A 57,671-nucleotide genomic window follows, 5' to 3' on the forward strand; every position below is an offset into this window, starting at 1 on the left:
TCTGTAAAATAATGTAATCGTGAAGGGTACCCATTTCGTCTCCCGTCTCTATATCTTAAATATTCTAAGATACTTGCATAATGATTGAGGTTTCTAAATTTTTCATTGTCCTCTCCAGAATACAATTTAGTTAAAGCAACTACAGATTCTACAAAGGTAGTACAATCAAAACCTAGATAATTAATGACTAAGTCTTCCCTCTTTTCATTTATTTCGAGGGTCTTTTCAAGATAGGGTTCACCTACAAATGTTTTGGCAATACTGATTGCCTTTTCATTCGAAGTAAGCCCTTGTAAAGGAAGTTGGTTTAATGTTGTGAGCTTATCTTCAAAAGCTTTTGTACTTGGAATTGTACAAACAAACTGTGCTTGGCAATAAAAAGTGATAAATAATAAGCTAATTATTGATAAGAATTGTCTTGACATATTTATTTTTTGCATTTTGCAGGAATGAAGCATTAACTTCAATAATGTTCTTGATATATAAACTTAGGCAATTCTTTGAAATTATCAGAACAATGGAACTTACCTTGCAATCAAACTATAAAAATATCAATAGAATGTTAAGAAAGTCTCTTGGATTTATGTTGTGTTTTTTACTGATAAATTTTACGTCAGTATTAGGACAAGAAATCAGTGAGCACCCTGAAAAAGATAAATATGTTGGTCAATTTAACGGGGATGGTCAACGTCATGGTATGGGAACATATACATGGGAAGATGGAACGGTTTATCAAGGAAAATGGAGAAATGACTTGATGGACGGTAGAGGAAGTTTAAAATTTGCGAATGGCAATAAGTACGAAGGGAACTTCTCTAAAGGACAACCATTTGGCGCCGGTGTATATAATTGGGCAAATGGTGATGTATATCAAGGAGGTTTTCTTGATGGAAAAATGCATGGTCGTGGTATATTAATTACTCGTTCAGGTGAAAGACACGAAGGTACTTGGATGTATAATCAAGTCAATGGAGAAGGCCAACACTGGTATGCTAACGGAGCACAATATATTGGTGAATGGAAAAACGGTAAACGCCATGGAAAAGGTATAATGCTTTATCCAAATGGAGATACAGAACAAGGTGAGTGGAGAGATGATGAGTACGTGCCATGTGACTGTTATAGAGAATCTGTATCTGTTGCCGAAGCATATAACGAATCAGAGGCAGTATTTGTCGGGAAAGTTTTTGAAATTGAAACAACTGATGAAGGGTATGATAGAGTAGGGATTATTGTTTCAGAATATTGGAAAGGTGCTTTATATCCGAAAAGAAAAGTATATATGCGCGCTGAGTATGGCTCATGTGACTTCGTCTACTTTGAAGATGAGGAATACCTAATTTATGCTCAACCTTATCAATTTGACAAATCGTTATATTACCCTACAAAATGTACGCGTTCAATGCGTACGAGCTTACCTTTAGCTTCAAGAGACATTGAAGAATTAAGAAAAATGTCTTGTGAAATTAAAGAAAACGACGATCGTAAAGTAGCTTTTGATTTCACAGATGACCCTGTTTGTGGTTGTGATGGAGAGGATTACAAAAATCCATATCAAGCTTATAAAGCAGGGGTGGCACATTGGTACGCCGGAACCTGTGAGGAAAAGAAAAAGCGTGATGAAGAAATTAGAAGAGCCAAGTATAAAATCAAGGACGAAATAAAAGAAGAAAAGAAAGAAATTGAGAAAGAAACTCAGCAGATGTATAATTATGTTGAAGAGGATTAATTCCTTTCTGATTTATTTCTAAAAAAAGATGCTTATCTTAGGGTAGGCATCTTTTTTTGCTTACAAATAATATCAATAACCAAAAAATCTAATTAAATGGGCCTGTTTAATACTTTAATGGGTAATGTTTCCAATGCTAATATTGAAGACGTTCAAGAAAAGTTTGGTTTCGTTTTATCATCAGACGAACAATTTGTAAAAGCTTATCAATTAGTTAGAGATCAATGGATCTTTACCAACAAAAGACTTTTAATTGTCGATAAGCAAGGTATCACAGGAAAGAAAGCGGAACTTCTAACTATTCCTTACAAACAAATAGAGCAGTTCTCTATGGAGACAAAAGGAAATTTTGATGCTGATTCTGAGTTGAAAATCTGGGTTAAAAGAATTCCAGAACCTATAGAAACTAAGTTTGGAAGTGATCAGGATGTAAAAGAAGTATATCAATTACTTTCTGAAGGAGTATTATAATAACTAAAGGTTACTTGAGGGGATCAACTTAAGTAGCCTTTATTTTTCTATTGATATATCTAAACAAAACTTTCAATAATTTTCTGTATCACAAAATTAGGTCTAACTTTAATCAACTTTTGGACACACCCAACTAAATCAACCTAGAATGCAAAAGTGGTTAAATAAAACAGAGTTAGAAGGTGCATTAGTGAAACTAATCCCTTTAACACTGGAGCATAAAGAAGAATTACTAAATGCTGCAAGTGATGGAGAATTATGGAAATTATGGTTTACCTCGGTTCCATCTATCAATACAATAGATAAATACCTTGAAAAGGCATTAGAGGATTATCAGTTAGAAAAGTCTTTACCTTTTGTCGTTATCGATAAAAAGACAAATAAAGTCATTGGATCTACGCGTTTTACTAATGCCGTTACTCATCATAAAAGGGTAGAGATTGGGTATACATGGTATGCAAAAAGTTATCAAAAAACAGGGGTAAATACAGAATGTAAATTTCTTCTCTTAAGACATGCTTTTGAAACCCTACATTGTATTGCCGTAGAATTTAGAACACATTGGCATAATCAAGCTTCTAGAAAAGCAATTGCGAGGTTAGGAGCTAAGCAAGATGGGGTTTTAAGAAATCATCAAATTGGTGAAGATGGTACACTTAGAGACACTGTAGTTTTCTCAATTGTTCGCGATGAGTGGGCTGTCACAAAAAAATCTTTATTATTTAAATTGAATCAATAAGATTTCTTGTATTCTTTGTTAATTTTGTTCCGAACAAATTTCACAAATTATAATACTGAATTTATAATATTTTAATTCTCATATTTCGAACATTCGATAACGTTTGAAGTTATTTGTAAAATCAAATAGATATTAAGTATAAATTTGTATTGAAATCTTAACACTACGAGAATCAACTTCAGTTTTATGACTAACAAAGGATATAAGAAACTTAGTTTAATTCTTTCATCTCTGATTCGTCACAATATTGACGAAAGCATAACCGAGCCAATTGTCGACTTACAATTATCCAATGATTTTTGGGAGGTCTTTATACGATATGCCGATGAAATCAATTTAGCGATTGTAAAAAGTAAAGGTACTATAAATCAGCTGACTACTCATCTTGAAAAAAGTATCACTCCTTTTATCGCTCAGTGTAATATAGACGACAATATTGTTCCAGTAATTTTCCACTTAAATAAAAAGGGAAAAGTAGTGGCTCAATCTGTTGATGTATTAGGTCAGGAGGAAGAAATAAACTTAAACTTGGCATTAAGCCAATTAGTTAGGGAAGATAATGGTGAAATTATCTACGCTATACCTATTTCTAATAATCCATTAATTTCTGACAGTAAATCGAAGAAGAAAAACACGTCTTCAAATCGTTTATATAGATTATTAGCAGCAGAGAAAAAGGATATTGGTTATATCTATATCTATGCTCTACTTATATCTTTATTTGGTTTAGTGTTGCCTTTAGGTGTACAGACTGTCATAGAATTAATCGCCGGAGGTGTTGTTATCGATTCCATCACCGTAATGATTGGTTTGGTGGTAGTGTTTACCATGTTTACCGGAGGTTTACAAATCATGCAGTTAAAAGTGGTGGAGACCTTGCAACGAAGGGTGTTTGTAAAAGCGGCCTTCGAATTTGCCTTTAGACTTCCAAAAATAAAGCTGGAAGCACTAATGGGAAATTATGCACCAGAATTAATGAACCGTTTCTTTGATGTATTAACGATACAAAAAAGTTTACCTAAATTTTTAATTGATTTATCAGGAGCAGTTCTTCAAATCCTTTTCGGAATGATTCTATTATCATTCTACCACCCATTATTTATTGTATTTGGTGTAGTACTGATCTCAATGTTAGTAATACTATTTTACTTCACTGGACCAAAGGCTTTGGAAGCCAATATGGTGGAGTCGAAATATAAATACAAAGTTGTACACTGGTTGGAAGAAATGGCGAGAACGCTTTCTTCATTCAAGATCGTTGGTAGAACTTTATTGCCATTAGACAGAACGGAAAACCTAACAAACCATTACCTACACTACAGAGAAAAACAATTCAACGTTGTTATCAATCAGTTTATCTTTGTATATATCTTTAAAACATTAGTTACAGGTGGACTTTTAATTATAGGTTCATGGTTAGTAATTAATCGTCAAATGAATTTAGGTCAATTTGTAGCTTCAGAAATCGTTATTGTATTAGTACTTTCTGCCTCAGAAAAGTTAGTGCTTTCGATGGAAGTTGCCTATGATATGCTAACAGCAGTAGATAAAATTGCCCATGTAACAGACCTACCTTTAGAAAGAAAAGGTGGTGTGTTTATGAATAACGAAGATAGAAAAGGTTTTGCCATCAAAATGAAAGATGTAAAGTTTGCTTATTCTGATGGATACAGAGCATTAAATGGCATAACAATCAATATTAAATCTGGAGAACGTATCTGTTTATCAGGATATAATAACTCAGGAAAAGATACAATGATCTTGGCACTATCTAGTTTCCTAGATAACTACAAAGGTGCAATTAGCTATGATGATTATAATTTAAGAGACCTTGATCTCATAAACCTTAGAAGTGATATTTCTAAAAACGTTTCTGAAGAAGAGCTTTTTGATGGAACGTTATATGAGAATATTACCATGGGTAGAGAAAGTGTTACTTATGAAGATATCATCTGGGCACTAAAGAGTGTGGAATTACTTGAGTTTGTAGAAAAACAACCAAATGGTCTTCAAACAGTAATTACAGCAGGTGGCCGCGTATTCTCCGAAAGCGTTGCTATTCGCTTTATTTTAGCTAGATGTATTGTAGATAGACCAAAATTATTGATTTTAAACAAGACATTCCAAGAGCTTGAAAGTAATGTAAGATTAAAGATTCTTTCTTTCATTATTGATAAATCGAACCCATGGACTGTTATTTTTGTCGGTAACGATCCTATATTATCAACGTTGAGTGACCGAGTGGCAATTTTGTCGAATGGTAAAGTTGAAACGATTGGTACTATTAATGAAATCAAAGATCATGAAGGTTACAAACAGTGTTTCCTTACTACTAAAACTTTCAACGCTTAACTCTTTTAATAATGCTGAATATAACAGAAAAGAAATCTTCTGAACAACATGAATTTGAAAGAAGATTTGGCACATTAAATACATTAAACTCTCCTAGTCAAGCAAGAAAAGTGGCTAGAGTACTGATGGTACTTCTTGCTCTTTTTATTATCATAATGTTTCTACCTTGGCAGCAAAACATTAGAGCTAGAGGTGAAATTACAGCACTGACACCACAAGATCGACCTCAAAAAATTCAATGTCCAATTGATGGTACAATTGCTCAATGGAATGTACAGGAAGGACAACATGTAGATTCTGGCCAAGTATTATTGACAATTGCAGAAGTTAAAGATAAATACATTGACCCTGATATGATCTTACGTTTGGAAGAAGGTATCCAAGCAAAAGGAGAAGCAATCATTGCAAAACAAGATAAAGTTGAAGCAAAGAAACGTCAATTAGAAGCATTAGAAGCAGGTTTATTAATCAAGTTAAAGCAATTTGATAATAAAATTGAGCAATCGATTTTAAAGATTGAAGGAGATAGTATTGCATGGGAGGCATCAAAAGTAGATTTAAAGAACGCCGACCGTCAATACAAAGCGAATCAAGAACTTCATGAGAAAGGACTAATTTCTTTAACAAAATTAGAAACGGTAAGAAGTAAATACCAACAATCAGTAGCCAAGGAAGTTTCTGCAAGAACGAAACTTGAAATGGCAAGAAACGAATACCAGAATGCCGTATTGGGTAAAAATGCAGCTAGAAACGAAGTATTAGATAAAATTGCTAAAACGGATTCTGAATTGAGTACTACTTTATCTGATATTGCAGATAGTGATGCAGCACTTGCTAAAGCTAGAAACGAACTTTCTAGTATGGAAATTAGAGCAGGTATGAGAGTAATTAGAGCACCACAAAAAGGTGTTGTTGTACAAGCTCTTAATAGTGGTATTGGTGAAAACGTAAAAAGTGGACAAGCATTATTAACTCTTGTTCCTGATGAACCACACCTTGCAGCAGCAATTTATATCAAAACAATGGATGTTCCTTTAATTGAAGAAGGCAGACATGTGAGATTAAGATTTGATGGTTGGCCATCAATACAATTCTCTGGTTGGCCAAGTGTAAGTGTAGGTACATTTGGTGGTCAGGTTCAAGTTGTAGACTTTATGAATCAACCTGATGGTACTTTTAGAGTATTGATCACACAAGATTCAAAAGAAAAAGATGAGCCATGGCCTGCTGAGTTAAGAATGGGTACAGGTGTATTTGGTTGGGTAATGTTAGAGGAAGTGCCAATTTGGTACGAACTATGGCGTCAAATCAATGGTTTCCCACCAAGCTTAAAAGATTATAAAGGAGGATCCGACCAGGGTAAAAAGAAATAATATGAAGAAACTACTTGTTATCTTATTCTCATTATCTTTCCACTTTTCATTTGCTCAGGAAAAAGATTCTACTGAAAACGTTCTTACTTTAGAAGATCTTTACAGTATGGTGATGTTAAATCACCCTGTTGCTAAACAGGCAGGACTTCTAACAGAACAAGGGCAAATGCAAATACGATTGGGTAGAGGATCTTTTGACCCTAAACTTGAATCAAAATATGATCAAAAGGTATTCAAAGACAAAGAGTACTACCAAAAGTGGAACTCTTATGCTAAAGTACCACTTTGGGCAGGTTCACTGAATGTTGGTTATGAACGCAATGATGGTTATAATCTTAACCCAGAAAATGATACGGATTCAGGAAATGGATTAATGTACATAGGGGTAGAGTTACCTGTGCTGAAAGGTTTATTGATGGATGAGAGGAGAGCTGCTCTGCGTAAAGGTTTTGAATTACAAAAAGTTACAGAAGCAGAACAGATTAAGCTCATCAACAAATTAATTCTTCAGATTGCAAAGGATTATTGGAATTGGTATTATCGCTACCATCAGTACAGATTAGCTCAAGAAGGGTATGCATTAGCTACTTTCCGTATGGAAGCGGTGGATGAGCGTATCAAACAAGGTGATCTTGCTACTGTAGATGGGGTAGAAGCAAAAATTACTATTCAGCAGAGAGAAATCAATGTGAGAATGGCTGCGATGGACCTTCAGAAAGCTAGATTAGTTTTATCTAATCATTTATGGTCAGAAGATGGTCAACCCTTGGAACTTCTAGAGGATATTTTACCTGAAAATACTCAGGTGGAAACGTTACCTCAATTGGAACAACTCTTGAAAGAAGCTGATATTGCCCACCCAGAAATTGTAAGTTTAGTCGCGAAGAACTCTATACTTGCAATTGATCAGAAACTGGCAAAAGAATCGATTAAGCCTGAGTTGAATTTAAAATATAACTACTTGGGAACTACTGCTAGCAGTTGGGATTACGGTCTTTCTGAGAATTATAAATTCGGAGCCACTTTCTCAATGCCTTTATTCTTAAGAAAAGAAAGGGCAAAACTTCAAATGTCAAAATTAAAGGTTCAGAGTAATGAACTTTCTTTGATCATGAAAAGAAGAGAAATTGGTAACAATATTAGAAGAGCATTTATTACTGTAGAAAATTACGTTGAGTTAACGGAAATGCAACAGGAAATGTCGTCTAATTATCAGATTCTATTACAAGGTGAATCGGATAAATTCGAAGCTGGTGAAAGTTCAGTATTCTATATGAACGTCCGAGAAGGTAAGCTAATAGAAGCAGAAACGAAGTTATTTAAAATGAGAGCTGAATACGCTAAGTCCGTTGCTGAGCTAAATTGGACTGCAGGTGTATCGCCTGTGATGAAATAAACATCTCGTTAATCATAAAATAGAAAAAACTCTTGGTCACTTTGTAAAAAGATGATCAAGAGTTTTTTTGTATTAATACTAACGGTTTCTTTATCCCCCAAAAGGGTGATTTTGTGTTAATACCCTAATTTTAGATGGTATTATTTCAAGAATAAACAGCCGAACGTACAAATTGTTATAATTATTGTACAATAATTTACTAGCTTATCGTTATAAATATGAATGATTACTACATTACTATAACTACTGTAAATTTTTATCAATTCGGTGAACTTCTAAAATGAAGAAAACTACTTTTTTAATTATCGCAACTGTTTGTTTAACTTTTTGTACTACTGGACGAATACTAGCTCAAAATAATGTAAAAGAATATGCAAAATATTCTCCAAATTCGGCGAGCAAGTCTATAGAGCGATTGGCGAACTACTTGACTAAAAATGAGTCCTCTGACATTCAAAAAGCAATGAATATATATACTTGGGTGGTACATAATATATCACTTGATATAAAAGTATATAATGAGAAAAAAATTAGAATCCTTACGCCAGAGCAAGTGCTCAAAAGGAAGAAAGGAACAAGCCTTGATTATTCAGCTTTATTTTCTGCATTGTGCGAGGAAGTAAACATTCCATCAAGGATAATAGTCGGTTATGTCTTTACGGATAATAAAAGCATAACGACCAATCTTTATAAGGCAAACCACACCTGGAATGCAATTAATATTGACTCAGCATGGTATCTTGTAGATACAATGTGGGGGAGTGGTATTGTTGTTAAAGAAAAGAGTGGTAAAAATTCAAAGTCTAGTTTCCACGCGCCAACTTTTATCAAAAAGGTGGATTATACTTTCTTTAAGCCTTCTCCACATGTATTAATAGAATCGCATCTACCATCTAACCCTAATTGGCAACTTTTAGAGAAGGAAGTAGATATTAAAGATTTTATTACGAATACATTTCCAGAGAAAAATAGAACAAAGAATAGATCTGAAGTTCTTGACTCGTACCTAGAAATGAATCAAGCTGAATATCTATATGCTGATGCTAAGTCTGCGTTATCATACAACAAGAAAAATTTCTCAACAATGGGTTATGCTTCTTTGTTGATGGCTAAGGACAAAAATGATACAGAATTAAAGACAAGAGATCGACTTAAATATTTAGAAGAGGCAAAGACTTCTGCTTATTCATACATAAGATTTATTGATCTTTATTCTTCCATTGAATCTGAAGCATTAAAATTGTGGATCAGACATTATCTTGAAACACCTATTGCTAAGCGTCAGAAGTTCATTGACAGACACTGGATTAATAAAGACCAAATCAAGCAGAAAAAGATTCAAGTTCAGAATCATGAGCAGTCATTAAATACTTTTAAGCATAAACTTGAGGATAAAAAGTATCCGGCATTAAATAAGCCTCGCCGTAAGGTGGAATATGATGAGTTTTATGTAAACGTTCAAGAAGCAAGATTATTTGGTGTGGATTCAGCTCTACAAGTGGCGATTGTAAGTGTAGATACCCTTGAAAAGAGAAGAGTAGATTTGATTAAAAAAATTGATAAATCAAGTAGAGACTTAAGAAACCTTAGTGCAAGACAGATTCGTTTTTTAAGTAGATTAGACTATCTCTTACAAGCTAATGTAAGTTTAAAAATCTTAGAGCACCAAGCAAATCAAGTGATGCAGGTTGAGCACAATATCAATGTGTTAACAAGACAAGTGAAGGACCTAGAGGAAGAAAGATATTACAATCATAAAACCTTATCTAAACAGATTTCAACGATTAAAAGGCTATATGTAGATAAGCAAAACATTCTTCGAGGATTATATATTAAGTCTCAGGCACAACCTCAATACAAGGAAATGTATGATAAAGTGACAATTGAATTAAAAGTCATCTTTAATCAGCAGTTACATGAGAAAGAAGAGGCTTATAATAAGTTGAAAGAACATGTATTTACTTTAGAAAAAGTAAACGTAAATCTTACTGAACAAAAAGAAATGATCGCTCATTTAAATAAAGTGATTGATGATTATAAATCTTTAAAAATTGGTGAAGTAAAAAGAGAGGCGGACGAAACAAAGCTTTTCTGTGATTTTATTATCCAAGAAAGTCTTCAAAAAGGAACTGCTTTAAAAGGAGGAAGACCTCAAAGAGCATTATAAGAAGGAAAATAAACCCAGAAATAAACTGGGTTTATTTTTATATATTCTATTTAACATAAGGTAAATTATATTAAATATGTTATTTATTCATTAATACTGATATCAAATCAATAAATTTTATAATTTTGATGCTATTAAATATAAAGGCAAACAATATTATTTAAGCAAACTTATATCAACGACTAAATCAATATGCAATTATTTAGATCATTACTTTTATCAGTAACTATCTTGATCATCATTTCTTGTCAGAAAGAAGCAACAAACATTCCGGGAGATGGTATTGAAGAAGAAGAAATTTTAAACCAACCTCCTTATTCTTTTCAACTTGTGGAGATTCAAGATTCAGCTATAAATGTTACCATAAACCCCAGATTTATATGGCAACAATCTACAGACCCTGATCAAGATCCAGTATCCTATTCATTTTATATCGAAGAAGGATCTGATAATCCAAGTACTCTTTATCATGAAAACTTCGATTCTACAACTTTTACTATAGTCGATCCTTTAAAGAGATATACGCAATACTCATGGAAAGTGGTGGCATCAGATATTCATGGTGCATCAACAGAGAGTTCAGTATTTAGTTTTACGACATATAGAAACTATCAACCTGAGAAATTTAATCTAATTTCCCCTTATAATAACGAAGATGAAATTCCTTTTCTACCCTTGTTAAAATGGGAATCAGCTATTGATCCTGATGGTGATGCTATTTCTTACCAATTGAAAGTGACTAATACGGAGACCGGTGAAGTAGTAGTAAATATTGATAATTATATGGATACTACATTCCAAATATCAGATGAATTAGTGATGTACACTAAATACGATTGGCAAGTCATCGCAAAAGATAGTTATAACGATACCACTCATAGTGCAAACCATACCTTTTATTCGAAGAGGATTAGTGAAAATATGGTGTTAAGGGTAGGTACGGCACCTTTTATAAGAAGGGATGGTCATTCTTCAGTAGTTTTTAATGGGAAGATATATATTTTTGGAGGTTCCAATACAAGTGGTGTGAACAATGGAATTCAAAATGATGTTTGGTCCTCTTCAAATGGAAAAAATTGGACAGAAGTCGAGCATGTCAACTCCCCTACTTCATTTACTTCAAGACATCAACATACCACTGTTGCATTTAAAAATAAATTATGGACTATTGGAGGAGGCACAGCAGATGGTATAAAGAATGATGTTTGGTCATCATCTGATGGAAAAAATTGGACTTTGGAGGTTGAAAATGCCCCATTTGATCCTAGATATACGCATACTTGTTTAGTATATAATGACAAGATTTGGATTATTGGAGGACGATTAGAAAATAGCCATTATCTCAATGATATATGGTCATCGGTAGATGGAATTAATTGGGTTTGTGAGACAAAAAATGCAGATTTTGACCCTAGAGGCTACCATACTTCAGTGGTATTTAAAGATAAGATGTGGGTTATGGGTGGATACAAAAGCGGTCTAGGATCAGGATCAAATAATGAAGTTTGGTCATCGGTAGATGGAAAAAATTGGATAAAAGAAACACAAAATGCTGAATGGTCTAAACGAACAGGATTATCTTCTGTTGTATTTGATGGTAAGATGTGGATTACTTCCGGGGATTATAATAACGACTTATGGTCTACAGAAGATGGAATAAAATGGAAACAACAAAGGTCTTATGGCGAAATGCACAAAAGGTCTCATCAAACAGCCGTTACTTTTGACAATAAAATCTTCGTTATTGGTGGATGGAGAGGTGATTTACTAAATGATGTTTGGTGTTTTTATTAATCAAAAGTAAGGAATGCATCAAAAAAAAGGAGGTCAGTTAAATGAACTCCTTTTTTTTGATAAAATCATATTACTCAAATTGATTTTCATATATCCAACTGGATACTTCTTTAATAGCGTCGGTGAGATGAGTAAATTCTTGATCTGTAACATCTACCAAACCTATTCTATAATTTTCACCATCTTTTCTACCTAATACAGGTTGATCAGACCATTGGAACCAGTGTGCTCCAACTAAATTTGGATGCTCAATGACTCCTTTCATATAAGCTTTATATAAATCTGCTTGATGCTTTTCTGATGTAGCATACTTTAAACCATCTCCCCAGACACCATGTGAGGAGAAACCAAAATGAAATTCACCAATGATTATTGGTTTATCTACCAAGTATAGCGGTTTAAAATCACTAACATCATACCTATAGATATTAAAACTGACTACATCACAATACTTTGCTGCAGCCAGTTGTATTGCCTCATTTTTTTCCATGACTTTACCATGAATCCTACTTCCTAAATAAAGATGTCCAGGAAGCATTTCATGAATAACCTCAGCACATAATTTATAATATACTTCTGCGTGATGCTGTGTATAGGCTTTCATATCTTCTTTAAAAACCTCATTTAAATCATTAACTTTCTGTACCTGAATATTATCAAAATCATTAAATGAAGAATTCCATTGCTGATTTAACTTCTTTATTGTTGAATATTTTCCTTCTAAGAATTTTGACATTTCTTTTCTAGCAGGAATTTCAAGTTTTTCATTGAGTACCCCTAATGCTAAAGCATAACTATCATTTCCCCAATGAATCTCATTGTTGACAAAAATGCCTAAATTCCATGCATCACCTTTATGTCCTCTACTAATTACCCCTTGAATTCTTGATCTTAATCCATTTTCAAAGTCAGGGTCGAATGGGTCGGGAACTTTATCCACTTTACCAAAATGAGTAAGTTTTGGATGAATGATTAAAGTATATGGTACTTTTTGCTTAGGTATTACATTAGACCAAGCTCCACAAGTATTCAGATTCCAAGATTGTAAACGCCCTACTGTAACTTCATGATGGATATTTTTCCATTCTTTTCCGTACTTATAAACTAAGTTTCTATCGTAATAATTGATAAATCCTTTTTTATCCGAATAGACATCTTCAATAGCATGATCTAATGAAAAGAGTTGTTCTCTATTCTTTGTTGGAGTACCAGAACCTTGTCCAACTCCAGTTACTCCCAATGAGAAAAACAGATGACCAAGAGGATCAACTAAATGCCACTTCCCCTTGTATTTTTTTGTGTAAAATTGACCAGTTGCTTCTAGTTGAGGACCATTTTTCCAACCTCCAAACTGATCGTATTCAATATTCGAGAATTCAGATTGAGTATATTGTTTCTGGTCTTTGTTACCTTGTTTTTTTAGTTCTGATATTGATTGTACTTTCCCTTCCCAATTTTCAGACTTTAACTGACCCATTTTATCTACTGTAGGAATCGGAAGATCAAAAGTAGGATGTTGATGAAATTCGAATTCCCCTACTCCTTGAGGTTGTTTTAGTCTTACCTTCATTGGATGGTCGTATTTGTTATTTATTACAACTTCTACTCTCAATGTATTTTTGAGATCAAAAGCAGACCATTTTGGATGCATATCGTAGGGTAAAACAAAAGTACTTCCAAGTGTTTTCTTCCAGTCATTCTCTTTAGATAGATTTGGTCTTGGGAGTATTACTTTTGTTAGTAATGTATCCTTAGCAGGAATAATATATCTACAATATTGTTCTTTATATTTTTCTTTCCCTCTAACAAAGACCGTGACATCTAATGGATACTTGTTTTTGTTATCAAAAGTAACTCCTAGGTTTTTATAGGTCGAAAGGTCTAAAGGTTGGCTATTATAGTTAAATACAATCTTAGACTTTGTATTTGCTTTGATAGTCTGCTCTAACCAATTTTCTTGTTTTAAGTTTTTTGGTGTATACGTTTTAATCGTTTGCTGTGCTACAACATCAAGTTGTATAAAAAGTACACAGAAAGTCAAAATAGTGTGTAATCTCATCATCGTCATTTCATTTATCCAAACATACTTGATTTGAACATAATATGCATTTTAGGTATTTCACATAAATCAATACTATTTTGATTTTTTTGTTGAAAAGAACTTATATACCATTGTTTAGATTTGATTAGTAGAAAATGAAAAACTATATGAGCCTGTATTAAGGTTAACTAAGAGAATGAGTGATGAATCGAAGTAATAAAGTACACGTCAATATTGATTGTAACTATTATTTGAAAGATTTTACTACTTCAGGTTATCGATACTCAACACACCTTTGGTACTTCATTGGCCTTTTATTTTCCTATTCTTTTTCCACTTGATTTTAGAAATATTTTTTGGCAAACACGTATATAGACCCTGTTTTTTGATATTAACGGGTCAATTTTACGTCATTTGATCGTCACGTCAAAGTTAAACCCAAAAGTTATTGTAGTAGAGGAAAGCTGTTTAATTGTATATATCACACTTAGATTTGTTTTCATAGTCCATGAGGCAGCTATGAGCCTCTTTTATTAAATATGCAGCATATTTTTTCTGCATTAAATGAAATGAATAACTAAAATGAAAAAACTAACTTTACTATTACTATGGACATTAATATCATTTGGTATTAATGCACAGAATTGTCCTCCTTCCCATCCTTTTGAGGCCTGTGGAAGATGTTGGGAAAGTGCTGAGCAAGCAGCATCAGGTGGTTGTAATGAAACTCAAGATCCACCAGAAGACACTCCTCCTATTGCTCCAACAAATTTATCAACATCAAATGTCACTATGAACAGTGTAACATTGAGCTGGAATGACAACAGCAATGATGAAACAGGTTTTGAGATTTATAGAGATAATAGCTTGATCTCAACAACTAATGCGAATAGCACATCTTTTACGGAGTCAACTTTAATTTCTAATACAACTTACAGCTATTATGTAATTGCAGTGAATGGAAGTTTAAGTTCAACACAAAGTAATTCTGTTTCAGTTACTACCGACCAAGAGGTTGTTGAGAACCCTAATGATTTAGGTACTATAACTTTTACTTCTAGTGATACTGGAAATGGTTGGATTGTAGAATGGAATTCAGTGACAAATGCAACACAATATGTTTTGAATATTGTAACGCTTGATGGAAGTGCCGAAATAGGTAATCAAAATATTGTAGTTACAAGCTTAAACTACACTGAAGATAATCCTGTAGAGGACATTACTTACAAGTATACACTTACTGTTAGTAATTCAAGTGATTCAAAAGTTTCGAATACGATTACTAAAATAAGAACTAGCTGTGCAGGTGGTTCACAGAATGCTGAAAATGGTAAAGTTTCAGGTAAATTCACTCCTAAAAATGGTAAAGCTTTATTGTTTTTAGGCCAAGATAATAATTCGGTTGATGGTTATACCGACAGTAATTTATTCCCTAGCATTGGAGGATTTACAAATTACACTAATATTTATGATTTTGCAGGGTTAGAATCTGTAAATAACTATGGTAGTGGTGATATGTGTATTCAATGTGGGATTGATAAGCATCCAAGTGCAGCGGTAGCTATCGGTTTATACATGGTGGAAGATAATGATGGTGTTGGGGAAGATCACCCGAACGGTCTAACAGACGTAGTTAATGGTCTTTATGATGCTTCTATTGATAAGTTTGCCAACTTCGCAAAAGCCAATCCAACAACTCCATTCTTTTTACGTGTCGGTTATGAATTTGACGGACAATGGAACCATTATGAGCCTACAAAATATATCAATGCTTATAGATATTTAGTAGATCGTTTAAATGCTGCAGGAGTTGAAAATGTGGCATATGTATGGCAGTCTGCAGCTTACGGGTTTACTTATAATAGTTTACCAATTGATGCATGGTACCCTGGAGATGAGTATGTAGATTATATTGGTTTATCTTTTTTCTTCTATGATGAAGGGTTTAATGGACCAAATCTCCAATTCTTATTGGATATGGCTAGAACTAAGCAAAAGCCAGTGATGATGGCAGAAGTTTCAGCACAATATTATGATTTTGATGAAAACACTTTTGCTAATTTTGCCGATCCATCACAAAAGACTTCATTGACAGGTCAGGAAATGTGGGAACAATATTTTGAAGGTCAATTATTACCTTTCATTCAAGGCAACGAAGATGTAATTAGAGCAATAGCTTACATTAATGCAGATTGGCAATCACAAGAACAATGGCAATGGCCTGAAGCAGGAAATGGTTATTGGGGAGACACAAGAGTAGAAAGAAATACTTATGTAGCTCAAAAGTGGAATGAAGAAATTTCTTCAGGCTTTTATCAAAATGGAGATCCTAATTTATATGCTATCCTAACAACAGGTTGTGATAATTCAGAAACACCTATTGATCCTCCAGTTGAAACTAAACCTTCAGTGCCAACTAATTTAGTTTCATCAAGTCAAACTACATCAAGTATTTCATTAAGTTGGGATGCTGTATCGAATGCTTCAAACTATTGGGTGCTATATGGTACAAATAGTGGTTCGTATGTGGATAGTGTACAAACTTCTTCTTCATCTGTAACTATAAATAACTTGGTAGCAGATCAGAATTATTACATTACTATGTATGCGACAAACTCTGAAGGAAGTAGTGACCTAACAAATGAGATTCAAGTAAAAACTAAGCAAGAATCGACAACTCCACCACCTGTTGGAAATAAAATTGAAGGGAAGTTTACTCCTAAAGATGGTAAAACATTATTAGCAATAGGTCAAGATCTATCGGCAATGTCGGGTTACAGAAATGGTAATATGCCAGAGCCAGGTGCTGCTGTTGCATACGTAGCATTCTATATGTTAACTCAAGATAACTATGGAATTAATTATGGTGCTACAGGTATGGATAACCAAGGTAACTTTACTGATATTGATACAGATTGGGGTTCTGGACCGTTGAATGCTTCATCTACTGCATTAGGTTGGGATGAATCTGCACTAATTGTTGCCATGTCAATTACAGAAAACTGGAACCTAAATGGTTTACAAGGAATTGCCAATGGACAATATGAGCAGCACATAGATAAACTTGCTTTATTCTGTAATAAATTCCCTGAGAAAAAAATCTATTTAAGAATAGGTTATGAGTTTGATGGTAGATGGAACTCTCAAGAAACTGCGGGTGGAGATTATCCTGGTGGTTACCATAAACAAGAAGAATATAAGACGGCATGGAGACACATTGTTGATGGAATGGATGCTAGAGGTGTGAATAATGTTGCTTATGTATGGCAATCGTCTACTTCTCCAGTTGATGACGTATTGGATGGATATTTTGGAAACGGAGGAGACTTGGTAGCTGCAAGAGAAGACATTGCAGGTTGGTACCCAGGTGATGATTACGTAGACTGGTGTGGTATTTCATGGTTTATTTCACCAACGGAAGCCTCACAATATTTCGGGTTTGATGATGTGCCTAACTTGCTAAATCAAAATGACCTTGCGGACGAGATGCTTGCTTTTGCAAGAGAGCATAACAAACCTGTGATGATTGCTGAAGCAACACCTCAAGGCTATGACCTTGAAATCTCAGAGTATGATACTACACCTAGTAAAGTTTCTCGAGCAATCACAGGTTATACGTATGAAGGTGCAAAAACACTTTTAACAGAAGGTTTAGCTACAGCTGAAGAAAACTATACTCCAGGTACTTGGATCGCAAATTTAGATGCTCAAGAAGCTTGGGATAGATGGTTCACTCCTTTCCTGGATTATATCCATACAAATGCTGATGTGATTAGAGCAGTTACTTATATCAACGCCAATTGGAATACACAAGCGAAATGGGCTTCACCGTATGCTGAAGGTTATTGGGGTGATACTAGAATTGAGGAGAACCCTGCTATTAAGGCATTATGGTTAGAAGAAACAAACTCAGAATTTTGGTTATTAGGTAGTCCATCTATCAGCGATCAATTATTTGATGATGCAAGTAACCAAAGACAGATTCAATTAGCAGAAGAGTTAAAAGAAACAATTAAGGACATTACGGTATATCCAAACCCTGCGAGATCTATCATTAATATTGGTGGATTAGAGGAAAAACCAGTGTTCCAACTTATCAATATTCAAGGACAATTAATGAAAACGGGTATTGGTCAGCAGATAAAAATCACTGATTTACCAAAAGGTTTATACCTTCTGAAAATCAATGATAACATTACTCAAAAGATTCTTATCAACTAGTCATTTATAAAATTAACTCCCTGTACTTTTGTATGGGGAGTTATTTCTTTATATTTTAATATTTCAACGAGCTATAGGTCTACTTTATTTATAACACTACAATTAACTATATGAGATTAACGGTACTACTTTTTTGTTTACTTTTCATATTACAACTACCGGCATTTTCAAAAATTACTGACACTATAAAAGGAGTTCCTATTACTACTAATATTCCGTCTTCAGTATATAATGCAGGTTCACAAAATTGGTCAATTACTCAAGACTTTAGGGGGTATATGTATTTCGCAAACAACTTTGGGTTACTAGAGTTTAATGGTAGAAATTGGAATACATACAAACTAAATAAGGCCAACTCCAATCTGTTGTCTGTAAAAGCAATTGATAAAAGGATTTACGTTGGCGGCCAAAAAGAATTTGGTTACTTTCAATTGGATAGTACAAACCAACTTTTTTATACATCACTTTCGGATGAATTACCTAAGGATATCGAATTTGATGAGGTTTGGAATATTCAAGAAGGGAAAAGTAATGAGATTTATTTCATTGCACATGATTTTATTTTCAGGTACAATAACGAGTACGTTACAGCGATTCAAACCGTCGAAAAAACAAGGTACTCCTACTATATGGATGGATATATTTTTTCCTCTAATAATGAATTAGGGATCGAAAAGTATATACCATTAACCCAAGAGCGAAAGAAGATTCAGAATTCATATTTCCTGAAAGGTAAAAACATACGTCAGATTTTAAGAATTTCTAAAAATGAACATATGATTTTTACTCTTGAGGGAGAAATTTACCTTGAGAAAAATAATGTTCTTTTACCTGTTGCTCAGCCACTTTGGTCAAAGTTTAATGATGCGATGATCAATACTGCAACCCTTTTGACAAACAATAGAATTGCAATAGGAACTCAAAACGCTGGGATATTTATTCTATCTGAAAATTATCAACTGATCGATCATATCGATACGTCAAAAGGACTTACAGATATTATTGTTTATTCGTTATTTCTTGATAAACAGGATAATTTATGGGTGGCCCATAGAAATGGGCTGTCATACATAGAGTTAGAATCGCCATTTAAACTGATTAATAAAAATGCAGGTGTTGAAGGCGGAGGTTATGCAGCTTGTATATCAAATGATCGATTATATCTTGGTACATCCAATGGACTTTTTGTTGAAGATGTAGATAATGTAACGGGCGAAAAATTTGCTTTTAAAAGTATTACTGAAGCTAGAGGGCATACCTATTTTATTGAAGAAGTAAATGGTAAATTATTTCATGCCCAACATCTTGGGTTATATGAAATACAAAAAGATAAAAGCTTACAAATCAATAAGGAAATAGGTGCATGGAATACAATTGCTTTGAACGATACTCATTTTCTTCAAGGAGGATATAACGGTTTATATCTACTTGAGAACACAAAAAACAGTAAGTGGAAAACAAAAAAAATTCCAGGTTTTAAAGAGTCTAGCCGATTGATTTATATAGAGCCTGGACAAAAGACTATTTGGGTTTCACATGGTTTTAAAGGTGTCTACAAAATAAGCTTTGATCCTGAAAACTATAAAATCCTTAAGGTGAGGCATTATGGAGAAAACGATGGGTTCTTTAGTAATGTATTAATCAATTTATTTTATGTAAGAAACGAATTGATTTTTTGTGGAGAAAGAGGTGTTTTTATTTATGATGAGCCTACAGATAAATTTAAACTACATCCCTTGTACACCAAGCTTTTAGGGACTGAAACAAGAATATCTTCAATGGCTAGCGATTATGATGATAATGTATTCTTTATACAAGACGGAAAGTTAGGAATGATAAAGAATATCAATGCAAAAAGTCCATTTATAGAAAGAAACATTTTTGGTAGAATTAATCACTTAGTCAGTGATGACCTAGAGACCATCATTCCTATTAATAAACAACATGTCTTATTTACTGCCAAGGAAGGTTTTATTGATTATAATCCACGTTTCCAAAGAGCTATTCATAAACAAGTACCAGTATCTTTAGTGAGTTTTAATAGTTCTGATGGACTCGAAAGTAAGAATGAATTGAATAATAATTCAGAAGAAAATATAACGATACCTTACGATAGAAATAATATTGACTTCGAATTTGTAGCTTCCTATTATGATGGTATGCAGTTCAATAAATATGAGACCTATCTTATTGGTTTTGATAAACAACCGAATCCTTGGAGTATTCAGAACTCAGTTAAATACACCAACTTAAAAGAAGGTAAATACCAATTGCGAATTAAGGGTAAAAACATATATGGTGAAGAAAGTGCTCCAATCTTTGTTAATTTCACCATTTCTCCTCCTTGGAGCCGCAGTATCTATGCCTATGTTTTATATCTATTTATAGGAATCCTGTTAACTATTGGTGTCGTCTTAGCATCTAGATGGTCTTTCCTACATAGAGTAAAAAGCTTATTAGGCGAAAAACAAATACAACTTGAAAATAAAGATATTGAAATTCAGCGTTTAAAGGAAAAACAGCTAGAGCAAGACCTTGATCATAAGAACAAAGAATTAGCCTTGAGTACTGTGCACCTAACACAGCGCAATGAGCTTTTAAATAGTTTAAAATCTGACCTTCAAAGGATATTAGAAAAGATAAATAAGGGGAATTTTTCTAAGGTAAGAACTTACGATGCTTTAGAATTGATTATAAATAGAATCGGAAAAGATATTAATGATGAAAAGGAATGGTCTAGGTTTGAAGATCACTTTAATCTACTTCATTCGGATTTCTTTAAAATACTAAAGAAAAGACATCCTGATTTAAACACACAAGAATTAAAAATTTGTGCATATATCAGAATGAACCTATCCTCTAAGGAAATGGCTTCAGCCATGAATATCTCATTGAGAGGAGTAGAAACATCCCGATATAGATTAAGGAAAAAACTCGGCCTTGACCGTCATGAAAGTTTAACCGAGTTTATTGAAAACATCACACACATGAACGAAATATCATAAAGTCTGCTCCATAACATATAGGTGTTGCAACTTCTGATAGATGGGTTTTAAAACGGATAGGTAAACTTCATCATCATCTAAAGGCAAATATTCTTCGGCAATATTTGCCTTTCCTTTGCCCGAAAGTAGATACATATATTGCATTTTATGGTGTACTAATTCAAGTAAATTATTGATAGTATGATCTTTTGATACGCAATGCACCTCAGTTTTTGTTGAATTTAGAAGTTGATATATTTGTTTGTCTTCATTACTTAGATCATACAATAGTTGTAATGCAATTTGTTCGTAGAGGTTCCCCTTCCCTAGTCGCCAAAATTTATCAGTAGTACTATTCTCCTTACTGTCTTTTATAGAAAAATCAAAGGTAGGCTCAATCCCTAATTTTGAATATAATGCATCAATTTCAAGACCTGTATTCTGTTTTAATTTTGATTGTGTGATACTTCCTAAAGAAATGGAATCATGTTGTTGCGCCGTTAGTAATAGCAATGGAATACTTAGTTCTTTTAATAATTCTTGGTCCTTATTCTTCATCCTTTTATAAATACCAAGAGAAACAGAACTTCCAATAAATTGATTTGAAACAATAAGTTCTGCTCCAAATCTGTTGTTTTTAATTTTTCTTACTCCACCTGATCTAAGTTGTTGAAGTGTATCCCATTCTAGAGAAAGCAAGCGTTTATTCGTAACTTTTTTATCTTTAATTTCATTCATTTTATTTAAATGCCTTAATGATAAAGCCTCTCCATTGGGTCCTTTGGCTTCATTATCACCAAATACTCCTGGCCATTCATTACTAGATCCCCATAAGGGTTTAGGATGCTTTTCCCCATGGCATCTAAAACATTCTTGAGGTGATCGTCTTACTTCTATATCTTTATTAGTGAAGTCTAATTGAAATAATTCCCAGTCTCCCGACTTTTTATCCAATATCATTCCATCAACCTTGTCATAAGTGACAGCTTTTTCCATGGTACTAATATTGAAAAGTAGATGACCATCTTCTCCAAATAGAATAATTCTGGGTGAATTTAAATCTGATTGCCCCAATGCTTTTGTATGTTCAACCAAAGAAAAATTTCTTCTGTAAACATCGGGAAGTGCATACATTAATTCTTCAACAGTTTGAACTTGTTTTGTATTGACCCATTCCTGAAGGTCTTCTAATTGAATTGTGGAAGTATCTTGAAACCTTAATTCTTCAAGCTTACAGTTGTTGATAGTTTCTGTACCTTTTTCTTGTATCTGACAAGACATAAGTGTACATAAAAAAGTTATAATTCTAATTGTTTTCATTCGTACAATATACAGCTTCATTGTTAAGGTTTCGTACCACTTTATAAAGCAGAAAATGATGAAGTATTTTTAATTTTCCTGTTATCAAGAAATACGACTTTATCAATTTTAAAGTGGTGTTGAAGTTTATAAAAAGGCTGTTTTTATAGCTAAAATCAATGATGATGCTTGATATTGACGTGATATAAAAGTACTTGATTTTTGAGTCACAAAAACTCTTGTAGTAGTGAAATAATAGATTTTCAGGAGAATCACTTCTTTATTTGTGCATCTCAAATTTTAAATATTGTATGAAATGAAATTATTAAAATCAACACTCTTACTTCTAACTATTATTCTATCATCTTGTCAATTCGACGCACAAGATGAGATTGCTCAAGAGGCATCAAACTATAGAATCAATTGTCCGTCGTCGCATCCTTATATAGCATGTGACCAATGTTGGGAAAATGAAGCCCAAGCTACTTCAGCTGGGTGTACAGAAACAGGTAGTAGTGATGAAGGAACTACAGAAGAGGAAGGTACTAATGATACAGCTGCCTCTCCAAACTGTCCTTCTTCTCATCCATTTGAAGCTTGTGGACAATGTTGGACTGATGCAGTTCAAGCATCAAGTGCAGGGTGTACTGATACATCAACAGGAAATGAGGGAGATAATACAGACCAAGGTAGTGGGAACTTTAACCCGAACAATACTACTTGTGTAACACCAGTGGGTAATGGTAATGATGGTTGTCTGAATTCAGATGGTTACTTTGTAAGCCGTGATGGTGTTGTTTCAGATCCTGAAAATGCACGTTTAGCAATTCTAGATATCGAAATCAACTTAGGAATCGACATCGATGATGAATTTATCGATAAATGTGGATACCAAGGAACAGTTCCATCAATTAACCCTTCGATTACTGCGGCAGATGCTAAAGTATATTTCAAGGCATTAATTGGTGAACAAAAGGCACAATGGTTAATTGAAGATTTAGATACGAATAAGGACGGTATACTAACTCGTAATGAAGCTTCTCAAGCAAAAGGAAGCGATCCAAGACAAGTACTAAGAACTGGTTTCGGACAGGAAAATGGATTAGCTACTGATGATATTTTGGCATATATAGGTTTATACCTAGGCGATGGTGCGATTGATAAGTACGCTGGAGATTTACTTCCAGAAGTACAAGAAAACTTAGCTACTTTCACAAGAACATGGCAACCAGAAGTAATGAATTCTAATGGTCGCTATATTGGAAACTAGCAGACTATCTTTTACGAAGTAAAATTCATTTTAAAGTAGATCAAAGTAAAAACGCAAGCTTTATTAGCTTGCGTTTTTTTATTTTATCTTTTTTTCTCATAACAAATAACCTGTAAAAAGAATAGCTAAAACTTCTGATTATAATTATTCTACTGTATGATAAATCAATTATTATCTTTCAAAAACGCCTATATTGATGTGAAATTATGAACCTAAAATGAATCAGCTTGGAACACAATATATTAATCGATAAAATCAAAAGAAGTAATAGCCTACCGGAGGATGCTTTAACGTATTTATCTAGTATTGGTAAAGTTATTAAAATAAAAAAAGGAGAAAATTTAATAATTCCAGGTAAACCAATAAGTAAATCATACTTTGTAACAGAAGGTTGTATGAGAGCCTATTGTATGAACAAAGATGCTAAAGAACATACCCTTCAATTTGCTATAAAAGAATGGTGGATTAGTGATTTTATAGCTTTATATAACCATGAACCTTCTTCTTTAACTGTTGAAAGTATAACGGATGCTACTTTAATTGAGTTTGATTTTAAAGATTTAGAGAAAGGCTTTAAGCTATTTCCTGAATTTGAATCCTTTCAAAGAAAAAACTTAGAGAGGCATGTGGTCAGTGTTCATAAAAGGATTCTCAATCAATTACAGTTATCCGCTGCTGAGCGTTATGAGTTGTTTTTAAAGGAATACCCTGATATTGAAAAAATGATTTCTAATTATCATATCGCTTCCTATTTAGGTATCACACAGCAGAGTTTAAGCAGAATTCGTGTAGAAAATTCGAAAAAGTAGATTTCTTACCATATGGTTAATTATTTCCATTTTCAGTCTTGTACTTTTGAACCATCCAGTAATAAAAATAAAACAAACAATGGAGTTATTAGAAAAATTACAATGGCGTTATGCTGCTAAGGCTATGAACGGCCAAAAAGTACCACAAGAAAAAATTGATAATATTATAGAGGCTATTTCTTTAGCACCTACATCAAGTGGACTACAACCTTTTGAAGTTTTGGTGATCACTAACCAGGAAATCAAAGAAAAAATCAAACCCGTTTCTTGGGATCAATCAGTAATTACAGACTGTTCCCACCTTTTTGTTTTTGCTGCTTGGGATACCTATACAGCTGACCGTATCAATAAAATGTTTGATTTGGTTAATGAAGTAAGAGGTTTTGAAAACGAAGGATGGGAAAATTATAGAAAGATGTTGTTGAACATCTACCCAAATAGAGATGCTGAAGAAAACTTCAATCATGCTGCAAAACAAGCTTATATTGCTTTTTCTCAAGCGATTACTGCATGTGCTTTTGAAGGAGTAGATGCCACTCCTCTAGAAGGATTTTCTCCTGAAAAAGTAGATGAGATTCTTGGCCTAAAAGAAAAAGGATTAAGAAGTTGTGTTATGCTTCCTGTTGGTTATAGAGATGCTGAAAATGACTGGCTAGTGAACTTGAAGAAAGTTCGTAAGAGCAAAGAAGATTTAGTTACAGTAATTGACTAATTCTTTTATAAAGAAAAAGCTGAAGCCCTTTTCATCAAGTGATACTATTGATGAAAAGGGCTTCTATATTTTAAAAAAAACCTTTTTGGTAAAGAGTTAATATATGTCCCCATCTTCAGCCATAAGTATGTTTTGAATTCCCTCATCGATCATTTCGTGAAGTACATCATGACGGTCAAATTTGTCTGGGTCATTGTAATTTTGAACATGAACTAATACGATATTCTTTACTTTCGATTCATTATAGACCCTCTTCAATAAATTAGGGAACATATGATATTCACCGATTGTTTTTACTTTTTCTTCTTCAGTTTCACCTCCCCATGTAGCATATTTGATGTTCTTTCTAGTAATACCCTCTACAACTAATAAATCTGCATCTTTTGAAGCATTCACTAATCCTTCTGAATACGTACCATCACCTCCAAAAACAACAATTCTACCATCAGGTTTACATGTAAAACGATATGCATAAGTATGTTTCAATGCTCCATGTTTAGTTGGGAAAGCTTCCACTATTACATTTTCATCTTCAAATATTTTTCTACCATTATTGTCTATATTTTCACTTAATGGTACTCCTACTGCAGTTGCTCCGTCAGCACCTCTTTTACTATCTGCTTGCGTCACATCATGCCTATCTATTTCCCAAGCTGCATTTATATGACTGATCATTTCATCTACTCCCTCAGGTCCATAAACTTTTTTATCTGCTCCATCATGGAATTTATATGGATTATTGATAAATGAAGGTAAGCCAACAGTATGATCTTCATGTAGATGTGTTAAAAACATATACTTAAGATTCTTAAACTTAAATGTATTTATCAAGTCAATATCTTTTTGAGCTTGCACTGCTTTTGTAAGACCTCGCCACCAGCCTTCACCACAGTCCACAAAATATGGATAACCATTTACTACCAAGGCATGGGCTGCACCATTTCGAAAAGGGTTAGGTGTTGGAGTACCAGTACCTAATGTGATTACTTTTGATGAGAATTCTTTTGGCGAGCGATCCAATGGAGCTCTATTTTCTTTTGTTGGCCAATTTTCTGGAGCAGTAAAAGGTGTATTTGGATTGGATGGTTCATGGAAAGGTACATTTAAATAATTCTGCTCCGTAGTCTTTTTTCCTAATTCTAAATTCTTTTCCCATCTGGATAATATTGTTTTGAAAGAATATAAACCAAATGGGACAATAACGATTAAAAGGGCGAATTGGATGTAATATTGCTTTTTCATTTTTCTATTTGTTTAATGATAAAGCAAAGGTATCTCATCGTATTCTGAGGTAGTTGTATTTTTAATTTTGTCAGTTGTAGTTTTTATTTTATTCCATTGTTTTTCAAAAAATCGTTAGGTGAAACACCAAACTCTTTTTTAAATATTTTAGAAAAATAAGCCATATCTGTATACCCTAAATGATAGGTTACCTCCTTAATTCCCATTTTATTAGTGATTAATAACTCTCGACTATAATATACTCTGTAATGATTATAGAATTTTAGAATGGTTTGCCCAAAGACTTTTTTGAAGAGTTGATTGCATTCCAATTCACTCATTGATAGTTGATTTGAAAGAGATTTTATATTAGGTTTTTCTTCTAAGTTATTCAATATGGCATCTCTTATTATATAAGCGGCCTTAATATGATCATCTGTATTAGTTTCATTATTTGACTTTGTATTTATTCGTCGATAAAAATATTCAAAAGCCATAGAGAATAGACTTTGCAATAATTGTTTTTGGACGACTTCTTTTTCTTTACTCTGATAATTATAAGTGGATGAAATAGCAGCTCTAAGAATATTGATATCATCAAATGTTTCAAATAGAGAAAAATCGTTCTTATCTAGATATTGAATGTACTCTCCCATTCCTTTTTCTTTCAATTCCTCTTTTGAAAACAGCAATAACACGTGATGAATACTTTTTATTTCATTAAAATCAAAGATGAATTTATTCTCCTTCTTCATCAACATCATTGTCATTTTTCCTAATTGATGTTGCTCTTGATCTATATTGCTTTCGACCTTCATGCCTTGCATCAAAAATGAAAGAACATAGTCCACATTTTCATAATTAGAGAAATCTAAAATAAAATCATTAGATAGTGTGGAGTGAACCTTATCCACATTAAAAACAATGCTATATAAACCTTCTGATAGAGTATAATAATAGAACTCCCCTCCTTTCAACTGTCTGTAATTAGAGGTGTTTTGATTGGGTAATTCTGATAAAACTTTTCCGATTAACTGAGTGTGTTCTTCAAAAGAGGAGATATGAGTGATCATAAATCAATAATAAAAAGGGTAGTGATTAATTACAAAATGCAGTAGAACTAAATAGAATTTTTCATTTGATCTTAATCTTTAATTCAGTTTATACTATAATTTATGCGAAATATCTAAGCAAATAATCTAGCTTCCGAATTTTGTAGAAATAATTCAACTTATCTGAAACAACAATAATATCAATTGTATTTATTGGTTATTTAATTTCTCTACTTATTTCAAATAAACAAGTACGATAATCCCTTATTTTTTGAGATTGTTATCACTATATAAGTGTTAGATTTTCACTATATTATAGATATCACCTAAACACACATATAAATAACTAAACACTATGATTGCTAAAGTTAAATATGAGATAAAACACCATAACGGTATTATCTCTATTGTTTGTAAACCAACAGATACTCAACAAACAATATTAAAAAAAGCCAAATCTACATTACGAAGATCAGGCTTTTCTGAAACAGATATTCAATCGCTCACCATTCAAAGTAGAGCATAATTCTGGAGTCAAGTTTTACTGTAGTAAGACTTGACTTTTACTCGTATACTCCCATAAGATTTCTTAATTCGTTCTCTTTTACAATAACATTAGATTTAGCCTTTAGGATTAATGTTTTTGTTTCAAGATTTTTCTCTTGTGTATCAGCAAAATCTTTGAAACTTATTAAACCATTTTCAAAGGCATCAGACTTTATTTTTAATTCTCTATTTCTAAATTCCATGGCTTTTTGTGCCGTTTGTAGAACAACTAAAGCATTTTTGAGTTCTTGTAACTTAGTAGTTACTTCTTGGTTGGCTTTTCTTTTATTTTCATCCAACTGAACCCTCGCTTGTTGTAATTGAATTTTTGAGATTTCAACGTCTTTTGATTTTTGTCCCCATTGTAAAATTGGCCAACTAAAAGTTGCTCCAACAAATACATTGGTTTGTGGAACCAAAGGAAGGTTATTAAAGTAAAACCCTTGAGCTGTCAGAGTGATATCAGGAATATGTTGCTTTTTGTAATAGTTTAATCCCGCTTCTGCCTTATTGATCATTAAATTAGACTCTTTCACTTTGTAATTCTCTTCAATCAGAGTTGAGTCTAATTCTGCTCTTTGAATCAATGACAGAATTTCAATGGAATCATAGTTTACATCCATCACCGACCACAAAGAGTCTTCTGGGAAATTTAAAACACCATTTAATTGCATCCGATATTTATTAGCATCAATTTCAGCTTGTTTTAACTTAGATTCATGATCTAATAAATCTGCATTTAAACCAAGAGCATAAACGTCTAATATTTCTCCAGCGTCTACTCCCGAATCTACTTGTTTCAACTTCTTTTGTATCAAAACTACTTGTTTTTCATAGGCTTCAAACTTGGCTTCTTCAATAGCAATTCCGACGTAAAGTTTTGAAACTCCTTCTCTAATCTCAGATTCTATCTCTGAGTATTTATTGATAATTAATTGCTTATCAATGGACTTTACTTCACTCCCAGATTTTATTTTAAATATTTGAGATATCGGTTGATATATACCCAAGTTAGCAACACCAAAGAAGGTGTTGTTTTCAGGTAATGTAAACTGAGTACCAAGATTTAAAGGAGGAATCCCACCGATTAGCGGAAGGTCAGTTAAACTGATGTTCACATCCGTAGTTTTTTCCGTATGATAATACCAAAATACCCCACCATCTAACATTACTTTAGGAAGATAATTGGCAGTTACTTTATCTACTTCCATTTCCTTCTTTTGAACCTCCAATTGAATCAATTGTAGTGATTGGTTGTTCTGTTTAGCAATTTCGACACATTCATTTAAAGTAATTTGATCTTGTGCCTCTAAAGATGGATTAGGGAGGAAAAAGAAAATTAGTAGAATACTCGCTCCTGTAGTGTTTTTTAAGATGTGACCTTTCAATTCTTCTGTTTCACCATACTTCCAGTATAAAACAGGGATGGTCAATAAGGTCATAAACATAGAAAATATTAAGCCTACAGCTAATACTGTTGCAAGTGGTGCCCACATCGGTGAACCAGAAATAATCATCGGGGTAACACCTATTGCTGCTGCCATAGTAGTAAGGAAAATTGGGCGAATTCTTCTTTTTCCAGCACCTATTGCTGCTTCTTTTATCGTGTGTCCTTCTTTTTCAACAAGGTCATTGGCAAAGTCAACAAGTATAATTGAATTTCTAACAGAGACACCCACTAAACTTGCTAAACCAACAAAGGCAGTAAATCCAAAAGGATATCCTGAAACCAAAAGACCAAAGAAAGCTCCAAAAACACTAAGTGGAATAGCAGCTAGAACAATTCCAACTTGATTCAATGTTTTAAACTGCATTAGAATAACGACAAAGATGATAAGTACACAATAAACGATTACCTTATTCATTTCTTCAAAAGTCTCCCTTTGACTCTCATCTTCACCTCCAATTTCTAGTTCATACCCTTCTGGTAAAGGATATGCTTCAATCTGTTCTCTTACAGTTTTTAAGATTTCAGAAGGTAAAACATCGCTTTTAGCTTGAGATTGAACTGTAATTGTTTTTACTCCATTTCTATGTTTAATATTAGATGGAAGCCATGTAGGGCTCACCTCCGCTATTTGCATTATTGGCACACTAGCTCCTGTAATACTACTTGTTACATAGTAACTTTCAATGGCTTCAAGATTTTTAGATTGAACAGATTTATCCTGTAAGATGATAGGAAGAGCAGTGTTCCCTTCCCATAAACTACCTACAGTTAACCCGTTGTAAGCCACCGCTAGTTCTCTCATTATCGTTGATTCTGTAATCCCAAGTTGATTGGCGACATTCTTATTGGCATCAATCTTTAAACTCATCTGGTTTTCAAAAACATCTGTAGTTACATTGTAAGAAAGAGCAGAGGTTCTCAAAATACTATCCATATCTGAAGCAATAGATTGTAAAGTATGGTAATCTCTACCCATGATTCTTAATTCAATCGGGGCTTCATAAGGAGTACCTTGTTGCATCTTTTTGACCAATATTAATGCTTGTGGGAATTTTTCTGGGAGTATATTTTCTAACTCTTTTACCCATTCATCAGTGGCATCATTTGAAATAGTATTGATAAGAATCTGTGAAAGATTCTCTTGAGGAAATTTTGGAGCGTAGTTATAATAAAACCTAGGAGATGATGTTCCAACAAAAGAAGCATAATTCACTAATTTATCATTGCCTTTTATTGTTTTTTCTATCGCAAATGTGATACTATCTGTAACGCTTAAAGATGTACCCGCTTTGGTACGAATCTCAATAACAAATTGATTTCTCTCCGCAGCAGGAAATAGTTTCTGTTTTTGTAAGAAATATAAAGATCCTCCTACTACAAATGTGATAAATGAGAAGAGCATTAATGTCTTTGGGTATTGAAAACAGAAATCAATAGCATGATCAAAAAATAACTCCAAATAATCTAATAAAGACTTTTTACCACCTTCTTTCTTTTCGAATTTCTTCTTGATAAAAGTATAGCACAGATATGGAGTTAAGAACATGGCAACGAGGTAACTTGCATTAATAGCAATGGCAACGGTTAAAGGCAGAGAATGTATAAACTCTCCTACTGCACCCGATAATGCAATTAATGGGAAGAACGCTCCTGCTATAGTCAAACCTGCAGTGAATACAGGGATTTTTAATTCGTCAGCAGATTTCCAAGCAGCATCGTAAGCAGGTAAACCTTCTTCTAGTTTCTCAACATAGTTATCTGCAATCACAATGGCATCATCTACCAACATGCCTAATACCACAATTAAAGAAGCTAAAGAAACTTGTTGAAGTTGTATTCCAATTCCATCTAAAATACCAAATGTAAAGGCAACTGTAACAGGAATTGCTAATGTTGCAATGAGTGCTACTCTAAAGGGTAACAATAAAAGAATTACAATGATTACAGAGACAATTGCAATGAAAAACTCTCTAATAAAATCATTGATACTTTCTTTTACATTTTCGGGCTGGTTGACTACGAAATCTATTCGAATATCGGATGGGATTTCAGATTGATATTCTGATATCATTTCTTCTACTTCAGTGCCAAAATCTACAATATTGTAGCCATTCTGCATTTCCATAGAGATCATGATAGATTCTGTGCCATTAACTCTTACTTTTTGAGTTTCTTTGGTCATGCCTCTTTCAACATCGGCAATATCTTTAATGCGAATGACATTACCCAATGCATCTTTTGCAATCACTTGGTTTTCTATATCCTCTTTTGACTTGAATAAATCGCGGTTTACAAAGCCTACTTTTTGTCCATTCACATCTACACTTCCACCTGGAACGATGATATTCTCAGATCGTAAAGCTGCAAATATTTGTGGAGTGTAGATTTTATATTGACTTAGCCTTCTAAAATCTATGTTTACATAGTAACACTCTTCTTTGGACCCTAATTTTTTGATCTTAGATAGTGATTCTATAGAGCGAAGTTTATCACATAGTTGATCTACATAACTTTGTATTTCTCGACTGTCTCTATCATCACTTTGAAAGGAAAGTAATAAGGCAACAGTATCACCAAAATCAGATTGAACAATTGGACCTATTACTCCAGCAGGTAACTCAGACAACTTTAATAATGTAAGTCTATGTTGAAGCTTTGACCAGAAAATATCGGCATCTGTCACAAAGTCTTGAAGTTCAACAACTATATAAAGTACCCCTTCTCTTGAATTTGAATACGTCTTTTCTTTGTTTACCTCTTCATAACTGAAAAGAAGATCTTCTATTTTATCGGTGACTTCTGTTTCGACATCAGTAGAAGTAGCACCTGGATAGGCAGCGACAACTAACCCTTCTCGAATATTAAATTTTGGATCTTCTCTTCTTGGCATATGTAGCAGAGAGAAAACACCGTACATCACAATCATAAATGTGATGGTCAATATGATCTGCTTATGATCTAACGCGGCTTTGACTATCGACATAATGTATGATTAGTAAGTGATTTTTGAACCGTCCATTAACTTTAATGGAGGATTAGTAATAATAATATCATTGTTATAGACCCCTTTAGTAATCTGTATGTTATTACCGAAGATCTTGCCCGTAATTACTCTTTGTTTGTATGCAATATTTTTCCTTGCTAAGTAGACATAATCTAAACCGTCAATATCATGTACTACTAATTCCATAGGAACTTGCACCATTTCTATTACTTCTTTTTCTTTAATATGAACGGTGCAAAGCATACCTTCTCTTAATTCCTTAGAAGGATTATTCAATAAAATATCAAGAGTAAATGATCTAGTTAATTTTGATGCAGAAGGGTATATTTTATTGATTGTTCCTTCAAGTAGTTCTCCTGTTGCTTCAACTTTTACATTTACTTTATGTTGATCATCAATTAAGTTGATTTTATTTTCAGGTACACCAACACTTGCATAAACTGAAGAATTATCAATTACACTTACAATAGGTTCACCTTGTGATATACCACCACCACTTCTTACCCAAATTCTACCGGCCTTACCATTTACAGGAGAATATAATGTGGTATATTTTAATTTATTTCTATAAAGGTTGTAACCTGATTCCGCTTGTTTTTGTAACGAAACAATTTTTTGATAATCGGCTTCTGCTAAACTTCCAGCATTGTACATTTTAGTCAGCCTCGAAAGTTGATCATTGGCTTCGTCTAGTTTGGCCTGATATATTTCTAAAGCTTGTTGATAATCACTTCTATCTAATTGTGCGATCTTTTGCCCTTTCTTAATATTCTGTCCTTCTTTGACATATACTTTAATAAGTTTACCATCTACCAAGAAAGAAAGTTCATGTTTTCCTTCAGACTTTAACTCACCTAATAAGTCAATTTCATCTTGAGTAGTTATTGAATTGATCTTCTGTGTTTTTACAGAATAAGTCACTTCTTTTTTAGGTTTTTGCTCTTCTTTACATCCAAATAAAGAAGACAGGATCGATAATATAAAAATAGATCGAAGTAGTGATTGGGTCCTCATTTTAAATAGTTTTTGTGGTATGATGAATTTAACCTATTCTTTCGAAAAATCATTAAATGATAGGAAAAATTTATAACACAAAATAAATATCATGAAAATTAATTGATTTCAGTTGTTCAAATGAATAATATGAAATTATATTGATAGTTGCTATAACAAATACACGATTTGATAAAGTGGTTATTAAAATATATATAATAGATATATCATCCTATAATATGTTTACTTCTATATTATTTCAAAAAAAATAACCCCATTTGAATCCACATGAGGTTATCTAGATATTACTAATGTTATTAAGATATTAAATAGTATTAGCTTATTTTTTATACTCCAATACTATCAATACGGTATGATGAAATGATATACGGCAAAGTAAATAAAATAATATTATATTATTGAATGTTTATTCACTTTTTAACAAACACATTGGTGTCTACCATCTGCTGAAAGAAGTCATTCAATGTTTCCTTTGCTGGTCTATAATTCATTTCTAATTCTTTAATACTTTTAGAATTATCTACAAGCCATTTATATCCAAAGTTTTTGCTGACCATTTTTCTACTTAATCCTTGTAACGGTCCTAGTAACCAAACCATAAACTTAGGTAACTCTTTCTTTGGTAGTGGATATTCGTTACCAAACTTATCTCTGAGTAAATTGGCCATCTCAAGAACAGTTAAGCTAACATTGGAAATAATATTTCTACCATTGGCATTTGGTAAGAAACCAGCATTGAAATGAGCCTCTGCTAAATCTCTTACATCCACCATACCAATATGTAAACCAGGAGCCCCCATTTTCATAGACCCATCCCCCATTTGTTTTATAATTTGGAAACTTTCTGATGTACTTCTTGGATTTATACCTGGGCCTAAAACAAAAGATGGATTGATAGTTACTAAATCCCATCTATCTTGTTTTCTATTTATTTCCCAAGCTTCTTGTTCAGCTACAGTTTTTGAATAATTGTAAGGTTGGTGAGTAACCGAGGAAGTTGTATTCCAAATGGATTCATCTGCTGTAGTATTTGGTAAATGAAGATTGTCTTTAGCATCACCAATAATAGCAACACAACTACTCGTTAATACGACTCTTTTTACTGACTCCGTTTCATTGACCGTATTAAGAACATTCATCGTACCTTTTAGTGCAGGATCAACCAAATCCTTTTGTGCATCTTTTACATTCATAATAAATGGTGATGCTGTATGGAAAACCAATTCACAGCCTTCCATAGCTTCTTTGTAAGAACCCTGTTCCAATAGGTCTGCTTTGAAATATTTTATGGTGCCAGGAGCATTTGCGGCCAGATCATTTAAGTATTTCAATTTCTCAGGGTTGTTAGGATTTCTCACAGGAGCATGTACAGTTAATCCTTCATCAAGTAGTTTCTTTACAATCCACCCAGCTACATACCCAGTGGCACCTGAAATCATTACCGGTTTTGTCTTATCAATCAAAGTCATACAATGGTTTATATATTTATTGCTTTAAATAGAATTTCTTCTTTACTAAATACTTCCCTACTTCCAATCAAATCTAACTCAAATTGTTTTAATTTATTGGTATTTTCAAGTAATGAATACATACTGCTTACCGTTCTTTCCATGGCTGAAACAGGGTTTTGCCCTTGTAATGTATGAGCAAGAGTTAATGCAGCAAACACATCTCCTGTACCGCAAACATCTCCCATATCGATCAAAGGATTATTAATAATATAGTATTCATTTCCATCAAATAATAATATAGTAAAATGATTGTTTGGTGTTTCATCTACTATTAATGAGGTGATAAATACAAGGTTTGGTCCCTTGTCATATAATGTTTTTGCTGCAGTTTTCGCTTCATCTAATGTAGATATTTTCCCATTTACTAAGTATTCGGTTTCAAAATGGTTTGGAGTGATCATATCGGCAATTGTCAAAATTTTTTCTTTGTATAAAGGTGGGACATCCTCACTAATGTAAAACCCAGAATCGACATCACCCATAACGGGATCACAACAGAAAATTGCATTAGGGTTTTCCTTTTTAATCGCATTCACTGTATCGTAAACAACATCACCTGTCGATTTACTACCTAAATAACCTGCTAGTATGGCATCACATGTCTTCATGGAAACATGAGAAAATACACCTTTTATTATTTTTCGTAAATGTTCTTCTGAAAATACATCTCCATCCCAATGAGGGTATTGAGTCTGTCCAGAAAACTGAACAGTATGAAGGGGCCATACTTCATTCCCTAAATATTGTAAAGGGAAAACAGCAGCAGAATTCCCCACATGTCCATAAGTTACATGAGATTGGATGGATAAAATGTGTTTCACTATATAGTTATTTTAGAAATAATGTGTCTTTTTTATGGATATCGACACTACATAGTGAAACATTATGTTTAATATGTAGTGTACCACAATTAAGTTATACAAAAATTAATAAATATAGATGAAGACCTGTAATAATATGAATGAAATTGTGCATGAGTATTACGATTATATTCATGCATTTATAAATAAAAAAGTAGGTGATCAGCAAGATGTTGAAGACCTTACTCAAGAAGTCATGTTCCGTCTGACGACTTCGTGTTTAAAAGCTGAGGACATTAAAAACCTTAAAGCTTGGTTGTTTCAGGTCGCAAGAAATGTGATCTATAATTATTATCAATCTAAAAAATTGGATACAAGTTCAGTACTAGATGATAATGCATTTACAGCGGAAGAAGAAACGGAACTTGAAGCATCTGATTACATCATTTCAATGATCAACCTGCTTCCAGAAGAATACGCCAAGCCATTAAAAATGGCAGATATTGATCAAATACCTCAGAAAAAAATCGCTGAAGAATTAGACTTAGGACTGTCTGCTGTAAAAATGAGAGTACAAAGAGGTAGGAAAAAACTGCTAGAGCTATTCCATAGCTGTTGTAATATTGAATATGATAATATGGGAAACTTTGTAGGATGTACTGTTAAAGATTCTTGTGATGATAAAGATCAAATATCGCTATAAAAAGGTGTAGGACCACAATATAATTGTGGTCCTACTTCATCTACTTTATTCTTTTTTTATTTAACGATTGCTTGCTAGTTCGTAAACTAGAGGTACGGTTAAACTAATTTGTATAGTTATAGGGTCATAAGTCTTTTATTGTTTTTGTTCACATGATAAAAGTACTTCAACCTAATTTTTTATTCAATACCTAAAAAGGGTGATTTTTATATAAAAACCGTTGGAACTGTATTGTTGAGTGTTAAATGACTATTTACTGAGGTAGTGTTGTAAAGAGTGTATGCTATTCTTATAAGATTGAGAAAAGGAATAGTTTAAAAAGCTGGTACAAAACAAATTTAACCTGCTATACCTCAGAAAAATACTACTCAACATAAGTTGATATTACCAGAATGATAATACATTTCTTTGATGCCACAAAGGAGATGAATTTTAATTGAAAATTAAATCATTTTGCATTATTTAAATCTGATTTATAATTATTTAGGTTAATATTAACTTACAAGTAAAACATTTATTCTGCAGTATCTTTTTTATGCTGATTTATCTTAATAATTAAATAGATCACTGACCCTAATGAAGTACCAATAGGTACCAACTGTTTAAAGCCAGTGAAATAAGCAAAAATCTGTAAAGGTATTAATGTGATAATAGCCCCAGTGACTATCCATTTTAAGTAAGGTGGCCTCTTTTCCATTTTTTTATGATCATTATGGTATCATTCTTTTTGAAATTTAATTGAAGTCATTACTCCATTAAAATCCAATATTTCTCCAATATACATGCCGTTTACCAAAGATGTTACATCAATAGTCAAAGTTTGAAATAAGTGATCTTGCATGAGTACTGTTCTTCCATAAATATCAAAAACAGTGATTTGTTTAATTTGTTGAGCACTTTCTAAAGTAATAGTGTTAGAGGTTGGATTTGGATAGACTTTTATGCTAGCTATGGAGTTAGCTGTAGCTGAAGTCACCTGATCGTTGTCAGTTATAGACAATATACTCGAACTCTTTTCACAGCCATTAGAATCTACTGCAATTACGGTGTATTCTCCCAAAGCATGTGGATAGATAACCTGCGATGTATCATTAAACATCTGATCTTCATGATACCAAATGTATGAGTTTAATGTGTCGAGGTTAGCGATCAGAATTTTTCTATCACTAAATGAAATCTGTGGAGTAGCAATACTGTCGTTCTTCAGAACAGTGAAGCTATTAGAGTAAGATGAACAGCCTTCGTTATTTATCACTTTTACTTTATAAGTCCCTTCCTCAAATGCTGTATAGGCATAATTTTCTGAATCATCAATCAGTACGTTGTCTTTGTACCATGAGTAAGTGTAGGTAGTATCATATGGGTTGGCCAATAGTTGAATACTAATATCTTCATCATTACAAAACCATGAATGTCTTGAACTACTAATTTCAAAGCTTTCATCAATCGAACAGTTCATACTTAAGGTTAATGTTAAAACATCAAATTCTAAATTATCCCAGTCAGAGTGTGTAGCCTTACACTGGTAGGTTCCAATATCATCTAATTGAAAATTTGAGATACTCAATGATGTTCCCACTAATTGATCTTCTTTAAACCACTGGTATACTACTCCCTCAATAGTATTTTCTAAATTATAAGTATAATCATTGCCCTTCACCACTTTCTGATCGACAAAAGAAGTGATACTACTTTGAGAAGCATAATTCATATCACTACTAGTTAGTTTCTCTAACTCATCAAAGAAAAGCCGGTTATAAGAAACATTGATTTGACTTTCAGTAGGTAAGCTAACAATAGTGGATAAGCGATTATTTGATAGATCAATTGTCTGAAGTTGATCGGGAATATTAATAGCCCAACCATCAAGTGTATTATGACTTAGATTAAGATGATTTAATTCTGATTTACCTGTAATAAAATCATCAATCTCACTGATATTATTATAACTTAAATCTAATATTCTAAGGGCGTTACAATTGTCTAATTGGTTAGTAAGGGATTGTATATTATTGTGGCTTCCTAAGACATGCATCAAGTTATTTAATCCAGCTAGATTGGGTACTTGGTCTAAATCGTTATGATGAAAAAAGAAGGTGCGCAAACTATCAAGTTCATTCACTCTTAGTAAATCTTCATCTCTTAAACGGTTATTGGATACATCCAGGAACCAAAGATTAGGTAAAGTCCAAATGGAATCACTTAATGTCTCCAAGTCACTATTATATGCTTTAATGATCTCTAAATCCCTTAATTGATTGATTTCATCAGGAAGTTCCCTTAAGTTGTTTATACCGTATAATAATAGTTCAGTAACTCTACCGTCTTCATTACTACTATAATAAGGCCAAGTCTGTATAGCTGTACTAGCATCATATGTGATATTTAATTCATCATATAAATTCTTTAAAGCAATAGAATCTTCATCGACAATTGGAATGAAAACTGGAGGAGGGTCAGTCACAACAATCACTAAATTCTTTGCTATTTCACAGTAACTACTTCCAGTAAACCTACCTTCAAAATTATATGTGCCGTTGCCTTCATTTCTAGGTAAAAAAACATATTCAGCATTACCAATAATACTGTTGTTTTGTAGGATTGTAGCAGTATTATCATTTTCACCATTAACTCTAAGTTCTAGATGAAATTCATCGGTATCATTAGTAACAAAAACGGTATCTAAATCAGGCGAAAAACTTAAAACACTTTCTTTGAAAACGGTTGTTTGATAGACAATACTATCTATAATTGTGGTATTTGGATAAGTAAAATGTGCTTTGATAACAACATCTGTGCTACTTTCATAAGGCAAATCGGCAGAGACATAATTTGCAGGTGTAAAACTATTGGTTTCAATATCATTGACAGTGAAATTTTGGAAAGTATATTGACTAAATGGTAAAGGGAGTTCATCAACTAAAGTAATATCTTGAGCAGACTCACTACTACAATAAGAACCATTTAATAATACTAAGCTACTCGTGGGGCGTTCTACAATTTCAATCTGTTTATTAATTTGAATGACACAGTCATTATCGGTGATGTAGTCATAACGAATCGTATGTTCACCTAATTCTAAGGTACTAGGATTGATAGTATATGATCCAGTACTTATATAGGTATCATCTAAAAAATAATATCCATCGCTTAGATCTTCATTATCTATTGTGGCTGTTACCAAAAAACTCACATCATCGGAATAAAAATACCTTTTTACAGAAGGTAAATTCAGTGCTACGTTGGCAGTTTTCACAACATAAAAATTATGCTTGACAGAGTCTACAACTGTTCCACTCGCATCTTCAAAATATGCAGTGATAGTAATATTCTTTTGTGTTCCTGATGTAATGTCATCACTAAATATTGATGAAGGAACAAAGCTTAGACCATCAGAGGATAAACCCGTTCCCTCATAACGGTCGATAGTGTAATCTTCAAAACCAGTCAAGCTAGAGTGAGTCGATAATACTATATCATCAGAATTGGAACATTTGCTTGAGCCTAAATTTAATGTATTTCCTTCATCATAAACATGAAAAACTTTAGTGTATTCTTTTGAACAATTTTCATCTTCTAATCTATACGTAACTGTATGTTGACCTACCCCTGCTTCATTAGGAAAGAATTGATTTTCTCTGACCGATGGTCCACTACAGGTTAATGTAACTTCGTCGCTTTCTACATCAGTAGATAAATCGATAGGTGTAGATAAAGATGTTGGGTAAGTGGCATCAGATGGAAAAAGATTAACGACATAGTTGTCTACATTCTGAACTGTAATATCAACTTCATTGGAATGAAAATCTTCTCCATCAGCAATTACCTTTCTTCTGAATTCATAATCCCCGTCATCATCTAATGTATTGATATAATAATCTTTAGAAGTGGCTCCACTAATATCGCTCCAGCCATTGTTGTTGTGGTTACTTTCCCATTGATAGGTAACAGAAGTAACTTCAGGAGAAATATCTGAAGGATTGACCTCACTTCCCACTAAATTGATCTCTATAGAATTACTACAAAAATGCTCTGTAGAAGGTGCAGAAATTGTATTATCAAATGTGATAACACTCATTTCAGAATCGGCATAATACACTCTTGAATTATTGGTAGTGGCTGAAGTGATGGCATAATTTCCTGCTTGGTCATTAATGTTAATCTCAAAAGTGGCCTCAGCTCCTGAAAGGTCATTAGGAATTGGTGATATTTGAATGGTAATATTATAACTTCCGTCATCTTGTCCAGCAACAGACATATCTTGTCCATCTAATGTTGCGGTAATGCTCGAAATACTTTCAGAAAAGGTAGCATTAATAAGTACAATATTACCATCTTCAATTTGAGTTCCATCAGAATCATTATCCGTTGAAATGACTACCGTACTAAATGTTGGAGGTTCACTATCGATTTTATAATTGTTGGAAGCTATATAGGTGTTTTCATTAATATTTGCTCTCAGCTTATAGGAATCGCCATGGACTAATTCTGATGAGATGGTGACATCAATTGCAAATTCAGTGCCTGTGGATACAGTGTTAACTGAAATCGTTACATCTGAGGTTTGAGTATCATTTTTTAATACCTGAAAGTCATCTTCTGAAACATCCAAACCATTCCCTTCTAATGACCAAGATAATGTAGAATTGTTGATATATGTATTGTTATTATGAGACAAATTAGTAACAGTTTGACCCATGGATTGTGCCCCATTTATAACAATAAAAACGATAATAAATTTAAACGAGAGTGAGATGAATTGACTAAAATCATCTTTTGTAGAAAGTAGCATTTTTGGGTAATAAATTAAAGATAGTACTAGGTTTAACTTGAGTAAGTCACTCATATTTAATAACTTACGCAATATACAAATAAATAATCCAAAAATAATTTAAATATTCCATGAAGAAATTGTGTAATTCGAAAAATCTAGAGTTTGTTTAGAAGTTTTCTAAACTAGAAAAGGTGACGAAAAGCACTAATTAAATGAATTTGCCCTCACTATCTTTGAAGAAGAATTATTAAATCTAGCTGTAAAAAAAGTAAATCACATTTGTGAATTATTACGCCTTATGATGTTCAAAAAACTCATACCTCCAAAACAGTGGCAACCCGTTGTTTTTGCGTTAATGGGAGCGATCGTCGGGCTTACGGTTTACATTGCATATAATGCTAGAGTCACTTCGTATTTGTCAGATGATCCAGAAACCTGCGTTAACTGCCACGTTATGACTCCTCAATTTGAGAGCTGGAAACACAGTTCACACAGGGAAGTAGCTACTTGTAATGATTGCCATGTACCCCACGACAACTTTGTATCAAAGTATGCCTTTAAAGCAAAAGATGGACTATACCACGCATCCATGTATACATTACACATGGAACCACAGGTAATTAAGATGCATCAGCCAGGACGAGAAACTGTTCAGGCTAACTGTGTTCGTTGCCATGGTGATCAAGTAATGGATCCTAAGGATGAATCTTTGGTCACTTCTTATGTACACAATCGTACTGATCGTGCATGTTGGGAGTGTCATAGAGAAATCCCTCACGGAAGAGTTAAATCTTTATCTTCTGTAGGATACCAAATTCAAACTTTACCTGTACAAGGTGAGAAAAAAGATGTTATACCTTCTTGGCTCGAAGCAGCCCTTAAAAATAAGAATTAATAAACATGAGTTCTAAAGTTACAAATTGGCTTTTATTTTTAGCTACCGTTGCGGTAGTAGTGCTTCTTGCGATGTTAGGAAGCAACATTTCAGACCGTAAATCTGAATCTCAATTCGCTTACCAGCCACAAGTGAAAATTCAAAACCTTGATCCTCGTAATCAAGTTTGGGGTGAAAACTTCCCTCGTCAATACCAATCTTTCTTAGAAACTAAAGAACAAGATTTCTCTTCTAAGTATAATGGTAACCAACTTCGTGATGCATTAGAAGAGTCTCCAGAACTAGTAGTTCTTTGGGCTGGATATGGTTTCTCAAAAGACTATAACCAACCAAGAGGCCACGGTTATGCTATGGATGACATCACTAATACACTAAGAACAGGTGGTCCTACTGAACCAGGTACAGGTCCTATGCCTGCTACTTGTTGGACTTGTAAGTCTCCAGATGTACCTCGTTTAATGAACGAAATTGGTATCGCTGAATTCTATAAAGGAAAATGGTTTGACAAAGGTGCTGAAATCCATAACCCAATTGGTTGTGCAGACTGTCATGATAACAAAACTATGGCGTTGAAAATTACTCGTCCAGCGTTAATCGAGGCATTCGAATCAATGGGTAAAGATATTAACGATGCATCTCACCAAGAAATGAGATCATTAGTTTGTGCACAATGTCACGTTGAATACTACTTTAATAAGAAAACACCAGTTGAAGGTGTTCCTTACTTAACATTCCCTTGGAAAGACGGTTTAACTGTTGATGACGCTGAGAAATACTATGATGATATCAACTTCTCAGACTGGACTCACAGCTTATCAAAAACTCCAATGTTGAAAGCTCAACACCCAGGTTATGAGATCTTCCAACAAGGTATTCACGCGAAAAGAGGTGTTTCTTGTGCAGACTGTCACATGCCTTACAAAACTGAAGGTGGACAAAAATTCACAGATCACCATATCCAGTCTCCTTTAGCAAACCCTGCTAACTCTTGTCAGGTTTGTCACCGTGAGGAAGAGAAAGAGCTTATCGCTAACGTATATTCTAACCAAGACAAAATCAAAGAAGGTGCTAAACGTTTAGAGAAATTGTTAGTTAGAGCTCACGTTGAAGCGAAAAAAGCATGGGATTTAGGTGCTACTGAAAAGCAAATGGAGCCTATCTTAAAGAATATTCGTCACGCTCAATGGAGATGGGATTATGCTGTAGCATCTCATGGTGGTTCTTTCCACGCTCCTGTTGAGGTAGGTAGAATTGTAAACACTGGTACTGATAGAGCACAAGAAGCTCGTATCAAACTAGCTCGTTTATTAGCTGACCTTGGTTACGATAAAGAAGTTCCTTATCCAGATATCGATACTAAAGCTAAAGCGCAAAAGTATATCGGTTTAGATATGGATAAGTTAGAAGCTGAAAAAGCTAACTTCAAGAAGACTATCGTTCCTGAATGGTTAGAAGCTGCTAAAAAACGTGAAGCGGCTATGGGTATCCAGACGATCTCAAGTAAATAAGAAATTTACATACTATATTTGAAGCTGTTGTACTACTACTCTATTTCTAAATTTTAGATTTAGTGTATGTGCAACAGCTTTTCTTAATTTAATACAAAGGGATTATAAATTATTTTCAAATCCTTTTAGTAAGCTAGGATATATCAGAATTATGAAGAAGATCTTCAAATTTATATTTTCAAACGAACTAACTCTTGTAAGTTTGTTTCTCTATGCCATCAGTATGGCGGTGGCAACTTTCGTAGAAAATGACTTCGGAACACCTGCTGCAAGAGAACTTGTTTACAATGCCACATGGTTCGAAATATTACAAGTAATATTAGGACTAAACTTCATTGGTAACATTAAAAAATACAAGCTTTTCAGAAAAGAAAAAGCTGCTGTATTTACCTTTCATGCTGCTTTCATTATCATCTTATTTGGTGCATTCGTTACTCGTTACTTTGGATACGAAGGTAACATGCATATTAGAGAGGGACAAAGTAGTAATAAACTTGTCTCTTTAGATCGCTATTTCCAAGCTCACATTCATGGAAACGGCGAAAATAAAGAATTTTCAAAGAAAAGCACTTTCACACAGATCCATCAACCTAATTTTGATTGGGAAGAAGATATTAAGGGAGATAATATTATTATCACACCTAGAGAGTTTATTCCTGATGCGGTACAATCTGTTGTTGAAGGTGAAGCGAACGATGCCATTATTGAAATTGTAACGGCAACGGATCAAGGTAGAAAATCTATCTTTCTTGAAAGAGGTAAGAGTATGTTCTTAAACGGACAAGAAGTTACTTTTGATAATCCTGTTCCAGGAGCTATCAATATTCAGGAGAAAGGAGTTGATTATACCATCAATGCTCCAGCACATTTAAGTTATTTCATCATGGCTCAGCAGGTAAGTGGATCTACTGATGCTAACAAGGAAGATAAATTACAACAACAAGCTTTATACACTATGGGTGAATTAAAGTTTGTGATTAAAGATATACATCAAGGTGTAAAAATTGGGTACTCTCCAGCAACTACAAAGAAAATGAAGCAACAAGCGGCTGATTTATTATTTGTAGATGTTGAAGTTAATGGAGAGAAAAAAGAAGTGACTTTAGCTAGCTTAAGTGGTGTTGTTACTCCTTTTAAAGAAGTGAATCTTGGAGGATATAAAATTGATGTCTCATTTGGACCTGTGATTACTGAGCTTCCATTTAGCTTGTTCTTAAATCACTTTGAAATGGAAAAATACCCAGGTTCTGAAAACCCTTCTGCTTACTCATCAGAAGTTATCGTTCAAGATGGAGAAACATCATATCCTTACACCATCTTTATGAATAATGTATTAGATCATGCCGGTTACCGTTTCTTCCAAGCTTCTTTTGATCAGGATGAAAAAGGTACTATTCTTTCTGTGAATCAAGATAGACCGGGTACAATCATCACATACATAGGTTACTTATTAATGACTTTAGCCATGATATTGAGTTTATTCGAAAAGAAATCAAGGTTCAGATTAGTAAGTGGGAAACTTTCCAAGTTAAAAGCACAATCAGTTACACTTCTTATTGGTTTACTTGCCATTGGATATAGTTACTCAGCAAAAGCACAACTTGTAGAAGAAGATGTGGCAATTGAGGTAACTAAAGAGGCAGAAGCTCCAGCTGTTGTCGAGAGGTCACAACATGTAGCTTTGGAACACTCAAAGTTATTTGGTAGTCTGTTAGTTCAAGATATGGACGGACGTTTAAAACCGATCAATACTTTGAGTTCAGAATTCCTTCGTAAGCTTACAAGAAAAACAACTTATAAATTAGAAAAGCAAGACGGTACTATTGAGATGATGAACTCTGATCAGTTATTCCTTGCTTTACAGATGGACCCGAACTATTGGCAAGCAATGCCAATAATTAAGGTAGATAAAGATGCAGGTACTCCAGTTTTCGAAATTTTGGGAATTGAAAAGAAGCCAATGGTTTCATTCAACGACTTAATCGACGATGCAGGAGATTATCTATTAAGAGATGCCGTAGATCAAGCTCAAAAGAAGAAACCTTCTGAGAGAGGAGAATTTGATAAGGAGCTGATTAAAATAGATGAGCGTTTCAATATCTTATTTCAAGGTCTTACAGGTAATTATTTAAAGATTTTCCCTGTACCAAACGATCCTGATAACAATTGGTTTAATTCCAATTTTATGGGTACTCCATATACATCTGAGGATTCTACGTTTGTTCGTAATATCACAAAGATGTATTTCATGGAAATCTATAAAGCTCGTCAGTCGAATGAGTGGCAAGATGCAAATCAAACATTAGAATATATCCGCCTTTTCCAAAAGAAGATGGGTGAAGAGATTTATTTATCGGATACAGCAATCAAAATGGAAATGTTGTATAACAAGATGAATATTTTCAATAACCTCTTCCCTATTTATTGGATGTTGGGTATTTACTTATTAGCTGTTGCTTTATGGAGAGTATTTACTATAAATAAGCTAAGTGATAGAGCGTATACTGCAGGTGTCGTTTTAGAAATGATTGCTTTTGTCTTCTTTACAGGTAACTTACTGTTAAGATGGTATATCGCTCAATATCCACCATGGACAAATGGTTATGAGATGTTGATCCTTGTTGCTTGGGCCTTATTCTTATTTGGTTTTATCTTCTATAAAAAATCAGATTTTATTCTACCTCTTGTTTCATTATTTGGTGGTACATTATTATTTGTAAGTTTCTTAGACTGGTTGAACCCTGAGATTACCAATTTAGTTCCTGTATTGAAATCATATTGGTTAAAAATACATGTAGCTATTATTGTAAGTTCATATGCACCTTTAGCACTATCAGCATTACTTGGTTTTATCAATTTGATATTCATAGCTATTAGAAATGATAAATTTAAGAAGCCTATTCTTGAATTAACTTATGTTAGTGAGTTGTCGATGACAATCGGTTTATATATGTTAGCGATAGGTACTTTCTTAGGCGGTGTTTGGGCGAACGAATCATGGGGACGTTATTGGGGTTGGGATCCTAAGGAAACTTGGGCACTTATCTCAGTAATTATTTACGCCGTAGTATTGCACTTACGATTAGTTCCTTCTTTAAAAGGCAACTATACTTTCAACTTAGCAAGTTTATTAGCTTTCTCAAGTATCGTAATGACATCATTTGGTGTAAACTATTATTTAACTGGTTTACACTCGTATGCTACAGGTGATCCTGTACCTGTTCCTACCTTTGTTTATTGGGTAGTGTCATTTGTATTTATATTGGCAGTTACCGCTTATTATAGAGATAAGAAGAAAATATAATCAATAGATTATCAGATATATAAATGGTCATTTTTCATTTTTTTGAAAAGTGACCATTTTTTTGGTGACATTTTTAAAGCATCGATATAAGAAGGTGAATCAAAAAACAAAACAAAATTACATTATGAAAAAGTTTCTCTCAATCGCCTTATCAATGCTTATGTCATTATTCGTTTTTGCTGAAGATGATAAAAATAAAAACACTGAAGAAGCCATTGTCAATTCATCAGAAAGTACAGAGAAAGTAGAAATATTTAAAGGCATGTACTTAAATATGACTGATGAGGACACATACAATTATATTATTAAAGAGTTAGATGGTGAAGTAGAAAGCCATGGTGAATATTTAGTTGATTTTCTTGGACAGGAAGTATTTATGCGTCCTATTTTTGAAAATGATAGATTAAGTAAAGTAGATATTGTTTTCAGATCTGAAGATGTAGGGTTAGTTGAATCTAACTTAATCATGCTGGAAAAAGTCTTAAATGGCATGGAAGGATGGACAGAGTTCAAAGCAACGACAGATCAATGGTTATTTGAAAAAGATATGGACAATACTATTCAACAGATGAATCAGTTGACGGTATATACCTATGGTATTCATAGAGATGAAATCGGTCATGGTTGGCATGCACAAGTCCAGTTTGCTCCTCGTTTTGATTCAGGTGTTGAATTAACAGAGGAAGAAATGAATGAAAAAAGAGAAGAAGTTAACCAGATCATCAACTAATTCGTTATTTCTTATTAAACTTTTCTTAGGTCATACATCAATGTATGACCTTTTTAATTTTGTCAATTTTAAATAACTATAATAATGATTACCTTTATAAATAGATATTATTCAAAATAGATATGAAAAAGACGATCATCACTTTATTCTTATTATTAACCGTATCAATTACTTTATTTGCACAAGAAAAAAAAGAAATACCACCAATTGAAGATCCTGTAACGAAGGAAGGGTGGATTAATGATGCAAATATTGCTTTTAAATCGGCAAAAGAAGAGAACAGGCCTATGATCATGGACTTCACAGGAAGTGATTGGTGTGGTTGGTGTAAGAAAATTGACAAAGAAATTTTTGATACACCTGAATTCAAAAAATGGGTAAAAGAAAACGATATTATTTTACTTGAACTTGACTTCCCAAAGAGCTTTAAACAATCAGAACAGTTAAGAGCTCAAAATTATTTTCTCTCACAACAGTATAAAATACAGGGCTACCCTACTATTTTAGTCGTAAAAGATGGAAAAGGAATTCAGATGGGATATCAAAAAGGTGGAGCTGAAGCATGGATTAAATCAGTAGAAGATCAAATGGAAATTTAAAAAAAAAGGATCAAGTAAGTTAATTACTTGATCCTTTTTTTTAGTGGTTATTTCCTGGTTCCCAGATTAATCTACAGAATGCACTCATACGTTCATTTTCTCTGTAAATAGGTATACCGGCTACGATACCTACTAATAGATTGTCTGCCAATGCGACTCTCATTTGTGGTCTAATTGTCATATCAAAATCACCACTTTCTATTGTTTGGTTAAATTCCACTCCAACAAAATTGGTGGTACCTGGGATCATATAGTGAAAGGAAGGGTTGATTTCATAAGAAAAATCAAAAGTCTTAGTTTTATATACTTGCTCAATACTTGGCCCTGTATAAATTAAGGAGTGCCAATTTCTTCCCCATCTTTTTGCAACAACAAAGAATGGATTATAAATATTCCCTTTGACTAATGGATCTCCCCAATCTCTAAAGTCTGAAAAGGTGATTTCGTTGATATAACCTAATGCCATAGACATGTTCATCTTTTCAGAAACAAGAAAAGTCCATTGTGTCGCTAATTTTAAACTTTCTAATTTATCAGAGGGGATAGAATCTCTCTCTACACCTTCTTGTGGTGCATAAAAGACAAATGGCAATTCGACTTCAAAACCTAATCTATTGATGGGAGCCCATTCGTATTCTACTAAAGTTTCGTATTTATCATATTTGAGATTATCCACTAGTTCCATTCCGACGTTCCATTCTTTTTCGCCTTTTCTTGCACCGAGGTCTCGGATAAGGTCTATATATAGAGGCTCAGCATGGAGAATTTTTACAGGTAATTGATCATCTTCATAATGGTGAATATAAATACTATCTTCTTGTGTTTTTGAATAAATAATGTCATCATCATTCTGGGAAAAACTGTAAAATGATAAGAACATAAGTAGTATTACGAACAAATTAGATTTCATAAATTAGGTCAAATGAAAATTAGAGAAGTTTTATATACTACAAATATAGAAGAAGAATATTATTGTGTTGTTTGTTGAAAATAAAAAAACCTACCTCAAAAGAGATAGGTTCTATTTTTATACTTTTTAGATCTCAAAATCACCAGTGTAATCCTTGTATTTTACTCTGTAGAACAAACTATAGAATACTGGAACTAAGACCAGCGTGAGTACTGTAGCAAACAGTAAACCGAACAATAAACTGACTGCTAACGGTTCGAACATTACTCCACCTCCTAACCAAAGTGGAATTAAACCACAGACAGTGGTTGCTGTTGTCAATAAGATAGGTCTAAACCTTTCCAGTGCTGCAGCTACTACAGCATCTTGTGGGGTACGTTGGTTTTCAGTTAACTCAATTTCAATTCTATCAATAAGAACAATACCATTATTAACCACAATACCAGCGAGTGAAACCAAGCCTAAGAAACCAAAGAAGCCCATATACGAATTACCAATAAATAATCCATAGTATACACCAATTGCTCCCATTGGGATTGTTAATAATATAATTGCTGCTTTCTTAAGCGAGTTAAACTGTCCTACAAGGAGCAGCACAATGATACAGAATGCTAAAGGTAAAAATTCAATCACTGAGCCTATACCTTTTCTTGTTTGTTCAATATCACCACCAAAATCGAAGAAATATCCTGTTTCCCATTCCTTTTGATCTTCTTCTAACCACGGTCTCATAGATGCCATCACTTCATTTGAAGTTGTATTTTTATCTACATTGGCTGTTACTGTGATAGTCTTGAACAGGTCATACCTTTTAATTTTTGTATACTGCCATCTTGGGATAATATCAGCTACTTGTTTTAGAGGTACGTTTTGACCATTCATTTGAGAGTAGATATTGATCGATTCTAACTGATTTAGAGTATAATTTCCATTATGAGCATCTTTCATCATGATAGGAATCGATTCGTCATCTTCTCTATATTTATCCAATTCAACACCTGTGATGGAAGTCAGCATGGATAAGGCAATATCTTGATTGGTCACACCAGCTAACTCAGCCCGATCAGGATCAATTTTAATGATGAACTTTTTCGTTTTCATCCCCCAGTCATCCCCGATATTTTTAGCACCCGGAATGGTAGCCAACTTCTCTTTTGTCCTGTCTACCAATTCATAAAGAACTAAAGGATCTCTACCAGAAATACGTATTTCGATAGGATTATCCGCTCCACCTGCACTTCCTAACCTTTTGATTCTAGGCTGAACATCAGGGAAGTGATTGAAAATAAACCAATCCAAACTATCAATTACAGTCTGATTAAAATTGTCGGATGTGGTGTTGATCAAAATATGTGCAGTGTAAGAGGATTTCTCAGGAGCTTTATAACCCAAATCATATTTTGGAGCACCTTCTCCTATATAAGTGGTGAAATCTACTACTCCTTCAGTATCTTCTTCATGCTCAGGTTTTAATAAGAACCTTTGTAGGTAATCATCGACTTGCTGTACCACATCTTCTGTAACTGTAATATCAGAGGTCATTGGTAATTCTAAGTTTACTGTTACCAAAGCTCTATCAGAGTCAGGCATAAAGATAAATGGAACATAAGGAGCAATCTTTGTCATCGATAGGAAACATAAAAGAATCACCATGATAAAAAGGATTGGCCTTTTTAAATTCCATATCAAAAAGGGTTTATACAAACCTACCAATTTATCAAAATTGGACTCAGAATGCTTGTTATTCTCTGATTTTGGCTCCTTCTTCTTTACTCTAATGAGGTATGTTGCAAGCAATGGAATCAAAGTAATCGACATCACCCATGAACTAACAAGTGCAATCGTGATTACTACGAAAATTGGACCTACTACCTCTCCCATTGTAGATTTGGCAAGGTAGAATGCTAAGAATGCTGCAGATGTTGTTAAGGTTGAAATTAATAAAGGAACAGTAAGTTCTTTTGCCGAACTAATAGCTGCATCATATACTTTATCTCCCCTTTCCATTTTTACCATAATGGATTCAGAAACTACAATAGCGTTATCTACTAACATACCCAATGCCATGATCAAGGCAGCTAATGAGATCTGATTTAAACCTACATCTAATAACCCCATGATAACAAATGAAATCACAATTGTAGAAGGAATTAGTGCGGCAACAACAAGCCCTGTTCTTAATCCTAAGAAAAGTAGCATTACTGCTAATACAGTTGCTACAGATTGGATTAAGTTACTAACGAAAGCATCTACCGAAGATTCTACATATAAATCTGCAGAGGCACTTCTAGTAAATTCAATACCCCATGGATATTGCGATTGGTAGTATTTTATTTTTTCATCAATCTCTTGCCCAAGATCAACAATATTACCACCATCCTTTAATTTGACACCAATAGAAATGGCAGGCTTTCCGGAAACCTTTACAATACTAGATGCTGGATCCTTGTACCCTCTCCTAATTTTTGCAATATCCCCTAAGTGTACCGATTTACCATCTTTTAGTGGAATCACGACGTTGGAGATATCTTTTACCGACTCAAAACTACCTGTAGGCTCTAGAATAATTCTTTCATTACCATATTTAATATCTCCTCCAGGGAAAATGATATTGGTATTGGCAATGGCACTTTTAATCATATTTGTAGTCAACTGATATTGAGAAACAGCTGCATTATCAAACTCTACAAATACATTTTCTACCTGTTCACCTACAATCTCTACTCTTGCCGCATTGGGTAGTTTAATTAAACCATCTTTTACGTCTTTGGCGATATCATAAAGCTCTTTGTACGAATAGCCATCTCCCGTAATAGAATAGATGACACCGAACATATCGACAATATCTTCGTCTTTAATTTGAATAGAGCAACCGTCTGGTAAATCTGGTTTCACCTCATCGACTCTTCTTCGAATCTTATCATAGATAGGTTGCATCTCCTTGTACATCTCTTTAATCTCTAAAGTGATGATAGATACATTATTTCTAGATTCAGATTTGATATAGCTTAATTCAGAAACTTGTTGAAGCTGCTTCTCAATTTTATCTGTAACAAGCATTTCAACACGTTCAGGGGAACCACCAGGGTACGTCGTCACTACAGAAACAAAACGTACTGTAAATGGAGGCATACTGTCTCTTGGCATCTGTTCATACGTCTGAAAGCCAAGTACACCCAACACAACTATTAATGTAAATGTGAGGATGTTATATTTTATCGAAAATTCAGTAATATTCATCCTACTTTTTTATTTCTGTTGGTATTTTGGTAAGAACTTTACTTTAAGTCCATCTGTAATTTTTGTGACTCCAGATGTGACAACACTATCACCTTCTTTTAAACCAGATAGTACTATAAATCCATTATTTCTTAGCTCTCCGATTTTAATTTTGGTCATATGTACCGTTCCTGTTTTGTCATCATTTTTCTTTACTACGAAAACAAACTTTTCACCTTGCACATCTTCATTGACTGCCTCAACAGGAACTATCATAAATGGTTCAGTAGATTTTTTCTGAACTTGGAAAGTGACATTGGCCGACATACCTGGTCGAACTAGATTTGATTTTGTATCTAGTAAAACGGTGACAGGGAAAGTGGATGAAACATCAGAAACATAAGACATTTTTGTTACTCGTCCGGTAAACTTCTTTCCTTTTACGGAAGTAAATGAAACGCTTACTTTATCTCCATTTGATATCTTAGAAATATATTTTTCAGGAATGCCAACTTTAATTTCTAAATCATTGCCAGAAGCAAATTTGACTACAGCATTACCAGCTTTAATATTTTCATTTTTCGAAGCAATTTTCTCAGCGATGATACCATTCATAGGTACATAAAGTTTGTAGTACCCCAATTCTCTTCTTTTTAAGTCTTCTGTTTGTTGACTGGTTTCAAAAGAAGCTTTTGATGATGAAAAAGCATTTTTAGCTTGTTCGTATTCTGAAAGAGAGACATTGTTCGCCTCATATAACTTCTTAGTACGATCAAGATTGGCCTTAGCTGTTTCCAGTTGTACTCTTGCACTTTGTGTTTGAGCAACAACTTGCTGGAAGGCGATTTTCGCATCAGAATCGTCAATTGTCGCAATAAGTTGTCCTTTCTTGACAACATCTCCTTCAACGACTCTGATGCTCGTTAGTACACCACTAACTCTAAAACTTAAGTCAGATTCTGTTCCAGCTTTGGAAACACCAGCAAACGTCTGGAATGCTTCACCACCGGAATAGAATACTTGTTTATATCGTACAGGTCTAATGATCTCTTCTTTAGTTTCCTCTTCTTTTTGACAAGAAAAGAAGGATATACTCAACCAAATTGAAAGTGTTATCTTGATAAGATTTTTCATGGATCTATATTTTGCTAATTTCTATTTTCTGATTTGATTCTGATATAACTCAGTGATTTCTTGATTGATCTGTTCTCTTTCTTCATCTGTCTGTAATAAAGAGAAATTACCTACCGAGCGTTGAATTGACATTGATGCTTCTAAAAATTGATAAACAGCATTTGAGGCCTGTTGTTCCGATTCAAAAGCATTATTCTGTGCATCAATCAACTCAATAATAGACACTCTTCCTTTAGAATAGTTGTCTCGAACAATCTCATAGTTTTTCTGAGCGGCCTCCATGGCTTCTCGTGAGTTAGTGATATTGGTTGAGGTGGATGCTAAATCCAATACCGCACTTCTGACTTCTCTTTCTACATCCACTTTGGTCTGATCAAGTAAAGATTGCGTCTGAAGTTGGTCATATCTTGCTTTTTGGTAGGTACGTTGCTTCTCAAAACCAGAGAATAATGGAATACGAGCCACTACAGATATATTCCAGTTTTGGTCTAAAGGATCAATTTCTACTCCATTTAAAGATTGAGATTCAGAACCGATTCCTCCTCTTGCGAGTACTCGATTGTACCCACCACTCAATGCTACTTCAGGAATAAAACGATTTCTACTATCCGCTTTTCTTTGACGTTCCAAAGCTAAAAGTTGAGCACTATATTGTTGTACAACAGGTCGCTGTATAAGAGCTTTGTCCACAATATATTCTGAAACAATTAAAAGTGAGATCGGATCTTCAACTAAATAAGCCATACCATCGGTAGCTAGTCCTCCATAGATACCATCTGTCAAGTCAACATCTTTTACCATAATACTCTCTTTCATTTCTCTGTTGAGTATTGAATTCATAACGAGCATTTGTTGGCGTTCAAAAATATTGGCATCAATCAACTGTTGTTCTGCTTTTGCAAGATTTGATTTCCAACGGTAAACGTCTGAGCTTCCAGAGTAACCCACATTCTCTCTCATCTCAGCGATCTCAAGGTTTCGCTTGGTAGACTCTAAATATTTCTTTGTGATATTTACCTGAGTTCTAGCAAATAATAAATTGTAATACGCTATTGCCGTTTGATAGACCACATCATATAAAACTTGTTCATTTCCAGCTACCCTTGCGTCTTGTAAAAAACGTTGCACTTTTGCATTGGCAAATACACGTTCAGAATAGATGATTTGTTGTAACTCAGCATTGGCAAAAGCTTGTCTTTCAGCTCTTGTACCAAATGATCTTGATGCTGTAGGTTGGTCAATTAACGTTGCTCCGACACTCGCTTCAATAGAAGGCATTAGTGCCGAATTGGCCAACCTTCTTATTTCATCTCCTGAAAGTGTACCGTATGTAGAAGCTTGGTAACTTAAATTATTCTCAATGGCTTCTTCAATTACATGTTCTAAAGATACTGTGGTCTGCTTTTCTGATTGATCATAGACCCAATCTGCATTAAAGATTGTTTCCCACTTTGGAAGGTAATCAAGCTTTTGTGATACAGAAGCATTCAATACAATCTTACTTTCATAGTTAATGATGACTGGAAGGTCTTTCGCGTTGGCATCTCCATCAAAAATGGATTCAAAATTTAAAGCAAAACGCCTAGCTATAATATTGTAACGATCTTCGGTGATCGTTCCGATTAAAGCACCATTTTCTACGCCTTTTTTACCATCTGTAGAATACACCAATAATCCTCTATTTACTAATGAATCATTTAAGACCTTGATTTGCTCATCCTTAAGTTTGAAAAGGTGCGATAGATAAACAGCATCGAAGGAAGTATCGATTTCTGCTAGAATTTCGGTTACACTATCTTTTCCTTTAATTACTTTTCCTTTTAAACCTGCTTCTTTAATAATAGGATCGATAGGCTTACGTTCTTGGTATACATTAAAAATGTACTCATCAATAACAATGGCGACATTCGATATATTACAAGCCTCTTTAAAAGTATTTAAATCATACTTTAGGTTGGAACTGGTTTGTACGAAAGTAAAGTTTGAAATATTAGTTGTCCCTTCTGGTGTCATGTGTATACCTTGTGTAATTGGATCAACCACTCCCCAAGCCATTGTTGGCTTTGGAAAATTTTTCGCCTCAGTTACAGTCAATGTACTAAGTACACCCAAGGTAATAATCGCATCTACTTCTTTAGCTTGAATTAATTTCTCATAAGCTACTTTACCTTTTTCTGCATCCCAATCTATACTGATCAAATACTCATCGGGAAATGAAACTTCATAACTAGCTCCTAAGACAGCAGTGACTTCCTCTTTAAGAATCTCAACAAATGGAGAGGTTCGGTATTCTTCCCCATCAATTAGTATTCCTATGCCTATTTTTTTCGTATCTGACTGAGAATAAGCCTGACTACTTATTACAGCAAATAGGCAACTCCATAATATTAGTGTTATTAAGGATGATGTTCTTTTTGTTTGATTCATTGTAGAATAAATGACTTGTTGATAAGTTAAGTCCTGTGTAAAGTGTATATAAATTAAAATGACTTTTCGAAGAATAGTCAAAATAACGACGTTACTTTTCGTATTCTAAAAAAAGGATTAATTGTTAATGATAAAAGTATAAAATCATTTTTACTGTAACGACGTTTCCTAAAATCGAATTACCATTTTAATGACAAATAATCGTTAATCTTGTGATATTTTATCAGTTTTTACCCGAATAATAATGTGTACCACACTAAAAGAATATCATTGTCTGACAGAATAAATATTAGCTTACAGAAAATGGGTCTGTTCGGATTAACAATAATAGATTGTTATATACCGCTCTTTCAATCAAATACTATCAAAAAATAGTAGTTTATTATTATACATTTTATCTATTGTAACTAAAGTCTAGCCTTACTGTTTTGAGTATTGAAGTTAGATTGATTAAAAAAATTAGGGCAAAAAAATAAACCTCTTCTCAATGAGAAGGAGGTTTACTGTAATGCTTAACGATTCATTATTCAATGATATATACAAATATTATTATTTCAAAATAGTGCAAAATGTTAAGTGATTTATTCTTTGTTTTCTATCAATATTTGTCATTTTATAAATGAATTATATTGATGATTAAAAATATCGTAAATAGGAATTTTGGGGAAATCAAATAAGTTGAGACAAAAAAATAACTTCAAGAAAATGTTTCTTGAAGTTATCCCAATCTTTTCCTAATTTTTATTCAAATCATTATTTCCTTAATATGAATAAGTATATATACTGTTATGAAAATATTTTGTTTAAGTCTAATCATTAATAAGTGGTAATACCAATAAATTTAACAATCGGAATTTGAAACAATTGTAAATAACTTGAACGGAAAATTTTGATAAATTCTGATCTATAAAGTATCTTCAAACTATTACTCAATATCATAAAACAGAAGATTTCTATTCTTTCTAATGGACGATTTTACTAGAAATGCACAGCAACTCTGTGAGCTATACGGCATTACAGAGCAAGACACAAATTATATTCATCAGCTTAAAGATACTGCGCTTAAGGCTTTACCTGGAATGATAGAAAGTTGGTATAATTGGTTGAAGTCTACCCCAGAATTTTTTGAATACTTTGCAGATACTAATACTCTTGAAAGAGTACAAAGGATGCAGTTGGGCTTTTGGGAACAATTTTTTGATGCAGATATTGATGGTGATTATGTGAAATCCAGAAGGAAAGTAGGCGAAGTACATGCCCGTATTGGCCTATCACAAGAAATTTATCTTGCTGGAGTAGATCACTTCCTAAGTCTTTTTGTTGAGATGTTAGGTACATTAGATTGGTCACATTCTGATTTAAACTTGGCAAGGAGAGCACTGAATAAAATGGTACATATGGATATGACTATCATTGTTCAGAGTTATGAGAATATTGTCAATCAAAAAATTACAGCACAGAGTAAAACTTTAATGGCCATGTCGACTCCAGTAACACAAATCTGGGATGGCAT

At 33.5% G+C, this 57,671-nt stretch carries 36 protein-coding genes (2 of these 36 only partly in view); 21 read left to right on the forward strand and 15 right to left on the reverse strand.

Annotation, left to right across the window (positions count from 1 at the left end; translation table 11 throughout):
- A protein-coding gene (locus HGP29_RS12130; protein ID WP_168882671.1) for an N-acetylmuramoyl-L-alanine amidase-like domain-containing protein crosses the window boundary here: on the reverse strand, positions 1–425 show its start. Its footprint begins 442 nt before the window's first position; only the first 425 of its 867 coding nucleotides appear in the window; it begins with the start codon at positions 423–425; its stop codon lies off the left edge, out of view.
- A 92-nt stretch (positions 426–517) separates the two neighbouring features.
- Here HGP29_RS12130 and HGP29_RS12135 point away from each other — a divergent pair, with 92 nt between their 5' ends.
- The 8 genes from HGP29_RS12135 to HGP29_RS12170 all read left to right on the forward strand — a co-directional run bounded on the left by HGP29_RS12135 (position 518) and on the right by HGP29_RS12170 (position 12,021).
- The gene (locus tag HGP29_RS12135; protein ID WP_168882672.1) at positions 518–1,729 is read left to right on the forward strand and encodes an MORN repeat-containing protein; all 1,212 of its coding nucleotides are present in this window, start codon (positions 518–520) and stop codon (positions 1,727–1,729) included.
- Between the two features lie 96 nt (positions 1,730–1,825).
- Entirely contained in the window at positions 1,826–2,200 is a 375-nt protein-coding gene (locus HGP29_RS12140; protein WP_168882673.1) for a PH domain-containing protein, read from the forward strand.
- Between the two features lie 148 nt (positions 2,201–2,348).
- On the forward strand, positions 2,349–2,939 hold the full coding sequence (locus tag HGP29_RS12145; protein WP_168882674.1) for a GNAT family N-acetyltransferase: 591 nt from the start codon (positions 2,349–2,351) through the stop codon (positions 2,937–2,939).
- 186 nt (positions 2,940–3,125) lie between these two features.
- Entirely contained in the window at positions 3,126–5,291 is a 2,166-nt protein-coding gene (locus HGP29_RS12150; protein ID WP_168882675.1) for a peptidase domain-containing ABC transporter, read from the forward strand.
- Between the two features lie 11 nt (positions 5,292–5,302).
- A complete protein-coding gene (locus HGP29_RS12155; RefSeq protein WP_168882676.1) occupies positions 5,303–6,664 on the forward strand; it encodes an HlyD family secretion protein in 1,362 nt (453 codons plus the stop codon).
- A gap of 1 nt (position 6,665) precedes the next feature.
- Positions 6,666–8,060, forward strand: coding sequence for a TolC family protein (locus HGP29_RS12160; RefSeq protein WP_168882677.1), 1,395 nt, complete (start codon positions 6,666–6,668; stop codon positions 8,058–8,060).
- Between the two features lie 280 nt (positions 8,061–8,340).
- Positions 8,341–10,227: a transglutaminase domain-containing protein gene (locus tag HGP29_RS12165; RefSeq protein WP_168882678.1), complete on the forward strand. Its 1,887-nt coding sequence runs from the start codon at positions 8,341–8,343 to the stop codon at positions 10,225–10,227.
- A 192-nt stretch (positions 10,228–10,419) separates the two neighbouring features.
- Positions 10,420–12,021 (forward strand): Kelch repeat-containing protein, encoded by a 1,602-nt coding sequence (locus HGP29_RS12170; RefSeq protein WP_168882679.1) that lies wholly within the window; start codon positions 10,420–10,422, stop codon positions 12,019–12,021.
- Positions 12,022–12,091: 70 nt separating this feature from the next.
- Here the strand turns inward: HGP29_RS12170 and HGP29_RS12175 are convergent, their stop codons facing one another.
- Positions 12,092–14,083: a beta-galactosidase gene (locus HGP29_RS12175; RefSeq protein WP_168882680.1), complete on the reverse strand. Its 1,992-nt coding sequence runs from the start codon at positions 14,081–14,083 to the stop codon at positions 12,092–12,094.
- Between the two features lie 561 nt (positions 14,084–14,644).
- On the opposite strand from HGP29_RS12175, the gene HGP29_RS12180 reads away from it, so the two are divergent.
- Together HGP29_RS12180 and HGP29_RS12185 are read left to right on the forward strand one after the other, a co-directional pair.
- The gene (locus HGP29_RS12180) at positions 14,645–18,283 is read left to right on the forward strand and encodes a glycosyl hydrolase (protein ID WP_168882681.1); all 3,639 of its coding nucleotides are present in this window, start codon (positions 14,645–14,647) and stop codon (positions 18,281–18,283) included.
- 110 nt (positions 18,284–18,393) lie between these two features.
- Positions 18,394–21,288 carry a triple tyrosine motif-containing protein gene (locus HGP29_RS12185; RefSeq protein WP_168882682.1) on the forward strand — a complete coding sequence of 965 codons (2,895 nt, stop codon included), beginning with the start codon at positions 18,394–18,396 and terminating at the stop codon, positions 21,286–21,288.
- Here the strand turns inward: HGP29_RS12185 and HGP29_RS12190 are convergent.
- Positions 21,283–22,548, reverse strand: a complete 1,266-nt coding sequence (locus tag HGP29_RS12190) for a hypothetical protein (RefSeq protein ID WP_168882683.1) — start codon at positions 22,546–22,548, stop codon at positions 21,283–21,285. The genes HGP29_RS12185 and HGP29_RS12190 overlap by 6 nt on opposite strands.
- Positions 22,549–22,882: 334 nt before the next feature.
- Between HGP29_RS12190 and HGP29_RS12195 the strand changes: the two genes are divergently transcribed.
- The 3 genes from HGP29_RS12195 (at position 22,883) to HGP29_RS12205 (ending at position 25,357) form a co-directional block, all read left to right on the forward strand.
- Positions 22,883–23,836 carry an EF-hand domain-containing protein gene (locus HGP29_RS12195; RefSeq protein ID WP_168882684.1) on the forward strand — a complete coding sequence of 318 codons (954 nt, stop codon included), beginning with the start codon at positions 22,883–22,885 and terminating at the stop codon, positions 23,834–23,836.
- 227 nt (positions 23,837–24,063) lie between these two features.
- Positions 24,064–24,645 (forward strand): Crp/Fnr family transcriptional regulator, encoded by a 582-nt coding sequence (locus tag HGP29_RS12200; RefSeq protein WP_168882685.1) that lies wholly within the window; start codon positions 24,064–24,066, stop codon positions 24,643–24,645.
- 79 nt (positions 24,646–24,724) lie between these two features.
- Positions 24,725–25,357 carry an NAD(P)H-dependent oxidoreductase gene (locus HGP29_RS12205; protein ID WP_168882686.1) on the forward strand — a complete coding sequence of 211 codons (633 nt, stop codon included), beginning with the start codon at positions 24,725–24,727 and terminating at the stop codon, positions 25,355–25,357.
- A 96-nt stretch (positions 25,358–25,453) separates the two neighbouring features.
- On the opposite strand, the gene HGP29_RS12210 is transcribed toward HGP29_RS12205, so the two are convergent.
- Together HGP29_RS12210 and HGP29_RS12215 are read right to left on the reverse strand one after the other, a co-directional pair.
- Complete coding sequence (locus tag HGP29_RS12210; RefSeq protein ID WP_168882687.1) at positions 25,454–26,599, reverse strand: MBL fold metallo-hydrolase; 1,146 nt, start codon at positions 26,597–26,599, stop codon at positions 25,454–25,456.
- 83 nt (positions 26,600–26,682) lie between these two features.
- Positions 26,683–27,651 carry a helix-turn-helix domain-containing protein gene (locus HGP29_RS12215; RefSeq protein ID WP_168882688.1) on the reverse strand — a complete coding sequence of 323 codons (969 nt, stop codon included), beginning with the start codon at positions 27,649–27,651 and terminating at the stop codon, positions 26,683–26,685.
- Between the two features lie 334 nt (positions 27,652–27,985).
- On the opposite strand from HGP29_RS12215, the gene HGP29_RS12220 reads away from it, so the two are divergent.
- Entirely contained in the window at positions 27,986–28,156 is a 171-nt protein-coding gene (locus HGP29_RS12220; RefSeq protein WP_168882689.1) for a hypothetical protein, read from the forward strand.
- Between the two features lie 37 nt (positions 28,157–28,193).
- Here the strand turns inward: HGP29_RS12220 and HGP29_RS12225 are convergent, their stop codons facing one another.
- The 4 genes from HGP29_RS12225 to pdxY all read right to left on the reverse strand — a co-directional run bounded on the left by HGP29_RS12225 (position 28,194) and on the right by pdxY (position 35,976).
- The gene (locus tag HGP29_RS12225) at positions 28,194–32,609 is read right to left on the reverse strand and encodes an efflux RND transporter permease subunit (protein WP_168882690.1); all 4,416 of its coding nucleotides are present in this window, start codon (positions 32,607–32,609) and stop codon (positions 28,194–28,196) included.
- Between the two features lie 9 nt (positions 32,610–32,618).
- Positions 32,619–33,644 carry an efflux RND transporter periplasmic adaptor subunit gene (locus HGP29_RS12230; protein WP_168882691.1) on the reverse strand — a complete coding sequence of 342 codons (1,026 nt, stop codon included), beginning with the start codon at positions 33,642–33,644 and terminating at the stop codon, positions 32,619–32,621.
- A 410-nt stretch (positions 33,645–34,054) separates the two neighbouring features.
- A complete protein-coding gene (locus HGP29_RS12235; protein ID WP_168882692.1) occupies positions 34,055–35,113 on the reverse strand; it encodes an NAD-dependent epimerase/dehydratase family protein in 1,059 nt (352 codons plus the stop codon).
- Positions 35,114–35,121: 8 nt separating this feature from the next.
- Positions 35,122–35,976, reverse strand: coding sequence for a pyridoxal kinase PdxY (gene pdxY / locus HGP29_RS12240; RefSeq protein ID WP_168882693.1), 855 nt, complete (start codon positions 35,974–35,976; stop codon positions 35,122–35,124).
- A gap of 118 nt (positions 35,977–36,094) precedes the next feature.
- On the opposite strand from pdxY, the gene HGP29_RS12245 reads away from it, so the two are divergent.
- Positions 36,095–36,658: a sigma-70 family RNA polymerase sigma factor gene (locus tag HGP29_RS12245; RefSeq protein ID WP_168882694.1), complete on the forward strand. Its 564-nt coding sequence runs from the start codon at positions 36,095–36,097 to the stop codon at positions 36,656–36,658.
- Between the two features lie 514 nt (positions 36,659–37,172).
- Here HGP29_RS12245 and HGP29_RS12250 read toward each other — a convergent pair.
- Both HGP29_RS12250 and HGP29_RS12255 read right to left on the reverse strand, forming a co-directional pair.
- Positions 37,173–37,355, reverse strand: a complete 183-nt coding sequence (locus tag HGP29_RS12250; RefSeq protein ID WP_168882695.1) for a hypothetical protein — start codon at positions 37,353–37,355, stop codon at positions 37,173–37,175.
- Between the two features lie 21 nt (positions 37,356–37,376).
- A complete protein-coding gene (locus HGP29_RS12255; RefSeq protein WP_168882696.1) occupies positions 37,377–41,504 on the reverse strand; it encodes a T9SS type A sorting domain-containing protein in 4,128 nt (1,375 codons plus the stop codon).
- A gap of 226 nt (positions 41,505–41,730) precedes the next feature.
- Between HGP29_RS12255 and nrfH the strand changes: the two genes are divergently transcribed.
- The 5 genes from nrfH to HGP29_RS12280 all read left to right on the forward strand — a co-directional run bounded on the left by nrfH (position 41,731) and on the right by HGP29_RS12280 (position 48,468).
- Positions 41,731–42,327, forward strand: coding sequence for a cytochrome c nitrite reductase small subunit (gene nrfH / locus HGP29_RS12260; protein WP_211093279.1), 597 nt, complete (start codon positions 41,731–41,733; stop codon positions 42,325–42,327).
- Positions 42,328–42,332: 5 nt separating this feature from the next.
- The gene (gene nrfA / locus HGP29_RS12265) at positions 42,333–43,835 is read left to right on the forward strand and encodes an ammonia-forming cytochrome c nitrite reductase (protein WP_168882697.1); all 1,503 of its coding nucleotides are present in this window, start codon (positions 42,333–42,335) and stop codon (positions 43,833–43,835) included.
- 151 nt (positions 43,836–43,986) lie between these two features.
- The gene (gene ccsA, locus HGP29_RS12270) at positions 43,987–47,139 is read left to right on the forward strand and encodes a cytochrome c biogenesis protein (RefSeq protein WP_168882698.1); all 3,153 of its coding nucleotides are present in this window, start codon (positions 43,987–43,989) and stop codon (positions 47,137–47,139) included.
- Between the two features lie 124 nt (positions 47,140–47,263).
- The gene (locus HGP29_RS12275) at positions 47,264–47,869 is read left to right on the forward strand and encodes a hypothetical protein (protein ID WP_168882699.1); all 606 of its coding nucleotides are present in this window, start codon (positions 47,264–47,266) and stop codon (positions 47,867–47,869) included.
- A gap of 122 nt (positions 47,870–47,991) precedes the next feature.
- Positions 47,992–48,468, forward strand: coding sequence for a thioredoxin family protein (locus HGP29_RS12280; protein WP_168882700.1), 477 nt, complete (start codon positions 47,992–47,994; stop codon positions 48,466–48,468).
- Between the two features lie 40 nt (positions 48,469–48,508).
- On the opposite strand, the gene HGP29_RS12285 is transcribed toward HGP29_RS12280, so the two are convergent.
- The 4 genes from HGP29_RS12285 to HGP29_RS12300 form a co-directional block, all read right to left on the reverse strand.
- Positions 48,509–49,378, reverse strand: coding sequence for an HAEPLYID family protein (locus HGP29_RS12285; protein ID WP_168882701.1), 870 nt, complete (start codon positions 49,376–49,378; stop codon positions 48,509–48,511).
- Positions 49,379–49,504: 126 nt separating this feature from the next.
- Positions 49,505–52,618 (reverse strand): efflux RND transporter permease subunit, encoded by a 3,114-nt coding sequence (locus HGP29_RS12290; protein ID WP_168882702.1) that lies wholly within the window; start codon positions 52,616–52,618, stop codon positions 49,505–49,507.
- 9 nt (positions 52,619–52,627) lie between these two features.
- Positions 52,628–53,731 carry an efflux RND transporter periplasmic adaptor subunit gene (locus HGP29_RS12295; protein ID WP_168882703.1) on the reverse strand — a complete coding sequence of 368 codons (1,104 nt, stop codon included), beginning with the start codon at positions 53,729–53,731 and terminating at the stop codon, positions 52,628–52,630.
- Between the two features lie 21 nt (positions 53,732–53,752).
- On the reverse strand, positions 53,753–56,158 hold the full coding sequence (locus HGP29_RS12300; RefSeq protein ID WP_168882704.1) for a TolC family protein: 2,406 nt from the start codon (positions 56,156–56,158) through the stop codon (positions 53,753–53,755).
- Between the two features lie 965 nt (positions 56,159–57,123).
- Between HGP29_RS12300 and HGP29_RS12305 the strand changes: the two genes are divergently transcribed.
- Positions 57,124–57,671, forward strand: partial view of a protoglobin domain-containing protein gene (locus HGP29_RS12305; RefSeq protein ID WP_168882705.1) — the 5' portion only. 340 nt of this gene lie beyond the right edge of the window; 548 of the gene's 888 nt are visible here — the first part of the coding sequence; it begins with the start codon at positions 57,124–57,126; its stop codon lies beyond the right edge, outside the window.

Source organism: Flammeovirga agarivorans (genome assembly GCF_012641475.1).
GTDB lineage: Bacteria > Bacteroidota > Bacteroidia > Cytophagales > Flammeovirgaceae > Flammeovirga > Flammeovirga agarivorans.

Excerpts from the sequence above, each read along its gene's own strand:
- HGP29_RS12205 (WP_168882686.1), top strand. The coding sequence starts at position 24,725 with ATGGAGTTATTAGAAAAATTACAATGGCGTTATGCTGCTAAGGCTATG.
- nrfA (WP_168882697.1), top strand. The coding sequence starts at position 42,333 with ATGAGTTCTAAAGTTACAAATTGGCTTTTATTTTTAGCTACCGTTGCG.
- HGP29_RS12235 (WP_168882692.1), bottom strand. The coding sequence starts at position 35,113 with ATGACTTTGATTGATAAGACAAAACCGGTAATGATTTCAGGTGCCACT.
- HGP29_RS12135 (WP_168882672.1), top strand. The coding sequence starts at position 518 with ATGGAACTTACCTTGCAATCAAACTATAAAAATATCAATAGAATGTTA.
- HGP29_RS12210 (WP_168882687.1), bottom strand. The coding sequence starts at position 26,599 with ATGAAAAAGCAATATTACATCCAATTCGCCCTTTTAATCGTTATTGTC.
- HGP29_RS12180 (WP_168882681.1), top strand. The coding sequence starts at position 14,645 with ATGAAAAAACTAACTTTACTATTACTATGGACATTAATATCATTTGGT.
- HGP29_RS12285 (WP_168882701.1), bottom strand. The coding sequence starts at position 49,378 with ATGAAATCTAATTTGTTCGTAATACTACTTATGTTCTTATCATTTTAC.
- HGP29_RS12145 (WP_168882674.1), top strand. The coding sequence starts at position 2,349 with ATGCAAAAGTGGTTAAATAAAACAGAGTTAGAAGGTGCATTAGTGAAA.
- HGP29_RS12165 (WP_168882678.1), top strand. The coding sequence starts at position 8,341 with ATGAAGAAAACTACTTTTTTAATTATCGCAACTGTTTGTTTAACTTTT.
- HGP29_RS12150 (WP_168882675.1), top strand. The coding sequence starts at position 3,126 with ATGACTAACAAAGGATATAAGAAACTTAGTTTAATTCTTTCATCTCTG.
- HGP29_RS12245 (WP_168882694.1), top strand. The coding sequence starts at position 36,095 with ATGAAGACCTGTAATAATATGAATGAAATTGTGCATGAGTATTACGAT.
- HGP29_RS12185 (WP_168882682.1), top strand. The coding sequence starts at position 18,394 with ATGAGATTAACGGTACTACTTTTTTGTTTACTTTTCATATTACAACTA.
- HGP29_RS12280 (WP_168882700.1), top strand. The coding sequence starts at position 47,992 with ATGAAAAAGACGATCATCACTTTATTCTTATTATTAACCGTATCAATT.
- HGP29_RS12140 (WP_168882673.1), top strand. The coding sequence starts at position 1,826 with ATGGGCCTGTTTAATACTTTAATGGGTAATGTTTCCAATGCTAATATT.
- HGP29_RS12215 (WP_168882688.1), bottom strand. The coding sequence starts at position 27,651 with ATGATCACTCATATCTCCTCTTTTGAAGAACACACTCAGTTAATCGGA.
- HGP29_RS12170 (WP_168882679.1), top strand. The coding sequence starts at position 10,420 with ATGCAATTATTTAGATCATTACTTTTATCAGTAACTATCTTGATCATC.
- HGP29_RS12160 (WP_168882677.1), top strand. The coding sequence starts at position 6,666 with ATGAAGAAACTACTTGTTATCTTATTCTCATTATCTTTCCACTTTTCA.
- HGP29_RS12300 (WP_168882704.1), bottom strand. The coding sequence starts at position 56,158 with ATGAATCAAACAAAAAGAACATCATCCTTAATAACACTAATATTATGG.
- ccsA (WP_168882698.1), top strand. The coding sequence starts at position 43,987 with ATGAAGAAGATCTTCAAATTTATATTTTCAAACGAACTAACTCTTGTA.
- HGP29_RS12230 (WP_168882691.1), bottom strand. The coding sequence starts at position 33,644 with ATGAGGACCCAATCACTACTTCGATCTATTTTTATATTATCGATCCTG.
- HGP29_RS12275 (WP_168882699.1), top strand. The coding sequence starts at position 47,264 with ATGAAAAAGTTTCTCTCAATCGCCTTATCAATGCTTATGTCATTATTC.
- HGP29_RS12190 (WP_168882683.1), bottom strand. The coding sequence starts at position 22,548 with ATGTCTTGTCAGATACAAGAAAAAGGTACAGAAACTATCAACAACTGT.
- HGP29_RS12220 (WP_168882689.1), top strand. The coding sequence starts at position 27,986 with ATGATTGCTAAAGTTAAATATGAGATAAAACACCATAACGGTATTATC.
- HGP29_RS12155 (WP_168882676.1), top strand. The coding sequence starts at position 5,303 with ATGCTGAATATAACAGAAAAGAAATCTTCTGAACAACATGAATTTGAA.
- HGP29_RS12195 (WP_168882684.1), top strand. The coding sequence starts at position 22,883 with ATGAAATTATTAAAATCAACACTCTTACTTCTAACTATTATTCTATCA.
- HGP29_RS12295 (WP_168882703.1), bottom strand. The coding sequence starts at position 53,731 with ATGAAAAATCTTATCAAGATAACACTTTCAATTTGGTTGAGTATATCC.
- HGP29_RS12225 (WP_168882690.1), bottom strand. The coding sequence starts at position 32,609 with ATGTCGATAGTCAAAGCCGCGTTAGATCATAAGCAGATCATATTGACC.
- HGP29_RS12290 (WP_168882702.1), bottom strand. The coding sequence starts at position 52,618 with ATGAATATTACTGAATTTTCGATAAAATATAACATCCTCACATTTACA.
- HGP29_RS12175 (WP_168882680.1), bottom strand. The coding sequence starts at position 14,083 with ATGATGAGATTACACACTATTTTGACTTTCTGTGTACTTTTTATACAA.
- HGP29_RS12255 (WP_168882696.1), bottom strand. The coding sequence starts at position 41,504 with ATGAGTGACTTACTCAAGTTAAACCTAGTACTATCTTTAATTTATTAC.
- nrfH (WP_211093279.1), top strand. The coding sequence starts at position 41,731 with ATGATGTTCAAAAAACTCATACCTCCAAAACAGTGGCAACCCGTTGTT.
- HGP29_RS12250 (WP_168882695.1), bottom strand. The coding sequence starts at position 37,355 with ATGGAAAAGAGGCCACCTTACTTAAAATGGATAGTCACTGGGGCTATT.